Source organism: Edaphosphingomonas haloaromaticamans (assembly GCF_001853345.1).
GTDB lineage: Bacteria > Pseudomonadota > Alphaproteobacteria > Sphingomonadales > Sphingomonadaceae > Sphingomonas_E > Sphingomonas_E fennica.
The window spans coordinates 1,767,742-1,825,412 of record NZ_MIPT01000001.1 but is presented as its reverse complement, the minus strand read 5'-3'; the positions used below and the strand labels follow the sequence as shown (position 1 = coordinate 1,825,412).

Below are 57,671 nucleotides of genomic sequence, written 5' to 3'. Positions count from 1 at the left end.
ATCTGGTGGAAAGCATCGACGGCCGGCATGTCGAGACGCTCAGCGCCCTGACGCGCATGGCCGGCGCGCAATTTCCGGGAATAGTATCGTTGCGTATGCGTCGTGGTATGCAATTCTACGATATCAGGCTGGTTCGACTGGGGCATGGCTGCGGTGACACACAAGATCCTCGTCATTGAAGACGATCAGGCGGCCGCATCCTATATCGTGAAGGGGCTGGTGGAGGCCGGCTTCACCGTCGACCAGGCGGATAATGGCCGCGACGGCCTGTTCCACGCCACCGACGGCCGTTACGACGCCATCATCCTCGATCGCATGCTGCCGGGCATGGACGGCATGGCGGTGCTGGGCGCGATGCGCGCCGCCGGCATCGAGACGCCGGTGCTGATCCTTTCCGCGCTGGCATCGGTGGACGACAGGGTCGCGGGGCTGACGGCGGGATCGGACGACTATCTCACCAAGCCCTTCGCCTTCGCCGAGCTGCACGCCCGCCTGAACCTGCTGCTGCGCCGGCGCGGAAGCGGAACCGCGCCCGAAACGCGGCTCGCCTGCGACGATCTGGAAATGGACCTCCTGTCCCGCAAGGTGCGGCGCGGCGGAACCGGCATCGACCTGCAGCCGCGCGAGTTCCGCCTGCTGGAATATATGCTGCGCCATCGCGGCCAGGTGGTGACGCGCACCATGCTGCTGGAAGGCGTGTGGGATTATCATTTCGATCCCGGCACCAACGTGATCGACGTGCATATCAGCCGGCTGCGCAAGAAGATCGACGAGGGATTCGATCGTCCGCTGCTGCATACGGTGCGGGGCGCCGGCTACCGCCTGGGCGCGGACGGCTGAGGGGTGCGGCCGCGCAACTTCCTGCGATCCTCCACCATACGCTTCGTCGCGCTGGTATTCGCGCTCCAGATCGGTTCTTCGGTGCTGCTGCTGCTGGCCGTCCAGCATATCGCGGCGGGCGAGCTGCGCCAGCTATCCGTGGATATCGCCGATGAGCTGCGCGGCGATCTTGCCGCCAGCTTCGACGAGGGCGGGCTGCCGGCCCTGAAGGCACGCGCGCAGGCCCGCATCGCCCGTTCGCCGGGGGATGACGTGGTGGTGCTGGTGGCCGATGGCGGGGGCCGGGAGCTGGCCGGCAATCTGGGCGCATGGCCGCCGGGGGTGAAGCCGGATGGGGAATGGCGGGCGATAACGCTCTATCGCGTCGATTCAGACCGGCCGGAACGGATGATCGTATCCGCATCGCGGATGGCGGACGGATCGCTGCTGCTGGCCGGCCATGTCGTCGAGGGAAGCCTGCAGTTGCGGGCCACGGTGGAGGAGGCGATGGCCAGCGTGCTGCTGCTGGCCCTGCCCATCGCGCTGCTGGGGGCGATGCTGGCCGCGCGGGTGGTCGACGGGCGGATCGCTCGCATCGCCACGACCGTGCAGGCGGTGCGGACGGGGGATCTTTCGCGGCGCATCCCGCTCGACGGATCAGGCGATGCGTTCGAGACGCTGGCCGCCGGCATCAACGCCATGCTCGACCGGATCGAAACGCTCGTCACCGAATTGCGGATCGTGACGGACGGGCTGGCGCACGACCTGCGATCGCCGCTGACCCGGCTGAAGGCCGGCCTGGAACGCGCGATCGCGGAGACCGGCGACGATATGCAGGCGACGGCGCTGCAATCCGTGGCCAACGAGGCCGAAACGCTGCTGGCGATGCTGGGCACGGCGCTGCAGATCAGCCGGGCCGAGGCCGGCATCGGCCGGGACCGCTTCACCGATGTCGACGTCGCGGCGATGCTTTCGGATATCGCGGAGGTCTACGGCCCCGTGGCCGAGGATCATGGCTTCAGGCTGGAATGGGATGCCCAGGGCGACATGGCGATCCGCGCCCATCGGGAATTGCTGGGACAGGCGCTCGCCAATCTCGTCGACAATGCGATGAAATATGCGCGGCCCGGCCCCATCCGGCTGCGCGCGCGACGCACGCCGGACGGCATCGCGATCGGCGTGGCGGACAGCGGCCCCGGCATCCCGCCGGAACATCGCGCGGAGGCGCTCCGCCGGTTCGGGCGGCTCGACCCCGCCCGTCATATCGGTGGCGCCGGATTGGGGCTGTCGCTGGTCTCGGCCGTCGCGCGCCTGCACGGGGGGGAAATACGGCTGGAAAGCGACCCGGACGGATTGGCCGGCGGCTTCGAGGTGGAGATTCGTCTCCCCGGCTGAACATATCGCCGCACGGAAGGCGCCGCATGAGCCGCCGATCATTCCACGGATCAAACAAAGCGGCCATATGTTCAGTGGTTTGCAGCAATGAATCGGAGGGGTGTTTGGCGCAAACGAGACGCTGGCTGGATGCCCGGTTGAAAAGTCGCGCCAACCGCCTGCCTTCCGATATCCTGTTGCTGGGGTTGGCGGCATTCGCCTGCCCCACCCTGGCGCAGGCCGAAGATATCGTCGACATCGACTACAGGCTGGAGGGGCCGGCCCCGCTTGCCGGCGGCGACGGCCAGCCGGCGGGGGATGCGCCGCCCCCGCAACCGGTGGCGATCTATGGCCCCACCCCTTCCGGGGAATCGGCTGCGCCGGTGCGGAACAGCCGCTACGACAGCTTCGGCGAGCAGGTGGGCGCGGTGAAATGGGAAGTCGCGGGCATCGCCGCCTACATGACGATCACCCAGATCGCCGTCACCCATGAAACCACGTCCTTCCACTTCCAGGACGAAGGCTGGTTCGGCAAATCGACCACCAACCTGGGCGTCGACAAGCTGACCCACGCCTATAATTCCTACCTGCTGGCGGAGCTGCTCAATGCCCGGATAGGGCGGAAGAGCGGCGATCGATCCAGCGGGGCGCTGACCGCCGCCGTGCTGGCATCGGGCCTGATGATCTATAGCGAGCTATATGACGCGCATAAGGTGAGCAGCGGATTTTCCATCCAGGACGTGCTGTTCAACACCGGCGGCGCGGCCTTTTCGGTGCTGCGCAACACCGTTCCGGGATTGAAGGACAAGCTGGATTTCCGCCTGCTGCTGATGCCCAATTCGGACATCTACACCTTCAAGGGCAAGGAGCATTACGAGCAGCAGCGCTTCATGCTGGCGCTGACGCTGGCGGGCTTCGATCAGTTCCGCGAGACGCCCTGGCGCTTCGTGGAACTGCATGTCGGCTATCACGCCTCGGGCTTCACCGCCAAGGACAAGGCCAAGGGCGAGGACCCGAGGCGCAGGATATTCTTCGGCGTGGGCCTTAATTTGAAGGAGCTTTTCTTCAAGTCGCCGCAATCGCGCGTGGGTCGCGCGGCGGGCAGCGTGCTGGATTATATCCAGATCCCCTACACGGCCATCCACGTGGAGTAAGGAAAAAGGCCCGGTCGACGCTGGTTCTGGGCAAGAGGACGTCGACCGGGCATATCCGGCCCCAGGACAAGGGGGAAATTCGGGGCCGGAGGCGGGGCGGATCGGCGCGACGATCGCTGGCAGCGCGGACCCGCCGTCCGCGATTCAGTTCGCCTTCTTCGGTTTCGCGGCATTCGCCTTGGCCGCGGGCTTGGCGGCCTTGTGCTGCACGGTTTTGGCGGCGGCGGCAGGCTTCGCGGCGGCGGCAGTGGTTGCGGCGCTGGCCGGGCCGGCGATGATCGCGACGGCAAATCCGGCCAGCAGCGGCGCGGCAAGGAGACGCTTGGTAATCTGCATGGGGGCAACTCCAACATCCACCCAGGCCCATTGTCCGATCGAGCCGGGCCGGGTGATGCCCCCTATGTGCCAGCCATCATCCCGCCGGGGCGTGGCGGGCACATGAAACTTCGGTAAGGCCCGGAACGGGCTTAGGACCAATCGCCATTCAGGCCGGATAGCCGCCGCCGGTGGCGCGAACCACCGCCACGGCCGCCCGCATCCGCAGGGTCTGCACGGAAATCGCCGCGCGTTCGGCATCGAGCGCCGCCGTCTGCGCCGTCACCACCTCCAGATAATCGGATGCGCCCTCGCGATAGCGGATCAGCGCCAGATCGCGCGTGCGGGCCGCCGCCACGGCGGCCGCCTGCTGATCCCCGGCCTGGGTGGCGAGCGTCCGCACGGCCGCCAGCCCATCCTCCACCTCGCGGAAGGCGGCCAGAACCGTGGCCCGGTAATCGGCGGCGACCTCATCATATTGGGCGCGGCTGATCCGCACCTCTGCCCTGCGGCGGCCGCCATCGAAGATGGACAGCACGGCGGACAGCGGCCCCAGCGCCCAATAGCTGGCCGGCGAGCTGAGCAGCGAGCCGTGCGCGGCCTCGAACCCGGCGCCGGCGCCCAGCGTGATCGACGGGAACAGCGCCGCGCGCGCCACGCCGATCCGCGCATTGGCGGCGGCGACACGCCGTTCGGCCGCGGCGATATCGGGCCGGCGCTGCAACAGATCGGACGGCGCGCCGGATGCGATGGCCGGCGGCTCGCGCGGGGGATCGGCGGGCGCGATGGAGAAGCCGGACGCCACCTCGCCAACCAGCGCGGCGATCTCATGCTCGGTCGCCGCCCGTTCGTTGGCGATGGCGGATATCTGCGCCCTGGCATCGGAGAGGACCGTGCGCGCGCGGCTGACGTCGAGCCCCGAGGCGATGCCGCCATCGTGGCGCGTATTCGTCAGCTCCAGGGCGCGGCCGAAAGCCTCGACCGTATCCTTGAGCAACGCGGCTTCGGCATCGAGCCCGCGCAGGCGGAAATAGGCGTCCGCCAGCGCCGCCTGGAGGCTGAGCCGCGCCGAGGCGAGATCGGCGGCGCTCGCTTCCGCATCCGCCTTGCCCGCGCGCACGGAGTTGCGCACCCGGCCCCAGAGATCGAGCTCGTAATCGAGCGCCGCGCCGACCGAAAAATCGTTGTAGATCGCCTTGTCGCTGGCGAGCGGACGGCGCGCGGAGACGCGCTGGCGCGAGGCATCGCCGCCGACGCTGAGTTCGGGAAAGCGATCCGCGCCCGCCGCCCGCGCCGCCGCCTGCGCCTGATCGTAGCGCGCGACGGCCGCCGCCAGCGTGGGGCTGGCCTCGTTCAACCGGCCCTGCAATCCATCGAGCACCGGATCGCCGAAGACCGCCCACCAATCGCCGCGCGGCGCCGCATCCTGCGGGCTGGCCTCGGTCCAGCCGGCGGGCAGTTCCTTATAGGCGACCGGGGCCACGGTGGCCGGCCGTTCATAATCCGGCGCGAGCGAGCAGCCGCCGAGCAGCGCCAGCGCGGCGAGCGCCGCCACGCGATCAGCCACGGCGCGCATCCGCCTTGGCCGGCGCCTTGGCCTTGCCGGCATCCTTCCCCGGCGCGGCCTCTGCATTGACGCGGACATGATCGCCGTTCTGCACGGCATCGGGCGGCGTATCGATGATGCGCTCCGTTCCGGCGAGGCCGGACGTCACCTCCACCTCGCGCCCTTCGTCGCGGCCGACGACGACGGGCCGGATGGTGACCTTGTTCGACGCATCGACGATCGCGACCGTCGGCCCCTTTTCGCCGAAGATCAAAGTGCTGGCGGGCAGGCGGAAGCTGCCGGCGATCGCGCGGACCGGGAAGCTGACCTGCGCATAGGCGCCGGGCTTCAGCGCGCGATCGGGATTGTCGGCCTGAAGCTCGACAAGGACGGTGCCCGATTGCGTATCCACCGCATCGGCGGTGCGCTGGAGAACCGCGTCGAAGGTGCGGCCCGGATATTCGGGCAACGTCATCGACGCGTGCATGCCGGGCCTGATCTGCGCCGAAAGCCCCTGCGGCACGCGGACATAGACGCGCATGCGATGCACGTCGGAAACGGTGAACAATGGCTGGGCGGCGGCATTGCCCGACACCACCAGCGCGCCGATCTGGGCGGATCGGCTGCTGACGATGCCGGCGAACGGCGCCGTCAGCCGGGTGAAGCCCTGCAATGCGCGCAGGCGGTTCACATTGGCGCGCGCAGCGTTGGCGAGCGCCGTCTTGGCGGCATAATCGCCGGCCTTCTCGTCCGCCTCCTGCCGCGACACCGCATCCTGCCCGACCAGCGCCGCCCAGCGGGTGGAGGTGGTGCGGGCAAGCGCCTGGTTGGCCAGCGCCGTCTGATAATCGGCCTCGGCCTGCGCGAGCTGCTGATCGACCTCCGGCGCGTCGAGGATCGCCAAGGTCTGCCCGGCGGCGACATTATCGCCGATATCGGCCGTCCAGCGGCGGACATAGCCGTTGGTGCGGGCATAGATCGCCGCGCTGTTGAAGGCCTGGATGCTGCCTGGCAGCACCACCCCGGTGCCGTCTCCCGACGGCGTGGGGCGCACGACATCGACGGAAGGGATCGCGGCCTCGGCGGCCACCTCCTTCAGGCGGCTATCCGTGATGGTGCGCGCGGAGATGCCGATGGCGACCACGGCCAGCGCCGCGACGGCCGCGCCGATACCGACGCGCTTCAGCTTCCGGCTCTCGATTTCCTCAGACATGCGCGGGTTCTAGCTCCTTGGACCGGTCCTGCACGCGGCCATGCCGGTGGACGAAACTGAAGACAGTGGGGACGAAGAACAATGTGGCGATGGTGGCGACGACGAGACCGCCGATCACCGCGCGGCCGAGCGGGGCGTTCTGCTCGCCCCCCTCGCCCAGGCCCAGCGCCATCGGCAGCATGCCGATGATCATGGCCAGCGCCGTCATCAGCACGGGGCGGAAGCGGACGAGGCCCGCCTCCATCGCGGCGGCGGTGGAATCGCCCAGCTCCGCCAGCCGCTCGCGCGCGAAGCTGACCACCAGGATCGAGTTCGCCGTCGCCACGCCCATGCACATGATCGCGCCGGTGAGCGCCGGCACCGAAAGCGTGGTGCCGGTGGCGAACAGGGTCCAGATGATGCCGGCCAGCGCGCCCGGCAGCGCCATGATGATGACGAACGGATCGAGCCAGCTCTGGAAGTTGACGACGATCAGCAGGTAGATCAGCAGGATCGCGCCGACGAGACCGAAGCCGAGGCCGGAAAAGGCCGCGTTCATCGTGGCATATTGGCCGCGGATCGTGACCGTGACGCCCTGGGGCTTTTCCTTCTCCAGCTTCTGGATCGCACGCTCGACATCGCCGGCGACGGCGCCCAGATCGCGGCCCTGCGGGGCAGCGAAGATGTTGACCATCGGCTGGATGTTGTAGTGGCTGACCACCGGCGTCGTGTTCGAACGCCGCACCGTGGCGATGCCGCCCAAGGTCTGCGGCACCGTGGCGTTCGGGCCGGTGACGGGGATGCTCTGGAGATCGGCGATCGATCCCACCCGATATTCCGGCGTCTGGGCGACGACGGCGTAGGAGACGCCGTTTTCCGGGTTCAGGAAGAAGACCGGGGCCGTCTGCGACGTGCCGGCGAGCGAGCTTGCGAGGCTGGTCGTCACGTCGCGCTCCGTCAGGCCATATTGGCCGATCCGCGTGCGATCGACATCGACGTTGAGCTGCGGATAGCGCGCCGATTGCTGGATGCGCGCATCGGCCAGCCCCGGAATGGTGCGGATCGCCCGCAGCAGCCTGGCGGCATAAGCGGCATTGTCCGCCTGGTTGCGGCCCGTGACCTGGATATCGATCGGCGCCGGCGCGCCAAAGTTCAGGATCTGGCTGGTGATGTCCGCCGGCAGGAAGGCGAAGGTCGTGCCCGGGAAGCTGCGGGCGAGTTCGCGCCGCAGCGTCGCCACATGCTGTTCGGTGGGGCGATGATGCTCCTCCAGCGCGATCAATATGTCGCCGTCCTGCGGGCCGATCGTTCCCGAATTGCTGTAGACGGTGTTGATGGCGCTGACCGGCAGGCCGATATTGTCGACCACGGAGCGCAGCTCCGAAGCCGGAATAAGCTGGCGGATGCGGTGCTGGATCCGTTCGAACTGGGCGGCGCTGTCCTCGATCCGCGATCCCACGGGCGCGCGGACGTGGATCATGATCTGGCCCGAATCCACGCTGGGGAAGAAGTTGCTGCCCAGGAACGGCAGCAGCAGGCCGGACAGCAGGACCACCGCCATGAAGCCGATCATGAAGGGCTTGCGCGAACGCATCGCCCGCTCCAGCAGCCCGCCATAGCCGGCGCGGACCTTTTCGAACCGCGCCTCGAACCCGCGCTGGAAGCGGACCAGCGGATTGCGCGAGGTCGGAGAACCGGCGGCATGCGTATCCTCGCCGGGCGCGTGCGGCTTCAGCAGATACATCGCCATCGTCGGCACCAGCGTGCGCGAGAGGATGAAGGACGCGATCATCGCGAACACCACGGCGAGCGCCATCGGCACGAACAGGAAGCCCGCGACGCCCGGCAGGAAGAACATCGGCACGAAGACGATGCAGATGCACAGCAGCGAGACGAAGGCGGGCGTCACGATCTGGGCGGCGCCGTCCAGGATCGCCTGGATCACGCCCTTGCCCTGTTCCAGGTGCCAGTTGATATTCTCGATCGTCACGGTCGCGTCGTCGACGAGGATGCCGACGGCGAGCGCCAGCCCGCCCAGCGTCATCACGTTGAGCGTCTGCCCCGTGGCGGAAAGCAGGGCCACCGCCGCCAGCACCGCCAGCGGGATCGAGATGGCGATGATGACGGTCGAGCGCCACGATCCCAGGAACAGCAGGATCATCAGCGAGGTGAGCGCGGCCGCGATCGCGCCTTCCTTCACCACGCCGGAAACCGCCGCCTTCACGAACAGGGACTGATCGCCGATCGGCTGGATCTTCAGCGTATCGGGCAGGCCGGCCGCGATGGCGGGAAGCCGATCCTTCACGCCCTGGACGATGGCGAGCGTGGAGGTGGCGCCGTTCTTCAGCACTGTCATCAGCACCGAGCGCCGGCCTTCGACATGGACGACGTTGGTCTGCGGCGAATTGCCGTCGCGCACATAGGCGACGTCGCGCATATAGACGGTGGCGCCGTTCACCACCTTCACCGGCAGGTTGTTGAGCTCCTCGATCGTGCCCGGCGCGTTGTTGAGCTTCACCGCATATTGATAGCTGCCGATCTTCACGAAGCCGGCGGGGTTGATCTGGTTCTGCGCGGCGATGGCATTGCCCACGTCCTGCGCGGAAAGGCCCTTGGACTGGAGCGCCTGGGGATCGATATCGACCTGCACCTGGCGCTGCTTGCCGCCCGACGGGAACGGCATGGCGGCGCCCGGCACGGTCACGATCTGCGGGCGGATCTGGTTCTGCGCGAGGTCGAACAGCTGCTGCTCGCTCATCCCCTTGCCCGACATGGCGAGCTGGATGATCGGCACGGTGGAGGCGTTGTAGTTCAGGATCAGCGGCGGCGTGATGCCCGGCGGCATCTGGCGCAGCACCGTCTGCGAGATGGAGGTGACCTGCGCGGTCGCGGTGCGGATGTCCGCCCCCGGCTGGAAGAAGATCTTCACGATGCCGATGCCCTGCATCGACTGGCTTTCGATATGCTCGATATCGTTCACCGTGGTCGTCAGCACGCGCTCATAGGGCGTGATGATGCGGCCGGACATCTCGTCCGGCGAAAGGCCGGCATATTGCCAGGCGACCGCGATCACCGGCACGCGGATGTTCGGAAAGATATCCACGGGCGTGCGCAGCGCCGCGAGGATGCCGATGATCGCTATCAGGAGCGCCATGACGATGAACGTCAGCGGCCTTCCCAGCGCGACCCGGACAATGCCTATCATCCAGTTTCTCCGAACGGACGAACGCCGCGAACGGCGCGCCCTGCACCTGCTTTGAGCCCGATTGGGCGGACGGATCATGGGCGCGCTTCACTGTCGAACGGGTCTAAACCGTTGAACCGACAGGGCTGGTCGCCGCCTCCCCAAGGCGGTCACGCATCCGATGACGCGATGCACCATTGCAATTTTCGCGTCTAATATCAAATTCGGCATGATTGATATCAAAGGCGAATGAATTGGACCTCCGCCATCTCCGCTATTTCGTCCGCGTGGCGGAGGAACTGCATTTCGGCCGCGCGGCAACCCAGCTCGGCATATCGCAGCCCCCGTTGAGCCAGCAGATCCGCGCGCTCGAGGACGAGCTGGGCGTGGCCCTGTTCGAACGCACCAGCCGCCGCGTGCGGCTGACCGAGGCGGGCGAGATATTCCTTCCCGAAGCGCGCAAGGCGCTGCAGCAGGCGGACCATGCCGCCGAGGTGGCCCGCCGCGCCGCCCGCGGCGAGATCGGCGAGCTGGCGCTCGGCCTGCTCAGTTCCGTGCTTTTCGTGCCTGCGGTCGCCAGCGCGCTCTTCCGATTCCGCCAGGCCTATCCGGCGATCCGGCTCGACCTGCGCGAATTGTCGCTGGAGGCGCAGCTGGAAGCGCTGGCGGAGGGCGACCTCGACATGGGCTTCGTCCGCAGCCCGGAGCCGCCCGAGCTTTCGCACGGGCTGATGGCGACATTGATGCTGGAGGAGGAGATGGTGGTGGCGATGCGGCGCGATCATCCGCTGGCCGATCGCGCCACCGTGGCGGTGGCCGACCTCGCCGAGGAATCCTTCGTGCTCTACGAACGGCGGCTGGGCGCGGGGTTCAACGAGCAGCTGATCCGCATGTGCCGCGCCGCCGGCTTCGAGCCGCGCGTGATCCAGGAAAGCGGCGGCATCGCCACGCTGCTGGGCCTGGTTTCCGCCGGTTTCGGGATCACCTTCCTCGCCCGGTCGCTGAGCGTGATCCACCTCGACAGCCTGGTCTATCGCCCCCTGGCGGGGAACGACACGCTGAGCCGGCTATGGATGATCCGGCCGGTCCGCCCGTCGCTGGCCTGCCGGCAACTGCAGGCGATGTTCGTGCCGGCGCTGGCCGGATAACGATCGGGGACGGGGGTGGCGCCGTTTGCGGGCGCCCTCCCCGTCCGCAAACGCCCGCTCAGGCCCGGCGAAGCCAGCCGCGCGTATCGGCCAGGGTGCCGCGCTGGATGCCCACAAGCTCCTCGCGCAGCCGCGTGGTGAGGGGGCCGGTCCCGCCGTCGCCGATCAGGAAGGAGCCGCCGGCATGCCGCACCTCGCCGATCGCGGCGACCACGGCGGCGGTGCCGCAGGCGAACGCTTCCCGTAGGCGGCCGGATGCCGCATCCGCCTGCCACTGATCGAAGGAATAAGGCTGTTCCTGCACGACGATGCCGGCATCGCGGGCAAGCGTGATCAGCGACTTGCGGGTGATGCCCGGCAGGATGGTGCCGAGCGGCGGCGTCACCAGGCTGCCGTCGTCCATCGCGAAGAAGATGTTCATGCCGCCCAGCTCCTCGACCCAGCGATGCTCGGCCGCGTCGAGGAAAACCACCTGGTCGCAGCCATGGCGCGAGGCTTCCGCCTGCGCGACGAGGCTGGCCGCATAATTGCCGCCGCACTTGGCCGCGCCGGTGCCGCCGGGGGCCGCGCGGGTATAATCGTCCGACACCCAGAGCGTCACCGGCTTGGCGCCGCCCTTGAAATAGGCGCCGACCGGGCAGGCGATGACGCAGAAGATATATTCGGATGCCGGCCGCACGCCCAGGAACGGCTCGCTCGCGAACATGAAGGGGCGCAGGTAGAGGCTGCCCTCGCCGCCCGGAATCCAGCCCCGGTCGATTTCCACGAGGCTTTCGATCGCCGCCAGGAACAGCTCCTCGGGCACGTCCGGCATCGCCATGCGCGCCGCCGATTCATTGAAGCGGCGGGCATTTTCGTCCGGCCGGAACAGCGTGACCGATCCGTCCGCCAGCCGATAGGCCTTCATGCCCTCGAAGATTTCCTGGGCATAATGCAGCACCGCCGCCGCGGGATCGAGCTGGAAGGGCCGGCGCGCGCCTACCTGCGCGTCGTGCCAGCCCTTGTCGGACGTCCATTTCACCGTGACCATATGATCGGTGAACACGCGGCCGAAGCCGGGATTCTCCAGCAGCACGGCCCGCTCGTCCGCCGCGACGGGCGACGGGTGGGGGGTGATGGTGAAGCGGGTTTCCTGTCCCATATTCGCTCTTCCGTGAATCGAGTCCGCGCCGACCTAGCCCAGCGGATCGCGCGATGCCATGCCGATCGCCGTCTTTTTGGCGGCCGCCTCTCCATCACGACGGCCACCGGCCCTGCCCGCGATTGGACATGCGCCGCCGATGAGATATGGTGCGCAACACAAACTATCGTCTCCAAGTCGTTGAAAGCCAAACTCCTGTGGGGACCTGGCAGGCATGGCGCGAGCTGTATCGGTTGCGGACGGACTGACGATCGACCATGCGCCCGGCCCCCGCCGGGGCACATCTGCATCGCCCGCCGGGCGGATGGGCAGGTTCGCGCCGCTCGGCTTGCTGCTGCTGGCCGGATGCTCCTTTGCGCCGCCTTATGTGCAGCCGCCGATGCCGGTGCCGGACAGTTTCTCGACAACCTCCGCGTCCGACGGGAGCATCGCCCGGATCGGCTGGCGCGATTTCTTCCGCGATCCCGAATTGCAGGGGCTGATCGGCGAGGCGCTGGTCCATAATCGCGATATCCGCATCGCCGCCGGCCGGGTGGAGGAAGCGCGCGCCAATTACCGCATCCAGGGCAGCGCGCTCTACCCGCAGGTCGATGCGGTGGCCGCCGGCAATCGCGGACGCACGCCGGCCGGCCTCTCGCTGATCGGCCGGCCCGTCACCGCCAGCCAATATCAGGCGCTGCTGAGCGCGGGCTGGGAGATCGATTTCTGGGGGCGGCTGCGCAACCTGAAGGAAGCCGCCGTGCAGCAATTCCTCTCCACCGAGGAATCGCGCCGCGCCGTGGCGACGAGCCTGATCGCGCAGGTGGCGACCGGCTATCTGCTGGAACGGGAATATGAGGAACGGATCGCGCTTGCCCGCGATACGGTGACGACGCGCGACAAATCGCTGTGGATCATGCGCCGCCGCTACGAGGTCGGCTCCGGATCGAAGCTGGAGATGACGCAGGCGCAGCTGCTGCTGGCCCAGGCGAAGACCGCGCTCGAGGCGTTGATCCAGGACCAGGCGGTCAACCGCAACGCGCTGGCGCTGCTGGTAGGCCATCCCGTGGAATTCCGCCCCGGCCCGCTGCGGCTGGCGGAAACGGACAGCAACCGCGAGCTGCCGGCGGGATTGCCGTCCGACCTCCTGATCAACCGCCCCGATATCGTGGCGGCGGAACACCGCCTGCGCGCCGCCAACGCCAATATCGGCGCGGCGCGGGCCGCCTTCTTCCCCAACATCAACCTTACCGGCACGTTTGGCACCGCCAGCAACGAGCTGGACGGCCTGTTCGGCGACGGCAGCCTATCCTGGAATTTCAGCCCGACGATCACGCTGCCCATCTTCAACGCGGGCCGCAACGCCGCCAGCCTCGATGCCGCCGAAGCCCGGCGCAACGTTGCCGTCGCCGAATATGAGCAGGTGATCCAGCAGGCCTTCCGCGACGTTTCCGACGCGCTGGTCCAGCGCCGCCAGCTCATCGCCCAGATCGCCAGCACGCGCGACATGGTGGCGGCGCTCCGCGAGCGCGCGCGGCTGGCGCAGCTGCGCTTCGACAACGGCCGGTCCGCCTATCTGGAGGTGCTCGACGCCCAGCGCGACCTGTTCGACACCCAGCAATCGCTGATCCAGCTTCGCCGCGGCTATTATGCCAGCGGCGTCGCGCTCTATGCCGCGCTGGGCGGCGGCTTCGCGGACGATGCGACCTTCGCACCGCCGTCCCCCGCGCCCTCGCCTTCCCCATCGCCTTCCGTCGAGGAGGATCAGCCCCGATGAAAATGCCCGATCGACGCTGGCTCATCCGCGGCGGCATCGCTGCCGTCATCCTGCTGGCCGCCTGGCTGCTGTGGAAGCTGGCGGCCCCCGGCGGCCTTCCCGAAGGGATCGTCGGCGGCAACGGCCGCATCGAGGCGACCGAGATCGACATTTCCGCCAAGACACCGGGCCGCGTGGCGGAGATCGCGGTGGACGAGGGCGATTATGTGAAGGCCGGCCAGATCGTCGCCCGGATCGATACCGATGTCCTGCAGGCGCAGAAGGCGGAAGCGGAAGCGCAGTTGCAGCAGGCCCTGAACGGGATCGACGTCGCCCAGACGCAGGTGGCCCAGCGCCAGGGCGATCGCGCCTCCGCCTTCGCGGTGGTCCGCCAGCGCGAGGCGGAGCTGAACGCCGCGCGCAAGCGGCTCGCCCGATCGACCACGCTGGCGCGCGAAGGCGCCACCGCCGTGCAGGAACGTGACGACGATCAGGCCCAGGTGGAAGGCGCCTATGCCGCCGTGGAGGCGGCGCGCGCGCAGCTTGCGGCGGTCGACGCCGCGATCCTGACGGCCAAGTCGCAGGTCATCGGCGCGCGATCCAATGTCGACGCCGCCCGCGCCACCATCCGCCGGCTGGAAGCCGACATCACGGACAGCGACCTCAAGGCCCCGACGGACGGGCGCGTGCAATATCGCGTCGCCCAGCCGGGCGAGGTGGTGGCCGGCGGCGGCCGCGTGCTGAACGTCGTCAACCTGACGGACGTCTACATGACCTTCTTCCTGCCCGAAACGGTGGCGGGCCGCGTGGGCGTGGGCAGCGAGGCGCGGATCGTGCTGGACGCCGCATCCCAATATGTGATCCCCGCCCGCGTCTCCTTCGTCGCCGATGTCGCCCAGTTCACGCCCAAGACGGTCGAGACGGAAAGCGAGCGGCAGAAGCTGATGTTCAGGGTGAAGGCCCGGATCGATCCCGCCTTGCTGAGGAAGCATATCAACCAGGTGAAGACCGGCCTTCCCGGCATGGCCTATGTGCGGATCGACCCCAAGGCGGAATGGCCGGCCGATCTCGCGGTCAATGTCGGCCGATGACGGCGCCCGCGACCGCGCCTGACCCGCCGGTCGCAAGCCTGGCCGGGGTGAGCCTGCGCTTCGGCGACACGAAAGCGCTCGACGGCATCGACCTGGACATTCCGGCGGGGCGCATGGTCGCGCTGATCGGGCCGGACGGGGTCGGCAAGTCCAGCCTCTTCTCGCTGATCGCCGGATCGCGCATCATCCAGGCCGGCACCGTCACCGTGCTGGGCGGCGACATGGCCGATGCCCGCCACCGCAACGCCATATGCCCGCGCATCGCCTATATGCCGCAGGGGCTGGGCAAGAATCTCTACCCCACGCTTTCGGTGGCGGAGAATCTGGAATTCTTCGGCCGGCTGTTCGGCCAGGACGCGGCGGAGCGGGAGGAACGGATCGTCGATCTGCTCGCCAGCACCGGCATGTCGCGATTCCGCGATCGCCCGGCGGGCAAGCTTTCCGGCGGCATGAAGCAGAAACTGGGCCTGTGCTGCGCACTGATCCACGATCCCGATTTCCTGCTGCTGGACGAACCCACCACGGGCGTGGACCCGCTTTCCCGTGCGCAATTCTGGGACCTGATCGATCGCATCCGGCTCGACCGGCCGGGCATGAGCGTGCTGATCGCCACCGCCTATATGGAGGAGGCCGCCCGTTTCGACTGGCTGGTGGCGATGGATGCCGGCCGCGTGCTGGCCACCGGCACGGCGGCCGAGCTTTACGAACGCACCGGCAAGGACAATCTGGAACAGGCCTTCATCGAACTGCTGCCGGAGGAGCAGCGCCGGGGCCATCATGCCGTCACCATCCCACCGCGCACCGGCGAGGGGCTGGATGAGGTCGCGATCGAGGCGAAGGGCCTCACCAAGCGCTTCGGCGATTTCACCGCCGTCGATCATGTGAACTTCCGCATCGAGCGCGGCGAGATCTTCGGCTTCCTGGGATCGAACGGCTGCGGCAAATCGACGACGATGAAGATGCTGACCGGGCTCCTGCCCGCGACCGAGGGCCAGGCCTGGCTGTTCGGGCAGGAGGTGGACAGCCAGGATATCGGCACCCGCCGCCGCGTCGGCTATATGAGCCAGGCTTTCTCGCTCTACAGCGAGCTTACCCTGCGGCAGAATCTGGTGCTGCACGCCCAGCTCTTCAGCGTTCCGGCAAGCGAGATTCCGGCGCGGGTGGACGAGATGGCGAGCCGGTTCGGGCTGAGCGACATACTGGACGCCCTGCCCGATGCCCTGCCGCTCGGCCAGCGGCAGCGGCTGTCGCTGGCGGTGGCGCTGATCCACCGGCCGGAGATGCTGATCCTGGACGAGCCGACATCCGGTGTCGATCCCATCGCGCGGGACCAGTTCTGGCAGAGCCTGATCGACCTGTCCCGGCAGGACAGGGTGACGATCTTCATCTCCACCCACTTCATGAACGAGGCGGAGCGCTGCGACCGCATATCGCTGATGCATGCCGGCAAGGTGCTGGTGAGCGATACGCCCAGGGGCATCGTGGAAAGCCGGCACGCGGCGACGCTGGAGGAAGCCTTCATCGGTTATCTGGAGGAAGCGGAAGCCGCCGCGGCCGTGCCGGAGGAGGCCGTCCCCCAATCCGCCCCGCCCGCCGCCCACGCGCCCGAGGACAGGATCGGCGGCTTCAGCATCCGGCGGATGCTGAGCTACTCCCAGCGCGAAAGCCTGGAGCTGCGCCGCGATCCCATCCGGGCGACGCTGGCGCTGGTGGGCAGCGTGATCCTGATGTTCATCATGGGATATGGCATCAGCATGGACGTGGAGGACCTGTCCTTCGCCGTGCTGGATCGCGACGGCACCGTCACCAGCCAGAATTACGCGCTGAACCTCGCCGGATCGCGCTATTTCGTCGAACGGCCGCCCGTCACCGACTACGACCAGCTCGACCGGCGGATGCGCGCCGGCGAGCTGAGCGTCGCGATCGAGATTCCGCCCGGCTTCGCCCGCGATCTGCGCCGGGGCGACAGGGTGGCCATAGCCGCGTGGATCGACGGATCGATGCCGCAGCGCGCGGAAACGGTGCAGGGCTACATGCAGGCGATGCACGCCCAATGGCTGGGCGACATGGCGTTGCAGGAACTGGGCGAGCGGCCAAGCGCCGGGCTGATCGATATCGAGACCCGCTATCGCTACAACCCGGACGTGAAGAGCCTGGTGGCGATCGCGCCCGCCGTGATCCCCGTCCTCCTCCTCCTGCTGCCGGCGATGCTGACGGCGCTCAGCGTGGTGCGCGAGAAGGAGCTGGGATCGATCATCAACTTCTACGTCACCCCGATCACCCGGATCGAATTCCTGATCGGCAAGCAGCTTCCCTATGTCGCGCTGGCGATGCTCAACTATGCGCTGCTGGTGATCCTGGCGGTGGCGATCTTCCGCGTGCCCATCACCGGCAACATATTGGCGATGACGGCCGCGGCCTTCCTCTACACCATATCGGCCACCGCGATCGGCCTGCTGTTCTCGGTGTTCATGCGCAGCCAGATCGCCGCGATCTTCGCGACCGCCATCGGCACGATGCTGCCGGCCATACAGTTTTCCGGCCTGATCAACCCGGTATCCTCGCTGGAGGGCGCCGGCGCCCTGATCGGCCGCATCTTCCCGACCGCCCATTTCGTAACCGTGTGCCGGGGCGTCTTTTCCAAGGGGCTGGGCTTCGGCGATCTGCATACGCAGATGCTGGGGCTGGCGCTGGCGATCCCGGTCCTGATGGCCGCCTGCGTGGTGCTGCTGCGCAAGCAGGAACGCTAGGCATGGCGGCGGCCAACATATTCCGGCTGGGCGTCAAGGAACTGCGCAGCCTCTGGCGCGATCCGATGATGCTCGCGCTGATCGCCTGGGCCTTTTCCTTCAGCATCTACGTGGCGGCCACCGCCATGCCGGAAACGCTGCACAAGGCGCCGATCGCGATCGTCGACGAGGACCAGTCCCCCTTGTCGCAGCGGATCGTCGCCGCTTTCTATCCCCCGCATTTCACCCAGCCCTTCATCATCTCGCAGAACGAGATCGATCCGGGGATGGATGCGGGCCTCTATACCTTCGCGCTCAACATCCCGCCCGGCTTCCAGCGCGATCTGCTCGCCAACCGCCAGCCGGCGGTGCAGCTGAACGTCGATGCGACGCGGATGAGCCAGGCCTTCACCGGCAACGGCTATGTCCAGCAGATCGTGAATGACGAGGTGAACGAATTCATCCAGCGCTACCGCGCCAATCCGCAGCCGCCGGTGGCGCTGGAGCTGCGCGCGCGCTTCAACCCCACGCTGGCGCAAAGCTGGTTCGGATCGGTGATGGAGGTGATCAACAACGTCACCATGCTTTCCATCGTGCTGACGGGCGCGGCGCTGATCCGCGAGCGGGAACATGGCACGATCGAGCATCTGCTGGTGATGCCCGTCACCCCGTTCGAGATCATGGCCGGCAAGGTCTGGGCCATGGGGCTCGTCGTGCTGCTGGCCTGCGCCTTCTCGCTCACGGTGGTCGTGCGGGGGCTGCTCCATGTGCCGATCGAAGGTTCGGTCGCGCTGTTCCTGCTGGCCACGGCGTTCCACCTGTTCGCCACCACATCGATGGGCATCTTCATGGCCACGGTCGCGCGATCGATGCCGCAATTCGGGCTGCTGCTGATCCTGGTGATGCTGCCGCTCCAGATGCTGTCCGGCGGCACCACCCCGCGCGAAAGCATGCCCGAATTCGTGCAGAACGTGATGCTGGCCGCCCCCACCACCCATTTCGTGAAGCTGGCCCAGGCCATCCTCTATCGCGGTGCCGACCTTGCTGTCGTATGGCCACAATTCCTTGCGATCATGGTGATAGGCGGGCTGTTCTTCGGCATCGCGCTGGCCCGTTTCCGCAAGACGATCGTTACCATGGCCTAGGAACCGACACGCCCGATGCCCCCTTCCCGCCCATCATGCCACCGCCCGCGCTTGCGCCCATGGCTCTGCGCCGCCGCGATTTTCGCCGCGCCTGCCATGGCCCAGGCGGAGCCGCGCGATCTCGTCGGGGCGATCACGCCCGCGCCCGACGGCGATGGCCTGATCGTCGGCATCGTCACGCTCAACCCGGACGCGGCACCCGCGCGCGTGGCCCGGCCGGAAAGGCTGGAGGCGGAGCTGAAGGTCGCCGGTCGCACCATTCCGGTGGTTCTCGACCGGATCGATCCCGTCGCGGAACAGGAGGTGCCGGCACGCGGCTTCGCCGAGGCGCGCTATGCGCTGCGCCTTCCCGTGGGAACGCCCCGCCGCGATGCCGTGCTGACGCTGCGACCCGGCCCGGACGCCGAAGGATATGCCTTCCGGCTTCCGCCGCGCGATGCCGGGGAACGGCGCGGGGCGCTGGCGCAAAATGACGATCCGGGCGTCCCGGCCCCCCGCCCGCCCCGCCCCGTGCCGGCCTCGCCCGTGGAGGCCCCGCCATCGGCCAAGCCCGATCAGGGCAATGCCTTCCTCGGCAATCTCTCCAGCTATGCGCCGATCTATGCGGCCTATGGCCCCGGCACCAACAGCGACGGGCGCCTGCAGATCAGCTTCAAATATCAGCTTTTCGGGGAACCGGGCGCCGTGGGCAAGGGCGAGCCCGCGATCAACGGCGTCCATTTCGCCTATACCCAGCGCATGTTCTGGGATCTGGATGCCAAATCCTCGCCCTTCCACAATATCGATTTCATGCCGGAGCTTTTCTACCTCGTCCCGGCCACGCCCGTGGGCAAGGGCTTCGCGCTGGGCGGCCAGGCGGGCTACCGCCATGAATCGAACGGCCGCGACGGGCTCGATTCCCGCAGCATCAACATGCTCTACGTCCAGCCGGTCGCGACCATGTATGCCGGCCGCTACACGATATCGGTGGGGCCGCGGCTGTGGGTCTATATCGCCAGCCTGGAGGACAATCCCGATATCAAGCGCTATCGCGGCAATACCGGCCTGTTCGCGGAAATCGGCGAGGATGAGGGCTTCCGCCTCACCACCAACAGCCGCTTCAACTTCGGATCGGGCAAGGGCGCAATCGATGCGGAGCTAAGCTACCCGCTGGACCGCATCTTCGAATCCAGCCTCAACATCTATCTCTTCGGTCAGGCTTTCGCCGGCTATGGCGAAAATCTGCTCGATTACCGCAAGAGCATGACGCGCCTCCGCTTCGGCATCGCCATCGTCCGATAGAAGGCTTTCCGATAGAGGGCTTCACGACATCGCGGCCAGCACCGCATCCACCGATCCGGTCGCGAAGGTCGTGTAGGTATCCGCCACGCCATAAGGCAGCAGCAGCATGCGATTGTGGACCAGCGCGCCGCAGCTATAGACGACATTGGGCACATAGCCGCCCCGCTCCGCCGGATCGGGATAGACGATCGGCCGATCCGTCCTGCCCAGCACGCGCGACGGATCGGCCTTGTCCAGCAGGCAGGCGCCGATGCAATAGCCCCGCATCATGCCCACGCCGTGGGTCAGCACCAGCCAGCCCTCCTCGATCTCGATCGGGGAGCCGCAATTGCCAAGCTGCACGAATTCCCAGGAATATCTGGGCGTGACGATCCTCTGCCCGCCATCCCAGCGATAGAGATCGTCCGAGGCAAGCAGCCAGATATTCTCATTATCCTGCCGCCCGAGCATCATGTAGCGGCCGTCGATCCGGCGCGGAAACAGCGCCATGCCCTTGTTCCGCACGACATCGCCTTCCAGCGGGCGCAGCTCATAGGTCCTGAAGTCCAGGGCGCGCAGCATCTCGGATCGAACCTCGGCGCCGCTGAAGGCGGTGTAGGTGCCCAGCAGGTTGCGCGATCCATCCTCCTCGACGAACAGCACCATGCGCAGATCCTCCACGCCCTGGCGCTGGCTGGGCGTGACGGGAAAGACCACGGATTCGCTGATATTGGTGCTTTCCGGGCAGGAAAGGCGGATCGTGCGCCCGTCTTCCTCCACCTCCTCGATGCGCGGCGGCACACCATGCGCGCTGGCCGGGTCCACCGTCACCTGGTTCGCCACCGTGTCCCAGGTGCCGGTGCGGAAGGTGACGGACGATATATGCCCTTCGCCGATCCCGCGGAGCGACATCACGAAGCGCAGGCAACCGGGCCGCGCGGCATCCTCCAGCGGATGGGCGACGATGCTGGGATTGAACAAAGCGGCGGATTCGAAGGCATATTCCTGGCTGAAATAGGCGCCGATAAGCAGCGCCTGTTCCCGGCTCACCGGTCCTTCGCTCAGTTCGCCGCGCACTTCCTCAAATCGCCGCAGGAAGAATTTTTCGGCATTGGGATGGCGGCTCGCCATGGCGGGAACCATCATATCCACCATCATGCGCGCCCGGTCCGCCGGAAGGTTCAGCACGCGATCGACGATCCGCTGCGGCCGGGGGCACCCGTCGATCGCGAACTGGGCGGGGTCTTCGGCGTAGAAGGGGCGGATCACCGTGCGCGACGGGTCCGGCTGCAGCATCGTCGGCAAATGCGTGAGAATGGTGTTGATCGCCATCACGCCCTCCTCCGCTTCCGCCCCACCGGGCCCTAGGCCGTTTCGCGCTGATCCTGCCGCCGTGTCACCAGCACGCTGATCTTGGCGTCGCGGATGATGGAGGAGGCGTTCGATCCCAGCAGCCGCGTCGACATCGAAGGCTGGCGCGATCCGATGATGATGAGGTCGGCCTCCCGCTGCGCCGCTTCGTCCAGCACCTCCGCCGGCACCGGTCCGCGCCGCAGGGTGATCGTAACGCGGTCCTCCGGCAGGCCCAGGCTCGCCTTCCACGCCCGCAACTGCTCCATGCAGCTCTCCTTTTCCTCCTGGTCGAAGCTGGAAGGGAGGAAATCGACGTAGGACAGCGGCAGATAGAGCCGGACGTGCAGCAGGTGCACCGTCGCGCCCGCCGCTTCGGCCAGAAAGCGGGCATCCTGAAGCGCGCGATCCGCGTTAGCCAGATCGTTCACGTCCAGCGGCAGCAATATGTTGCGGAATGCCATGTCTTTTCCTCCGTGGAAGGTTCAGCGCGTCCGGGGTCTGCGGACGACCAGCGTGTCGCCCTGCGCGGATTCCAGCAACCGCTTGGTCATGCTGCCGATCAGCACGTCGAAGAACGCGCTGCGCCCATGGCTGCCGATCACGGTGAGGTCGGCCTCCTGATCGGTGACATAATCCCATAGCAGCCGTTCGGGATTGCCATGCTCGATCAACAGGTGGACGCGCTCCCGCACGGCATCGTCCAGCGGCGTCTTGGCGAGGAAATCGGCCTTGCACCGCTCCTCCATCGCCGCGAGCTGCCGGCCGAATTCATCCTTGTCCAGCAGGTCGTCGAACGGGATGTCATATCCGTGGAACAGCACATATTCGGCGGTGGGAAACCATTTGGCCGCCGTCGTCAGCGCGCGGGCCGAGCTGTCCGAAAAATCCGTGCCGACCACGATCTTGCCGTAGGGCCGGTTCACCCGGTTCCGCACGATCAGCACCGGCACCTCGGCATGGCGGACCAGCTTGTTCACGGTCGTGCCCAGCACCATCGGCCCCAATATGCCGTCGCGCGCCACGCCGGTGACGATGAGGTCGCATCTCTCCTCGGCCGCCACGGCGAGAAGCTGCTCCGCCGCCTCGCCCTCCACCACCCGCACGTCGACATCGGCCATGTCGCCGGCCAGGTCGCGCCATATCTGGTGCCGCATCTTCGTCGCCGGATCGCCGGTGCGGCGCCATGACGGCACGTCCGGCTCCGTCCGGATTCGATCGGCGAGGCCCGGCTCCATCACATGGACGAGAACCAGCGTCGCCTTCCAGTCGCGGGCGAGCCGCCTGGCGCGATCGAGCGCGCGATCGCAGCGGCAGCTCAGATCGGTGGCGAGCATGATGCGCTTCGGCGCGGCGACCACTGGTTCGTCCAAGGTTCTACTCCCTGTCGTTCAGGATGAGGATGCGTCGTGGCGGCGCGCCGGTCATGCCCGCAATTCCTCGAACCAGCCGAGGCGGCGCATCAGCAGCTTCTCGCCTTCCAGCACCAGCATCAAGCCGAATCCCGCCGCGATGATGGCGATGCCGTCGCGAACCGGCAGCGGCCGGCTGTGGAACAGCCCGTGCATGAAGGGCGCATAGGTGAAGGCGATCTGGGCGATCACCACCACCGCGATCGCGCCCAGCACCGCCGGCGTCCCCAGCGCGCCCCGCCAGGTCAGCGATCGCATGTGCAGGTAACGCACGTTGAAGAGGTAGAATATCTCGGCCACGATCATGAAGTTGACCACGATCGTCCGGGCCGTCTCCAGGTCGCGTCCCTGGCCCAGGGCGTGGAAATAGAAGCCCAGGGAAGCCGCCGCCAGCAAGATCGATACGATCAGCACCCGCCACAGCAGGAACGGCGTCAGCAGCGGCGCGCCGGACGGCCTGGGCGGGCGCCGCATCACGCCGGGCTCCGATGGCTCGAACGCCAGCACCAGCCCCAGCGTGCCCGCCAGCACCAGGTTGATCCACAATATCTGCGTCGCCGAAAGCGGCATGGCGAACCCGGCCAGGATCGCCAGCACCACCGTCAGCGTCTCGCCGCCATTGGTTGGGATCGTCCACGAAATCACCTTGCGGATATTGTCGTAGACCGTGCGCCCTTCATGCACGGCGGCGACGATCGAGGCGAAATTGTCGTCCAGCAGCACCATCTGCGCTGCTTCCTTGGCGGCCTCCGTGCCCTTGCGGCCCATCGCCGTGCCGACGTCGGCCTGCTTGAGCGAGGGCGCATCGTTCACGCCGTCGCCCGTCATCGCCACGATCGCGCCGTCGGACTGGAGCGCGCGGACGATGCGCAGCTTATGTTCCGGGCTGGTGCGGGCGAAGACGGATATGTCCCCGACGATCGCCGCCAGATCCGCATCGGACAGGCCGTCCAGCTCGGCGCCGGTCATCGCCCTGGGATCGTCGGCCAGCGCGATCTGCCGCGCGATGGCGAGCGCGGTCGCGGCATGATCGCCGGTGATCATCTTCACCGCGATCCCGGCGGACCGGCATTCCGCGATCGCCGCCACCGCTTCCTCGCGCGGCGGATCGATGAAGCCCATCAGGCCGAGAAATTCCACGCCGCCCTCGAGGTCGCCGAAGCCCAACCGGTCGGGCGGCGTCGAAAAGCGCTTGAGGGCGAAGCCCAGCACGCGTTCGCCGCGATTGGCGGCCTCCGCCATCCGGCCGTCCCAGCCGGCCTCGCGGATGCCGGCTTTCGCCATCACCGCCTCCGGCGCGCCCTTTATGAACGCCACCACCTCGCCCGTGGGCGCGCGATGCAGGGTCGCCATGAAGCGATAGGCGGCGTCGAACGGTATCTCGTCCAGCCGGGGCCATTGGCCGCGCAGATTGTCGGGGCTCAACCCCGCTTTCATCGCCAGCGCGACCAGCGCGCCTTCCATGGGATCGCCTTCGACCCGCCATTCGCCGTCGCGAAGATCGAGCGCGGCATCGTTGCACAGCAGGCCGCATTCGATGATCCGGCTGGCGGCCGCGACGGCGGCGGCATCGTCATCACCGCCATCGGCGGTAAGGCTGCCTTCGGGCGCATAGCCGGCGCCACTCACATGCAGGGAATGCCCGTCGATCAGCAGGTGCCGCACGGTCATCTCGTTGCGGGTCAGGGTGCCGGTCTTGTCGGTGCAGATCACCGATGTGGCGCCCAGCGTCTCCACCGCCGGCAGCTTGCGGATCACGGCGTTGCGCGCGGCCATGCGCTGCACGCCGATGGCGAGCGTGATAGTGATCACCGCGGGCAGCCCTTCCGGGACGATGCCCACCGCCAGCGCCACCACGGCGATCAGCGCATCGGCCCAGTCGAAATTGCGGACCAGCACCGCAAAGGCGAACAGCAGCGCCGCGCCCGCCATCACCACCCAGGTAAAGCGCCGGCCGAAATCGTTGATCTGCCGCAGCAGCGGCGTCGTCATCGGCTCCACGTCCTGGAGAAGCTGGCTGATCCGCCCGATCTGCGTGCCCTGCCCCGTCGCCGTCACCACGCCCGTCGCCTGCCCGGTGGCGACCAGCGTGCCCGAAAAGGCCATGTCCGTCCGATCGCCGATCGCCGCATCCGGCGCCACGGGCACCTCATGCTTGTCCGCCGTCACGGATTCGCCGGTCAGCAGCGCCTCGTCGATGGTGAGGCCGCGCACGCGCAGCAGCCGCATGTCGGCCGGCACCCTGTCTCCCGGCTCCAGCAGCACGATATCGCCGGGCACGATGCTGGCCGCGTCCACCGACCGCCGATGCCCGCTTCGCAGCACCGTCGCATGGGGCGTGATGAGGTCGCGGATCGCGCCCAGCGCCTGCTCCGCCTTGCCCTCCTGCATGAAGCCGACGATCGCGTTGACCAGCACCACCACGATGATGACGAAGGCATCCACCAGATGCCCCAGCGCGGCCGCCGCCGCCGCTCCGGCCAGCAGGAAATAGATGAGCGCGCTGCGGAACTGGGCGACGAAGCGGGTAATGGCCGAAGCGCGCGCCGGTTCCGGCAGGCGATTGGGGCCATGGCTTTCCAGCCGCCGCCGGGCCTCATCCTCGTCGAGCCCGGCGCCATCGGCGGCGAGCCTGGCGAGCACGTCATTCCCTTCCAGGCCGTGCCACGGAGCATCGCTGTCGATCCGCACACGCTACTCCCGCCGTGGAACCCCGTGCCGCTCGACCAAGCCTAGCACGAGATGCCCTCAAGGGAAGAAGATATGTGCCCCAGATACTTCCAGCGCGGTCTGCGCGATGCGCGCGAACCCTGCCGCCGCGATCAGCCCAGCGCCTCGGCCATCTCGGCCAGTTCCAGCCAGCGCAGCTCCGCTTCCTCCTTGCGCTGGCGAGCCGCCTCGATCGCCCTCGTCAGCTCCGCGAAGCGCGCGGGGTTCCTGGCATAGAGATCGGGATCGGCCAGCGCCGCCTCGTCCCGCGCGATCGCCGCCTCGATCTTCTCGATCTCGGCCGGCAGATTGTCGTAATCTCGCTGGTCCTTGTAGCTGAGCTTGGTGCGCGTCTTTTCGCGCGGCGGCAGCGCATCTGCTTTGGGAGCAGAGGGTCGCCGCGCCTCTACCTTGGGCGCCCGCTGCCGTTCCCAATCCTCATAGCCGCCGGCAACGATATCCACCTTGCCCGATCCGTCGAGGCCTAGCGTCACCGTCACCGTGCGATCGAGGAAGTCGCGATCGTGGCTGACGATCAGCACCGTGCCTTCATAATCGGCGATCACCTCCTGCAGCAGGTCCAGCGTCTCGAGGTCGAGGTCGTTGGTCGGCTCGTCCAGCACCAGCAGGTTGGAATGGCGGGCGAATTCCCGTGCCAGCAGCAGGCGCGAACGCTCGCCGCCGGAAAGCGTGCCGATCCGGGCATCCGCCAGCGAGGGATCGAACAGGAATTCCTTCAGATATCCGTGGACGTGCTTCTTCTCGCCCAGCACCGTCACCCAGTCGCCGCCGTCGGCCAGCACGTCGCGCACGCGCTTGTCGGGCGCCATCAGGCTGCGCTGCTGGTCGATGACGATGCCGTCCAGCGTCTTCGCCAGCTTCACCGTGCCCTCGTCCGGCGGCAGCTCGCCGGTCAGCAGCTTCAGCAGCGTCGTCTTGCCCGCGCCATTGGCGCCCACCACGCCGATCCGGTCGCGGCGCGTGATGCGGAAGCTCAGATCCTTGATGACCTCGCGATCGCCGAAACGCTTGGTGACATGCTCGGCGTCGATCACCACCTTGGTCTTGCTGTCGTCGCTGGCGACGGCGAGGTTGGCGGCGCCCTGCGGGCCGATCATCGCCGCCCGCTGCGCGCGCATCTCCTTCAACTGGGCCAGCCGCCCCTGGTTGCGCCGCCGCCGCCCGGTGACGCCGCGCTGCAGCCAATGCTCCTCGATCTTCAGCCGCGCATCCAGCCGCTGGGCGTTGCGCGCCTCCTCCTCATAGATCTTCTCGGTCCACGCCTCGAACCCGCCGAAGCCGATCTCGGCCCGGCGGATCGTCCCCCTGTCCAGCCACAATGTCTGGCGGGTCAGCCGGGTCAGGAAGGTGCGGTCGTGGCTGATCGCGACGAACGCGCCATTATAACGGCCCAGCCATTGCTCCAGCCAGTCGATCGCGGCGATGTCCAGATGGTTGGTCGGCTCGTCCAGCAGCAGCACGTCCGGCTCCTGCGCCAGCGCGCGGGCGATGGCCGCCCGCCGCCGCTCGCCGCCCGATGCGGTGGCCGCCTCGCGCGAAAGATCGATGCCGATCTGGTCGGCGATCGCCTCCACCTCATGCGCGGCGGCGCTGTTGCCGGCCAGCGCGAAGTCGCGCAGCGTCGCATGGCCCGCCATGGAAGGCTCCTGCTCCAGCAGGATCACGCGGGTGCCGGGCACCACCGTCCGCCGCCCCTCATCGGGCTCGATCGCGCCGGCCAGAAGCTTCAGCAGGGTCGTCTTGCCCGCGCCGTTGCGCCCGATCAGCGCAAGCCGGTCGCGCTGCTGGATATAGATGTCGAGATGGCGGAACAGCCACCCCGAACCCTGGACGAGGCCGAGATCTTCGAAAGCGAGGACAGGTGCGGACATGGCCGCGACATAGGGACGATCCGCCGCCGGGTAAAGTTGCCGGCGCGNTCGGGTCAGGGGATGGGTGGCGGAGCGCGTGGACAAATCCATCATGTGGCCCGTGCAGGCTCACAGATGTGGCAGTATCCTTAAGCCCTCTCCCGCCTTCGCGGGAGAGGGTTGGGTGAGGGTCTTCTTCCTTGGTGCTCAACGGCTGGCCAGCGCGCGGCCGATACATTCCAGAACGCCGTCGAAACTTTCGATGACATCATTGTTCCAGAACCGAAGGACACGGAATCCCCGCGCTTCAAGATAAGCGGTGCGGGGTGCATCGGCTGCTTCTCCATGCTGTCCGCCATCGAGTTCGACGATAAGCCGCGCTTCGATGCACAAAAAATCGACGATGAAGGGGCCGACCGTCGCCTGTCGGCGAAACTTGAACCCGTTCAGCCGGCGATTCCGCACGGCCAGCCAAAGCTTGCGTTCGACGTCGGTCATGTCGCGGCGAAGGCGCGCGGCATGGGGGCTGATCTGGCGCCTGACCGGATACATGCGCGCAGATTAGAAGAAGGAAGACCCTCACCCAACCCTCTCCCGCGAAAGCGGGAGAGGGCTCAAAGCAACGCCCCTTCCAGCCTTCCGGCCCTCCCGGCCATCATTCTGAAACCTGTCTCCCCAACGCCCGCGCCAGCGCCTGCCGCCAGCCCGCCAACAGGGCGGCGCGCGTATCGGGATCGCCGGCGGGCTCGAACCGCGCCGCCTGTCGGGTCAGCGCCGCCACGCCGGCCCGGCCATCCCACAGCCCCACCGCCATGCCCGCCAGGAATGCCGCGCCCAGCGCCGTCGTTTCCAGATTGGCCGGCCGTTCGACCGGCAGCTCCAGGATGTCGGCCAGGAACTGGCACAGCCAGTCATTGGCCGACATCCCACCATCCACGCGCAGCAAGGCGGGCTTGGCGGCGCCGTCGTCGATCATGGCGGTGATGAGGTCCGCCGTCTGATAACCCACCGATTCCAGCGCCGCCCGCGCGACATGGGCGGCGGACGTGCCAAGCGTCAGCCCGCAGATCAGGCCGCGTGCATGCGCGTCCCAATGCGGCGCGCCCAGCCCCACGAAGGCCGGCACCATATAGACGCCGCCATTATCCTCCACCCGCGTCGCCATGTCGTCCGTCTGCGAAGCATGGGTGATCAGGCCCAATCCGTCGCGCAGCCATTTGATCGCGGCACCCGCGACGAAGATCGAACCCTCGACGGCATAGCTCGTCTCGCCATCGATGCGGTAGGCCGTGGTCGTCAGCAGCCTGTTGACCGAGGCGACCGGTCGCTCGCCCGTATTCAGCAGCATGAAGCAGCCCGTGCCATAGGTCGCCTTGGCGCTGCCCGGATCGAAGCATCCCTGCCCCACCAGCGCGGCCTGCTGGTCCCCCGCCATGCCCGCGATCGGGATCGGCGCGCCGAACAGCCCGGCATCGCAATGGCCCACTATCTCGCTGCTGTCCCGCACCTCGGGCAGCAGCGATGCGGGAATGGCGAACAGCGCGATCAGTTCGCGGCTCCATTCCTGCCGGTGGATGTCGAACAGCATGGTCCGGCTGGCATTGGTGGCATCGGTCGCATGCACCCGCCCGCCCGTCATCCGCCACAACAGGAAGCTGTCGACCGTGCCGAAGGCCAGTTCCCCGCGCTCCGCCCGTTCCCGTGCGCCTTCCACATGGTCCAGCAGCCAGGCGAGCTTGGTCGCGGAAAAATAGGGATCGATCAGCAATCCCGTCCGCGCCCGCACCAGCGCCTCATGGCCCGCTTTCTTCAGCCGCTCGCAGGCATCCGCCGTCCGCCGGTCCTGCCACACGATGGCGCGGTGCAGCGGCTCGCCCGTCGCCCGGTCCCACAGCAGCGTCGTCTCGCGCTGGTTGGTGATGCCGATCGCCGCGATCCCGGCCGCCGTCAGCCCGGCTTCGGCAATCGCCTCCCGCGCCGTGGCCAGCACGTCGCGCCAGATATCCTCGGGCTCATGCTCCACCCAGCCCTGCGCCGGATAATGCTGCGCGAACTCGCGCTGGGCGGTCGCCACCACGCGGGCCTCCGCATCGAAAACGATGCTGCGCGTCGATGTCGTTCCCTGGTCGATCGCCAGGATATGGCGCGGCTCAGCCACGGGCGGCCTCCATCTTCCCTTGCGCCAGCCGCCCCGCGATCCTGGCGATATCCCCTTCGGTCATCCGCAGCCCCAGCTTGGACCGGCGCCACGCTATGTCCTCTGCCGTCCGCGCGAATTCATGGTCGATCAAATAGGCAAGCTCGCTTTCGCTCAGCCCCCCGCCGAACGCCTCCCCCAGATCGTCCAGCGATCTGGCATCGCCCAGGATCATCGCCATCCGCGTGCCATATGCCCCGGCCATGCGCTCGGCCGTCTCCGACGGCAGGAAAGGCCAGCGGCGGCGCGCCTCCGCCACGAAGGCGGCAAAATCCCCTTCGGGCAGGTCGCCGCCGGGCAAGGCCTCGCCATCGGTCCAGGCGCCGCGCCGCATCGGCAGGAACGGCGCCAGCTTCTCCAGCGCATGCTCGGCCAGCCGGCGATAGGTGGTCAGCTTGCCTCCGAACACCGACAGCAATTGCGGTCCCGCCGTCGTGCCCAGCTTCAGCACATAATCGCGCGTCACCGCCGATGCGCTGGCCGATCCGTCGTCGTAGAGCGGCCGCACGCCGCTATATCGCCAGATCACGTCCGCAGGCCCGATCCCCTTCGCGAACCAGCGGTTCACGCCCTCGCAAAGATAGGCCACCTCCTCCGCCTCGATCCGCGCGGCGGCGGGATCGCCCGATACCGCGACGTCGGTCGTGCCGATCAGCGTGAAATCCCGCTCATAGGGAATGGCGAACATGATCCGCCCGTCCGGATTCTGCAGGATATAGGCATGGTCGCCCGCGAACAGGCGCGGCACCACGATATGGCTGCCCTTCACCAGCCGGGGCGGCCGCTCGGCGCGGGCCCCCTCGATCGCGCCCAGCACACCGCCGACCCACGGCCCGGCGGCGTTGACGATATTGGCCGCGCGCACCTCGCTCCGCCGTCCGCTCGGCCCATCCTCGATGGATACCGCCCATGCATCGCCGTCGCGCTTGGCCCCGATAAAGCGCGTCCGCGTGCGGATATCCGCGCCGCGCGCGGCGGCATCCATCGCGTTCAGCACCGTCAGCCTGGCGTCATCCACCCGGCAATCGGAATAAGCGAAGCCGCGCGTCACGCCCGGCCTCAGCCCCGCGCCCAGCCCATCGCCGGCCAGGCCATCGCCGGCCAGCCTCACCGCCGCCGATCCGGGCAACATCCCGCGCCCGCCCAGATGATCGTAGAGGAACAGGCCCAGCCGCACCATCCAGCCCGGCCGGCCGCTCTGTCCCATGGGCATCACGAACCGCAGCGGATGGATGATATGCGGCGCGATCCGCAGCAATTTCTCCCGCTCGATCAACGACTCCCGGACGAGCCGGAATTCGAGATATTCCAGATAGCGCAGGCCGCCATGGATCAGCTTGGTGCTGGCGGACGAGGTATGCGCCGCCAGGTCGTCCTGCTCGACCAGCAGGGTCTTCACGCCCCTGCCGGCGGCGTCGCGGGCGATGCCCACGCCGTTGATCCCGCCGCCGACGATCAGCAGGTCGAACCGCATGGTCATGCGTGGGCGCCAGCCCGAGGCGCATCGTCCGTCGGGCTTCGCCCGTCCATCGCCCTCTCCCGCCTCATTCTCTCCGGCTCCTGTCTAGAGCGGTTTCCCGGCGGGCGGAAGAAGAGGGGGAAGCAAGCCTCCCCGGCGCGAGCGTCAGGCACGCTCCTTCGTGGCGGAAAAGCGCAGCGTGGGATGGCGCTGCATCACATAGTTCAGCTCCCACGCATCCTTGGCCATGAACACGGGCTGCCCGTCGCGGTCGCTGGCCATGGCGTTGCGATGGTTGGCCGCGAAATCCTTGATATCGCCCTCATTGTCCGCGCTCAGCCAGCGGGCCGTATCCCAGGGCGAGGCATCGAGCTTCGCATCCACCTTATATTCGTGCTGCAGCCGCGATATCAGCACCTCGAGCTGCAGTTGCCCCACCACGCCCACGATCATCTGCGATCCGATCGCCGGGTGGAACACCTGGATCACGCCCTCCTCCGAAAGGTCGTCCAGCGCCTTGCGGAGCTGCTTGGTCTTGGTCGGATCGGCCAGCTGCACGCGGCGCAATATTTCCGGCGCGAAATTGGGCAGGCCGGTGAAGCTCGCCGCGCCCGCCACCTCGGTCAGCGTATCGCCCACGCGCAGAGTGCCGTGGTTGGGGATGCCGATAATGTCGCCCGGCCAGGCTTCGTCCGCCACCTCGCGGTTCTGCGCGAAGAACAGGATCGGGCTGTGGACCGCGATCGCCTTGCCCGTGCCCGACTGGTTCAGCTTCATGCCGCGCCGGAACCGGCCGGAACATAGCCGCATGAAGGCCACGCGGTCGCGATGCTGCGGGTTCATGTTCGCCTGCACCTTGAAGATGAAGCCCGCCACGGCGGGATCGTCCGGGTCCACCGGCGCGGGCGCGGCCGGTTGCGGGCGCGGGCTCGGCGCCAGATCGCGCAGCGCATCGATCAGCTCCGGCACGCCGAAATCGCGCAGCGCCGATCCGAAATAGACCGGCGTCAGATCGCCGTGCCGATAGGCCGCGAGGTCGAAGTCGGCATAGCCCGCCCCCGCCAGCTCCGCTTCCTCGCGCAGCTTCGCCAGGGCGTCCGCGGAGACAAGCTCATCCAGCCTGGGATCGTCGAGCCCCGCCACCTGCACGCTCCCGCCCGCCGCCGGCAGCAGGCGATGCCCGGCCAGATCATACAGGCCCTCGAACGTGCCCCCCATGCCCACCGGCCAGATCATCGGGCAGACGTCCAGCGCCAGCTGGTCGGCGATCTCGTCCAGCAGGGCAAAGGGCTCCCGCCCCTCGCGATCCACCTTGTTGACGAAGGTGATGATCGGCACGGAGCGCAGCCGGCACACCTCGAACAGCTTGCGCGTCTGCGCCTCGATGCCCTTGGCGGCGTCGATCACCATCACCGCGCTGTCGACGGCCGTCAGCGTCCGATAGGTGTCCTCGGAAAAATCCTCGTGGCCCGGCGTGTCGAGCAGGTTGAAGGTCAGCCCGTCATATTCGAACGTCATGACCGAGCTGGTGACGGAAATGCCGCGCTGCTGCTCGATCTTCATCCAGTCCGAACGCGCGCGCCGCGTTGCCCCGCGCGCCTTCACCTCGCCCGCCAGATGGATCGCGCCACCGGTCATCAGCAGCTTTTCGGTCAACGTGGTCTTGCCGGCGTCGGGGTGCGAGATGATCGCGAAGGTGCGCCGGTCGGGGCGGCCGGTGGGGCGGTCGTTCATGATAGCGGGAAATCCGAAGGATTGTCGTTCGCGGCTCCGTTAGCAGGCGCAGCGGCGCTTGGCGAATCCCCCACGCGCTTCACCCGGCATCCAACCGCAATGGACGACGGGATCGCCGGCGCCGGTGACGGCCATCTCGTTCCGGCCAAGAAAAGATATCACCGGAAAAGAAAAAGGAGCCGACCCGAAGGCCGGCTCCCAATTTCCGCAGCGATCGCTCCCGAGGGAGCGATCCGCCACCTTACATGCCCGAACCCGGACCGAAGGTGATTTCCACGCGGCGGTTCTGCGGCTCGCGCACACCGTCGGCGGTTTCGACCAGCGGACGGCTTTCGCCGAAGGCCTCGGTCGACATGGCCGTGTCGGGCACGCCCTTGCCAGCCAGGTAGGACTTAACCGCATCGGCGCGACGCTGCGACAGACCGACGTTGTACTGGGCCGAGCCCGACTTGTCGGCGTGGCCGGCGAGGACGACCGAAGCCGTTCCGCCCTGCGCATAGGCAGCGGCCGCATTGTCCAGAATGCCAGCGGCTTCCGGCGTGATGTCCGACTTATCCCAGTCGAAGAACACGATGAACGGTCCCGGGATCGCAGCCGGCGGAGGCGGCGGAGCCGGTTCCGGCGGCGGGGGCGGCGGGGGCGGCGGAGGCGGCGGGGGCGGCGGAGCCGCCGGTTCGCCGAAGTTGAAGATCACGCTGGCGAGCAGGCTGTGCGACTGCCACTTGGTCTTCACATCGTCGCCGGCCGCAGAGACGAGCTTGATGTCGTCCACGCGGAAGTAACGATACTTCAGGCCCAGATCGATATTCTGGGTGATCGGCGCGCGAATGCCGGCCAGGATCTGCCAAGCGAACTTGGAGTCGCTGTCGTCCAGAAGCGTCGGGCCACCGTCGAAACGATAGTCGTTCAGCTTGACGCGGGCGATACCGACACCGCCGCCGACGAAGCCGTTGATGCCGTCATCGTCGCCGAAGTCCAGCAAACCGTTCAGCATGAAGCTGAGGGCCGAGGAATTACCGGAATACTTGCTGTCATAGGTGCCAGCATCGTAATCTTCGAGCGGCACGTTCAGCGTGTGGCCATCGACCTCGGCACGCTTGTAGCCGACTTCGCCCTCGACGCGGAACACACCGAAATCATAACCGATGATACCATCGACATCGAAGCCATACTTCTGGTCGGAGGAAATGACGTTCTTCACGTCATCCACCTTCAGCTTGATGTCTTCGATGATCATCGCGCCGCCCTCGACGCCGACATACCACGCACCGTCACGCGCCATCGCGGGCGATGCCAGCGCGGTGGTTGCGAGCGCGGCCATGATGGCGAGCTTACGCATATCATTCCCCTTTCAAAGCAGTTCCTCGCGGAAGCACTGCTACCTAACCAAACTGGACTATCCGCGCAAGCGCGCATCTTCCACATCTGTTGCGGAAATGTCTCACAGAACAAGCGAAACACGCCGCTGCGGCCACCCCATTACAGACGTCGCCTAAACTCTTATTGCCTGCCCCGGTTTCGTTTCGCGTAAAAAAAAGTTTCAGTTCGCGATCAGTCCGTGCGCCTCGAGCGCGGAAAGAATCGCATCCAGCGCCGTCCGCGCCTGCTGGTCGACGGTGGCGCCCCCCGCCGGACGGGCGATCGCCGGCTGGCGGCCGCCCACGACCTGCTCGCCCCCCACGGCCACGCCGAAGGTCGGCGCGGGCGTCGCCCGCCAGCCGTTGCCATCGTGCCACACCCATGCCGAGGCCGGGGTCAGCCAGGCCGTCATTCCCGCGACGGGCCTGATGAATCGCCACCCGCCTTCGGTCCGGATCGCCAGATCGCCGGCATGGCCGGCCCATTCTCCCGTCGGCATAGGTCCTGCGATCCACGCCTTCCCCGGCTCGGGGACGGCCGGCGGCTCATTCTGATCGAGCGCCTCCACCACGGGATGCAGCAGGCCGTCGATCCGGGCGAGCGCCTCATTGTGGAACAATTCCTTCTGCGCCTGCCCGGGCTGGAGATTGGGCAAGGCGAAGCGCGCGGTGCTGTCTGCCATGATGTGCCTTTCAGAAAGTCATGCTGGCGGTTGCCGGATCGGAGAGGCCGCCCGCACCGATCTGGTGGACGGCGATGTTGATGGCGGGCGTGCCCGCCGCCCCGTCCGCCGCCATCCGGGCCGCGTCATAGGCATAGGCAGGCTCGCTCGTTTCCGCCGTCCGCACCGATCCGATCGCGGGCGTGATGACGATTCGATAGCGCTCCGCCTCCTCGGCCAGCGGCGCGTCGGCCCCATCGATCCAGGGCCATCCCGTCCGGCTTCGCCGTGTCCAGCCTATGAGGACGCCGCCGTCGGCGCCCCGCTCCAGGCGCAGGTGCGCGGGCGACGGCGGTCTCAGGGCGCGGCCCAGGAACGCGGCCTGCGCGGTCGCGGGCGCGCCGTCGCCCACGCCCCGCGCCATCAGCCCGATATGGCCGCCGATCGAGGATGCGGGCAATTCGATGGGAAGAAGGCTGGGCGTCTCGATCAGGACGAAGCGCTCGCCCGCCGCGTGCCCCGCCATCGCCGCCTCGGTGCCGCGCCGCCCGCGCATCAGGCGGGAAAGCCGATAGCGCCCGCCTCCCAGCGGCGCGGCGCTGCCGAACTGAATCAACTCGTCGCCGATCATCGCGACATTGGCCCCATTCACCAGCGCCTCGTCATCGCGCCCGATCAGCACCATCCCGTCATGCAGCAGCGCCACATCCACAAAGGATGTCCGGTCCATCAGCACGCTGCTGCCCGGCGGCAATATCGTCTCGGCAACACCCATCACCGCCGGCATCGCGGTCTGCCCGGCATCCTGCCACGTCGCGCCGCCATCGATGCTCCAGCCCAGCTCCGCCCGCCGCCAGCCCGGCAGGGGGCCGGCCGCGGCCGCCCAGATGCGGGGCACGCTTGCCGCCGTGGCGTCGAGAGGCGGCAGATCCAGCAGGGCGACAACGGTCGGCCCATGCGGCGCATCGGGTTCGCGCACGCCATCGCCGGCAACCGCGCTCCGGCCCGCCCCCGCCAGCGGCAGGCCCGCCAGCTTCAGCTCAAGCATCATCCTTGCCGTTTCGCGATGCATGCGCAGCAGGAACATCACCATCCTGTTGTCCGGCACCAGCACCTCGCCCTTGGCCTCGCCGCCATGGATGATCGGCGTCAGCGTGCCGCCCAGCGCCCGCTGCAGGGCCACCTGCTCCAGATGCTCCAGCCCTTCCTCCAGCGCCGCCTTCCACGCGGCCCGGAAATCCGCGTCGCGGCGGCGCAGCTTATAGGCTCCCGGCTCGCCCATCCCCACCAGCCGCGCCGATGCGCTCACATTGGCCGTTACCGCCAGATGCGCCAGGAACGTCTCCCGCTTGGCCTCGGTCCAGCCGCCCGTGCGCACCACGCGGCCGATGGCGTTCAGTTCCGGCGCTTCGCGTTTCGCGCGGGATGCGGCCGGCCGGCGTTTCGTTTTCGGCTCCGACGTCGGCTCCGGCTCCGGCTTCGGCTTCGGCTTCGTTTTCAGCTCCGGCGCCGGCTTCGCGCCGGCTTCGCCCGTCATCGTGCCCGGCGCGGTTTCTTCCACCTTGCCCATGGCCCTACCTCCAGCAATCGAACAGGCAGAAATGGAACGGGCCGGCGGCGATCCCTCGCCCCGGCCCGAACGCATTAATCCAGCTTGCGGTTCTTCTATCTCAACAGCGTCGCGCTGTCAATCATTTTTTACCTATTTGGTTCGTAACCGACCTTGGCGAAGAACGCCCGTTCCCGTTCGATCCACGGCGCGATCGAAGGCCGCGCCTGTATCTCGGCCACATAGGCCGCCACCCTGGGGTGGCGCGCGGCATCCACGCCCGCGCCCACATGGCCGAAATTGGCGAAAGGCTGGACGATCGCGATATCCGCCAGCGTCAACCGGTCCTCCACCAGATATCCCGATTCCGGCACGCGCGGCTCCAGGAAATCCAGCAACTTGGGCAGATCCTCGCGCTCGGCCCGGTCCGCCTCGGCCAGGTCGCCCTCCTGCTTCAGGAACAGCGGGCAGACGATGCGGTTGAAGAACATCTTGGCCATGCACGGCACGAACTTCGTATCGGCGATCTCGTCCCACCAGATCGTCATCGCCCGCGCCCTGGGCTCGGCAGGGATCAGCGCCGGATCGGGCTTGATGGCCTCCATATAGGTTACGATGGCGGTGGAATCGGACAGGCGAAAATCCCCGTCGCGGAACGCCGGCATCAGCCCGAAGGGGCTCGCCGCGCGGAAATCCGGGTCATCCGCCTGCAAGCCCAGCGATTTCAGCTCGAAATCCAGCCCCTTCTCGGCGGCAAAGGCCAATACCTTGCGCACATAAGGCGACATGGAACTTCCATAAACGATCATCGGCGCGCCTCTCTCTTCTCGTCATCCCACCCCGGCTGGCCACGCTAGCTGGAACGCGTGGGATCGGTCATCGGATCAGCCATCTCGCGGGCGCCCGGCGCGCGGGTCCAGGGCAGCGATCCGGTCTGCCGCTCGATCATGCGGTGGATCACCGGCTTGTCGTCCCCGCGGTGGAGCGCGCGGATGCGCTCGAAATTCTCGGCATCCGCCTGGGTGCGCCGTTCCTGATGGCGGATATAGTCCAGCCAGGTCGGCACATTGTATCGCTCGATCCACAGTCGCGGGTCGCCCAGGTCGCGCAGCAGCGTCCAGTGCCGCGCGCCGTCGCGGATGCGGATGCGCCGCCGCTCGTTCATCGCCGCCAGGAACTCGATCACGTCCACCGGGTCGATATGATATTCGATGCTGATCACGATCGGCCCGCTCGATGGCTGCACCGCCACCGCCGTTTCCGGCACCGTCCATTGGCCCGCCGGGTCCAGGTTCATGAAATCCGCCTGCGGCAGCTTCAGGCGCAGGCCCACGATCAGGCCGATGCCCTGCGCCAGCCCGGCGGCGATCAGCGCCACGCGCACGCCATGGTCGTCGGCCACCTCGCCGAACAGCCAGGCGCCCATCGCCATGCCGCCGAATGCCGCCATCTGGTAAAGCGCCAGCGCGCGCGCCACCACCCAGCGGGGGGCCGCCATCTGCACCGATACGTTGAAGGTGGATAGCGCCAGCACCCAGCCCGCGCCGGCCAGCGCCAGCGCCGCCACCGTCACCAGCGTGATGTGGCTCATGCCCGCCACGATCGCGCCGATCGTCAGCGCCAGCGTCGCCGCGCGCACGATCGTCTCGGTCGAAAAGCGCTGCCGCAGCCGTCCGCTGCTCAGCGCGCCCGCCACCGCGCCCAGGCCGAACGCGCCCAGCAGCACGCCGTAGACCAGCGGTCCGCCCGTCACCAGGTCGCGCGCCACCAGCGGCATCAGCGCCGGCACCGCGCTCGCGGCGATGCCGAACAGCCCCGCGCGCAGCAGCACCACCCGGATCGTGGGGGACATGGCGACGTAGCGCACCCCCGCCGCCATCGCCGTCCCCAGCGTCTCGCGCGGCAGCATGCGCGGCGGCCGCACCGGGTGCCAGCGCGTCAGGACAACGATAAGTCCCAGATAACTAACGGCATTCACCGCAAACGCCGCCGCCGGCCCCGCCGCCGCCACGATCAGCCCGCCGATCGCCGGTCCAACACTCCGCGCGATGTTGAACCCCATGCTGTTATAGGCCACCGCGCTCGGCAGCACCGGCCGCGGCACCATATCGCCCACCGATGCCTGCCACGCCGGCCCGTTCAGCGCCGTCCCGCACCCGATCAGGAAGGTGAAGGTCAGCAGCAGCCAGGGCGTCAGCACGCCCATCCACGCGCAGATCGAAAGCGTCAGCGACACCAGCAGCATGAAGCCCTGGGCGCACAGCATCACGATCCGCCGATCCAGATTGTCCGCCACCGCCCCCGCCCACAGCGAAAGCAGCATGATCGGCAGGGTGGTGGACGATTGCACCAGCGCCACCAGCGTCGGCGAATGGGCGATGGTGGTCATCAGCCAGGATGCGCCGACGGACTGGATCAACCCGCCGAAATTGGATGCCATGCTGGCGATCCATACCGCGCGGAAGATCGATATGGTCAGCGGCGAAGGCGGTGGCGGGGAATCGGCGGTGGATGCGAAAGGGCCGGCCATGCCCCTTCGATGCGTCAATTCCGCGGTTTGGGCCACCCCCTAACTGGCGATTTTGTCGCTCACTCGCCGTCCAGCGGCTTCACCAGCACAGCGAAGCGCAGCGGCGGCTCCACCGCGACCGGAAAGGGCCGCGTCTCGCCCGTCACGCGGTAGCCGCGCCGTTCGTAGAAGGCGATCAGCTCGGCCCGGCTGTCGATCACGGTCATCTCGATCCGCGCAACGCCGAACAAGGCCCGTGCCTGCGCCTCCGCCTCGGCCATCAGCCGCTTGCCCAGTCCACCCGCCTGCCGCAGCGGATCGACACAGAGCAACCCGAGATAGGCGGTGCCGTCGCCCTTGTCGGTGATCTGCACGCAACCGAGCATCGCGCCGCCGGCTTCGGCGACCAGCAGCCGCTCGCCCGGCGCCGCAAGGATCGCCTCCAGCGTCGCCCGGTCGGTGCGCTCGCCTTCCAGCAGGTCCGCCTCGTGCGTCCACCCGCCACGCGCGGCATCCCCGCGATAGGCCCGCTCGATCACGGGGTGCAGCATGGCGAGGTCATCGGGGCGGGCGGGCCGGATGGTCAGCAGCGAAAGATCGATCATTCCGCGCCTGATAAAGCGAAGCCGGCGATGGAGGGAAGGCCAACCGCCACAAAAAACCATCCGCCGGAAACAAGCGGGAAATCCTCACCCGCCTAAAGCCTTCTCCATTGCTCGCTCTTCGGAGCCGCCCGGCAACGAGATCCCATCCAAGGGACGGCCGAACAGGGGAGGCGCTCGCTCCGGTCAATGTCTGGAGGCACCACGTGAACATTCTCTGGCTCGCAGTCGCTTATACGATGAGCCTCGACGCTCCCATTACCCATCAGGTCACTGTCGAACATGCCGGCAAGCCGGTTGCCGTCACCTATGACGCTGAGGTCGTCACCCGCATGAAGACGGTGGGCACCACCCCGCCGCCGCGCCCCAGTTCGGAACGCTGCCGCTGGAAGGCCAGCGTCACCGTCATCCGCCAGGTCCATTCGGCCTCCGGCGCCAGCCTCAACCGCACGCTGCCGGAAGTGAAGGAAATCAGCGGCCAGCGCCCCGGCACCTGCATGGCCGGCCGCAAGGCGATCATGGCGGAGCTGGACGGCAAGATCGAACGCGTGCGCGAACATCTGCGCGCCACGGCCGAAGCCGATCGGCCGACCCTGCTTGCGGATATCGACGCCGCCCGCACGCTCGCCCTCAACTGACGCCCTCAACTGAACGATGCTCCATTGCAGGGCCGCGCCGCTGGCGCTCGCGCTGGCCGGCGCGGCTTCGGCCGCTGCCGCCACCTCGCCCGCCCAGGCGCAGGCATTCGCCGGGCCGCAATTCTCGGCTGAAATCGTCACCGATCAGCGCCGCCGCGGCTTGAGCTGGAGCGATGGCAAAGCCGCAGCCGAGGCCACCTTGCGCCTTCCGCTGGGCGACAGGCTGGAAGCCGGCGCCGCGATCGGCACGTTGCGCGGCAGCCGCCGTCATGGCGGCGCCGACGCCGGCCTGGATCTCGATCTCGGCTATCGCCACGATGCCGGGCCATGGCGCCTGACCGCCACGGTCATCGGCCATATCTTCCCCGGCGAAGGCCGGCTCGATTATGTCGAGGTCGAAGCCGGGGCCGGCCTGCTGATCGGCCCGGCCCAGTTCGATCTGCTCGCCGCTTATGCCCCCTCCCAAGCGGCGATCGGCGGCGACAATCTCCATCTCGCCGCGCGCGCCCTCGTCGCCCTGCCCGGAACCCCCTTCACCCTCACCGCCGGCATCGGCCGGTCGAGCGGAGACGTCACCCGCCCCGATCGCGCCGTCCGCCTGCGCCCCTCCGGCAGCTATTGGGATTATCGCTTCGGCGTAGACCATGTCAGCGGCCCGATCACCCTCGGCCTCGCTTTCACCACCACCTCGATCGACAGGCCGGCCGCAAGCACCCCCACCCGCTATCTCGATCGCCACACCGGCTCTGGGCTGCTCGCCCGCGCGCGGCTCAGTCTGTAAGGGGCAGCGCCCGTTCAAGCATCGCACGCGGGCGCCCAATCCAGCCCGGCCTTCGTGCTGCCGCCTCATCGCACACCATAGAAATCCGCCACCCGGTCCAGCGCCATCAGCAACACCAGCTTGCCCGCGCGCCTCGGCCAGCCCAATGCCCGCTCCGCGCCCTCCAGCCCCTCGCCCCCGCACACGACCCGCCAGCAGATATCGGCCAGCCCCGGCCCTGCTGCGGCAATCGCCCCGTCGAACCGGCGTTTCGCCGCGATCTGTGCCAGCGTCGGGTCCAATGGCGCGTCCGGCCCCCTCGCGCCCCGCGCCACCGGGGCCGCATCCCAGCGCATCGTCACGCGCGGCGAAAGCCCCGCCATCTCCCAGTCCGCACGCAGCCTCTCCCCAGCGTCGAACTGACGCCGGGTCAGCAGTCCGCGCGACAGCAGCCATCCCAGCGGCGATTCCCCCGCATTTNCCGCCACGCTCCGCGCGGGCCGCGCCGGCCCACACTCATTCCCGCCCGTGCCATCGCGTCTCCGCGCTCCGTCAGCTCCACCACCCCGGCCGCCGCTCGATTCCGCCGCAGGCACGGGCCGCTCCACGATCAGCCGGTTGGCGCGATCGGGCCGGGCGATCCTGGCTGTGAATCCCTGCCCCGCCGCCGTCAGCCGCAACGCCGTGCCTGCCACCGTCACCAGGTCGGCACGGGCCAGCGTGTCGATCAGGCTGTCAGGCGCGTCCAGCACGCCCACCCGCCAACCATCGCCATGCCGCTTCGCGGGGCGCCCTTCCTCCAGCGCCGCCATGATCCGCCTGCCATGGGCCCCAATTGCCGCCATGCTGTTTCTCCCTGCCTCGACAAGGCAGTTGATTGCCACATGGGTAATGCTGTAGGAAAGCAATGAACCATATGGGTTACACGCCATGATCACATGCATCCGAGACGTCCGCCGGGCCAAGGGCCTTACCCTCCAGGATGTGGCCGATCGCTGCGTGCCGCCCACCACTGCGCAGACGATCGGCCGGCTCGAAACCGGGACCCGCACCGTCTCGGTCGGCTGGCTCAACCGCATCGCGGCGGCGCTGGGCGTGGACGCGGTCGATCTGGTCCGCCTGCCCGATCGCATCGACCTGCCGGTGCTGGCGATGATAGGCGCCGATGGCGCGCATGCTCCAGCGCGGCCGCTCAACCTCACGCCCCCCGCGCCGACGGCAGGCGCGGTCGCGTTGCTCGTCGAAAGCTCGATCGGCGATTATCGCTCCGGCGACGAGATATGGTGCGAGCGCGTTGCGCCGGATGGCTTCGCCCGCGCCCTCAACCGCGACGTGCTGGTTCCCCGCCCGGCCGGCCGCTTCGCCTTCGGCCGGCTCATCGGCGCGGAGGAGGATCGCCTGCTCCTGCTCCCCCCCGGCGCAGGTTCCCGCCAGCAGGTCGTCACCAATCCCGCCTGGATCGCCATCGCCACCCGCCTCGTCAGGATATTGGCGTAGCGCGCGGACGCCGATCGACGGGCGCCGGCCGTTGGGGCTGGCCAACCCGCCCTATACGGGCGGGCGCGCCACCGACAGGGCGGTTGCGGCTTCCCCCTGCGGATCGCATCAATTGTTCTTCATAAGAAACAGTCTGGTCATCTTCACGCTCTTGTTGAAGGTCGGCCTATCCGCAAGGATATGCTGGCAACGATTGAAGCAGGCTTCCGGCATTGCGCATTCGATCTGCAAATGACTGCGAAAATCGCAGCATGATGGGGGAGATCGGGCGCCGGAGCATGTCGGTGCGGCGCTTGTCCCCCCACTTCATATGAGGGAGGGGAATATGAGGCGCCGCGTCCGACTGATTATACTGATGAACAGTGCCATCGCAATTTCGGCACCGGCGGCCGCCCAGGAAACCCATCAGCCTGTTGAGGACAACAGCGGAATCGCGGACATTGTCGTTACCGCGCAACGCCGCGAAGAACGGCTGATCGACGTGCCGATTTCCGTCTCCGCGCTGCGCGGCGAAGCGCTCGAGCGCGGCGGCGTCACAACCGTCAGCAATATTGAAACGCTCGTTCCCAACATCCAGATCAACCAGACCGTCGGCAACACCTTCGGCCCCCTCATCTCTATCCGCGGGCTTGCTCCGTCGTCCGATACCAGCCTCGGCCGTGATCAACCCGTCGGTCTCTATATCGACGGCGTGCCGATCGCGAAGTCGACGGGCGCGGCATTCGACACGGTCGATCTCGAGCGGATCGAGGTGCTGCGCGGCCCGCAAGGCACCCTGTACGGCAAGAACACCATAGGCGGCGCGGTGAACCTGGTAACCCGCCGGCCTTCGGGAGAATTTGGCGGGCGCCTCGTGCTGGGCGCGGGCGAATATGATCTCTATACCCAGCGCATCTCCGTCGACCTGCCGACAATGGGCACGCCTGACGACGCGTTGGGCACGCTGAAAGCCAAGTTCGCTTATTCCGGTCGCCAGTTTGACGGTTTCTACAAGAATGACGGCCCGTCGGCTGATTTCGGCCGGCAACGGCTCAAGGCGGGACGCGTGGACCTGCTATGGGAGCCTAGCGATCGGCTCTCGCTGGCTTATGGTTTCGACATCAGCGACAGCAACGGCACCGGCGCGATGCTCGCGATCAGCGCGCCGGGCACGATCGCTCCCGGGACACCCCTCTATGGCCTGATCGGCCCATATATTCACCCCGATCGCCCGGACCGGATTTCCGCCGACAACAATGTCCGCAGCGATTTCAAGGTATGGGGTCATGCGCTGACGACGCAGTTTGACGTCGGATCGACCGGCCTGGGCGATATCACGCTGAAATCCATCACCGCCTGGCGGCAGCTCAAAACCCGGAGCGACAGCGATTTTGACGGCACGCCGAATGACCTCGTCCGCTTCACGCTCAACAATGATTATCAGCAGTTCAGCGAAGAATTTCAGATTATCGGAAGCACCGATCGTATCAAATATACACTCGGCGCATTTTATATGCGGGATAAATATGGCGTGTATAATCCGCGCTGGAACTTCCAGTTCGGCGGCAATAAATTCGACCTGAGCGAGCGAGGGGCCAATAATTATTCCGTTGCGGGCTACGGGCAATTTACGTGGACGCCCCCCATTGCCGGCGACCGCCTGGATCTTACCGTCGGCTTGCGCTGGACGCGGGACACCAAGGACGTATGGGAACGTTTCATTTCCTACACCGCCTATGCCGCCGATCCGGCGGCCCCCGGTTCGGGCGTTTTCCAGCGTGGCCCCGATGGGACGCCGATCACGATCAGCGGTGGGCCGCCATCGGGCGCATTGCCCGGCGCGGATCCGGGGCCTGACGATCTCATTCCTCTCCAGAATGATCGATCCTGGTCGCGGCTGACGCCGGAATTCAACGTCAGCTACAAGCTGCAGGACGACTGGAACGTCTATGGACGGGTCGCGACCGGCTTCAAAAGCGGCGGCTTCAACGACACGGCGTCCAACAATGCGGCCTTCAACGCGCCTTACAATCCGGAAAAACTGCTGTCTTTCGAACTCGGCACCAAAGGCGCCTTCTTCGATCGCCGGTTGAGCGTGAACGCCGCCGTCTATCACAGTATCTACAAGGATTTTCAGGCCGGCGTGTTCGTGCCGGCGGTGATCACCACCAACATCATCAATGCCGGGAAGGCCGAATTCACCGGCTTCGAGATCGAAGGCCAGATACGCCCGATCGACAGCCTGAGCCTTAATTTCGGCTATGGCTATCTCGACGCGCGATACAAGGATTTCGTTCTGCCATCGGGTGAGGACGTGACGGACCTCTACAAGATTCCGCTGGCGCCAAAGCACAACTTCCTGCTTGGCGGGGAACATCGGCTCGATCTCGGCTCGATGGAGCTAATCACCAGCCTGAACTATTCTTGGCGCAGCGCCCAATGGGGCACGATCACGCCCGACGAGCTCAGCAAGCGCAAGGCCTATGGCGTGCTCGATGGACGGATCTCGCTCGCCGGTATCGCGCTCGGCGGCAACACGGAACTTGAGCTGTCGGTTTGGGGCAAGAATATCACCGACGAGAAATATTGGGTCAGCGGCATCAACCTCAGCCTCTTCACGGTTCGGCAGTGGGCCGATCCCCAGAGCTTCGGGGTCGAGGCCAGCCTCAAGTTCTGAATGCGCTGGTGGCGGGCGCCGGAAGGATGAGGGAAACCGCGATCGCCGGCGCCAACGGCTTGCCGCGGATGGCGTTCGCGGCGCTCTTTGCCACGACGCTGGCGACCGCGATCGGCAATACGGGTCTCATATCAGTGATGCCCGCGGTCGGTCGTCAGCTTGGGATATCGGACTTCCTGATCGCCAGCATCTTCTCGCTTTCGGCGCTGATGTGGGCAATCTTTTCGCCATATTGGGCTGCGCGATCCGATCGACGGGGACGCAAGCCTTTCATCCTTGTCGGTCTTGGCGGGTTCATATTCTCGATGCTGGGCTGCGGCCTCGTCGTCCTCGCCGCGACGGCCCAGCTTGCCGGGCCGACCGTGATCTTCATGGCCTTTCTCGTGATCCGATCCAGCTACGGCATGTTCGGCTCGGCTTCCGCGGCCGCCGCGCAAGCCTATGTCGCCGATCATAGCGAAGGCGCGCGCCGGGTCAGGGCGATCGCGACCCTGGGCGGCGCGCTCAGCCTGGGGACGATCTTAGGCCCAGCACTCGCACCATTCCTGATCCTGCCGCCGGTGGGGTTGTCGGCCCCGATGTTCTTCTTCGCCGCGGGCGGCGTCGCCATCCTTTTGCTGGCGGCTATCGCGCTGCCTGCGGATGGCCCGCCGAAACTGTCCAGCCGCCGCGTCGAAAGGACAGCCTCGATATGGGGCGACCAGCGCATCCGTCCCTTCCTCCTATATGGCTTCACGGTCAGCTCGGCTCAGGCCGCTAACACCTATACCCTTGGTTTTCAGGTCATCGACCGGCTCGGCCTTCCTCCGATGGAGGCGCAGGGTGCGATCGGGTTGGCCATGGTGACGGGCGCCGCCGCCGGGCTGCTCGCCCAATGGGGGCTGATAGCCATGGCCGGCATGATGCCCCGGGCCTTGCTCCGCTGGGGCGCCGCGCTCGCGCTCGGCGGCAACATGTTGATCGTGATGCTTCCCGGCTATGGCGCCCTTGTTGCCGCCTTCGCGCTGACCAGCCTGGGCTATGGGCTTGCGCGGCCCGGCTTCTCCGCCGGCGCATCGCTTGCCGCGCCGGATGAAGGACAGGGAGCGGTGGCAGGCGCTGTCGGGTCGATCGCCGGCGCCTCGATCGTCATCTCTCCGATCCTGGCCGTCGCGCTTTATGAGATCGCGCCAAGCGGCCCCTTCATTGTTCTCGGCGGGCTGATGGCGGCAATGCTCGGCTATTGCTGGACCAGCCCGTCGCTGGCCGAAAACCGGGTGCGATCGGACGCGATCGTTTCCTGTGAGCGATAGTTTGTGCGCGGTGGTTGCCTTGTGGTGGCGCCGTGCGGCGCGATAAATCGGACAGGATCAAATCACCGGGAAGCCCCGCGCAAGCAGCAGCGAAATCCCGCGCAGCCGTCAGCAGGAGAATGTCATGGACCGCTACCTCGTCATATCGTCCGACGGTCACGCGGGGCTGCCGCCTGAACGCTATCGCGATTATCTCGAGCGCCAATATCATGCGGAGTTCGACGAGCGCCTCGAGCGGGAGATCAAGGCTCGGGAAGAGCATGAAAAGCTGTTCCTGCTCGACGATTTCAACACGAAATGGCGCGCCAAGGTAGGCGACGGGCTGGAAGGCGCATGGGATCCCGTCATCCGCAACCGCGTGCTCGATCAAGATGGCGTGGCCGCCGAAGTGCTGTTCCCCGACGGCATTACCGAACGTAATGCTCCGCCCTTCGGCGCCGATGTCGGCCTGCGCCCGTTTGGCGTGGCCCCGGAACTGCAATGGGCAGGCGCCCGCGCGCATAATCGCTGGATGGCCGATTTCTGCCGCGACGACCCCGTCCGCCGCATCGGCCTCGCCATCATTCCTGCGCTCTATGACGTCGAGGAAAATCTCAAGGAAATCCGGTGGGCGCGCCAAGCCGGGCTGAAGGGCGTTTTCCTGCCCGCGATCATGGATGGCTATGCGATGTATAACCATCGGAAATATTATCCGATGTGGGATCTGCTTCAGGAACTGGACATGCCCGTTCATTTCCATTCGGGCGGCGCACCGGCCTATGATACCAGCCAGCCAGGCTGGATCGGCACCTATCTGTCCGAATATGCCTTCTGGCTGACACGGCCGATGTGGACGATGATCTTCGGCGGCGTGTTCGAACTCTATCCTCGCCTCAAGGTCGCCTTCACCGAAGCGGGCGGGGAATTCTGGTTTCCCTGGGTGCTCGAGCTCATGGATATCCGCGCTTCGGTGAAGCACACCAGCGGCAAGCTCGGGGATTATAATTCCAACCTGACGATGAAGCCGAGCGAGTATTTCGCCCGCAATATCTGGGTGGGATGTTCCGCGCTGCCGGACGAGGAGACGACCGAATCCTATTACAAGATCGGTGTCGACCGGATCATGTGGGGCACTGACTATCCTCACCCCGAGGGAACCTGGCCGGCGACGCTCCAGAAGATGAGCCTGAGCCTGGGCGGCCTGCCCGAGGCGGATATTCAGAAGATGCTCGCCGGCAACGCCCTCGACGTCTACGACGTGGACAAGGCGGCGCTGTGGAAGCTCGCCGCCGAAATCGGTCCGCAAAAGGCGCAGTTCGTCAAGCGTGCCGCATGATCGCGACCGGCCAACAGATTTGGCCCCTATTGTAAACAATCCCGGCCAAACCGGGTTTCCTCCGGTGCCGCACAGGAATAGCGTTCCGCGCAATGCCGCCTTCGAGGCGGCACTGCAGGGGACACGACAGGTGACTTGGCGCGGTATCGAGGAGTTTCTTGCAGTCGTCGAGACCGGCAGCTTCACGGCCGGAGCCGAGGCGCTCGGCGTCTCCAAATCCTTCGTCAGCAAGATGGTGAGCGAACTTGAGACGCGTGTCGGCGCCCGCCTGCTTGTCCGCACGACACGGCGCCTGTCGCTGACCGCCGCTGGCGATCTGTTCCACCAGCGCTGCATGGAAATGCGCTCGTCTCTCATCGATGTGGAACGTCAGATGGCGCAGTTCCAGGAACGCCCCGTAGGGCGTCTCCGCGTGGGGCTTAGCGACATATTCGGCGTCACCTTCATGTCATCGATCGTCGCCGAATTCAGCGCCCGGCATCAGGAAATCTCGCTCGAGGTCGTGGCCTATCTGCGCGAGGCGGATCTCGTGCAGGAACAATTCGATGTCGTTATCCGATACGGCAGGCTGATCGATTCCGGCCTCAAGGCGCGTTTATTCGGCTATCTCTCATACTGCCTGTGCGCCTCTCCCGAATATATCGCGCGCCACGGCTGGCCCGAAAGCCCTGCCGATCTGGCGGCGCATGCGTGCCTCGCCGATCTGGGCGGCTATTTCTATTTCAACGAAAAGCAGGCGCCCAACAATCGGGTGAAGGTTTCGGGCACGTGGAAGAGCAACAGCGGCATCGCGCTCGCCTCGGCCGTGCGGCATGGACTGGGAATCGCGCAGCTGCCGATCAGCATCATTCGCGATGACCTGATGGATGGCCGCTTGGTTGCGCTCAACCAGGACTGGGCCTTTTACGACAAGGAAGTGTGGGCGGTGTTTTCACCGGGCATGATACCCGCTGCCACCCGCGCATTCATCGATCACCTTGCCGTCAGCTTTGAGCATCGCAAACTACGGCCATGGATGCGGCCGGCGATGACCGCTTTGGGTGAACATATCCACCGGCGATAGGCGCCATTGTCCGCCGACATGGACAGTGCTTCCCCCCCGGCGATCTTCACCCGCTGGAATGAAAGGTTATTCTGCATCTTGAAAAGCGCCAAAGAGCAGCAACCGGACCGCCACAAGGCGGCCGGCGATAGGAGAGGATCGATGCTCCAACGGTTTCCGATGACGATCCCATTTGGCTGGTTCTTTGTCAGCTATAGCGATGAGCTCGCGATCGGCGCGGTCCGCCCGATCCATTATTTCGGCCGCGACCTCGTTCTTTTCCGGGGCGAATCCGGTGCGGTCGGCCTGCTTGACGCCTATTGCCCGCATCTCGGCGCCCATATGGGCCATGGGGGCACGGTGGAGGGAGACTGCCTTCGCTGCCCCTTTCATCATTGGGCCTATCGCCCGGACGGCTTCTGTGCCGACATTCCCTATGCCAGGCTGATGCCGCCCATCACCAGGCGCGAGCCGATCGCACGGCCTTATCCGGTAGTGGAAAAGAACGGGGTGGTGTGGGCCTGGTATCATCCCGATCGCATCGCGCCGACATTCGACGTGATCGAACATGCCCCCTTTACCGATAGCGGCTGGAGTCCCCCTGTCCGCCGTTTCTGGAGCTTTGCGAGCAACCCTCAGGAAATTGCCGAGAACGGCGTCGACTTCGCGCACTTCGAATATGTGCACAAGATGGAAGCGGTCCCCGAAGGCAAGACCACCTATGACGGCCATATCCGGCGAAGCAGCGCACATGGCGAGCGCGTGGCGGTGCTGCCCGATGGAACCACCAGGATCATTCCGTCCAGCGTCAACACCATCCAGAACGGGGCGGGCCAGAAGTTCACGCAACTGCAGGGCGTCGTCACGCTTTCGCTGATGGTTCTGGCAACCCCCGTCGAGGCCGATCAGGTCGAGCTGCGCTTCTGCTTCACCTTCCCTGAAACGGATGAAGGCTCGCCGGAGCATCGGGCAGCGCTCATGGCGATCGAATATACGTGCGGGCAGACGGGCGTCGAAGGCGATATCCCGATCTGGCATCACAAGATCCACCGGGCGCAACCGCTCCTGTGCGACGGTGACGGCCCGATCCTCCGGTTCCGGCATTATTTCCAACAATTCTACGCAGGCGAGGACGCCCCGCAGCAGATGGCGGCCGGCTGACCGACCGATTCAGGATCTGGATGTTCTGCGTGCAGGCCACCGCCTGCGCGATGAGGGCAATTTTGCTCAAGGGAGAAGCGCATATGGCCAAGCTACGCTTTGTACAGGGATCGTCCGGCGCTCCGGCTTCGGCGAGCCTCAACAACACGGTGCGGACGGTCCGGGCCACCTATGAAACGGATGCCGAGATCGTCCGCGCCATGTTGCCGCGGCCTCTCGTTCCGGCAGCGCGGCCCGAGGTTTTCCTCCAGTTCGCCCATGTGGCCATGCACGTCACGCCAGAAACCACCGTCGAGATCGGCGCGCTGACGCTGGGCCTGATGTGCGACTATGAAGGCACACCCGGCGGCTACGTGTTCCATATGGCAATGGAAGGCGAGTCCGTGGTCACGAGTGGCCGGGAACGTTTCGGCGAGCCCAAGAAGATCGCGGAAACCACCTTCGAAAAGGATGGAAATCACGTGCGTGCCACCTGCACGCGACACGGCATCACATATTTCGAGGTCGACGGTACGATCGGCGAGGATCAGGGCAAGCCCGAACCCTTCGAGGAATATTTTTATTGTTACAAGGGTTTGCCATCAATCTCCACGCCGGGTGAATTCGATGGTGACGTGTTTCTCACACGGCTCAACTGGAAACGGAACTACAGCTTGAAGCGCCGCTTCGACGGGCAGATCCGCTTTCACGAGTCCGCATATGATCCGCTGGTCGATGTGCCCATCCGCCGCATCGTCAGCCTCGATTATGTCGAAGGGGCGACCAATACGAGCGGGCAATTGCTTCGCACCGTGCCCAGCGAGTTCATCGCGCCTTTCTGGGTCCAGCGCAACGACGTGCCATCGAATCCCGGAATAGACGTTCCCCTGATCGGCTCCAAGGCAGCCTGATGCGCGACTTCAGGGATCGCGTCGCCGTCATCACCGGCGGCGCCAGCGGCGTGGGGCGTGCCCTGGGCGCCCAGTTGGCGGCGGAGGGCGCGAAGATCGTCCTCGCCGACATCGACCAGGCGAGGCTCGATGCCACCGCCGCGGAAATAGCGACGGAAACCGGTGGCGACGTGATTGGCCTCCAGGTCGACGTCACCAAGGCGGACTCGGTTGAAGCGCTGGCCGAGGCCGTTTGGGCGCGCCATGGAGCGGTCCACCTGCTTTTCAACAATGCGGGTGTCGGGCTGGGGGAGGCCCAGCGGACGATCTGGTCGCTTCCCACCAGCGATTGGCATTGGGGGTTCGACGTGAACCTCTTCGGCGTGGTTTACGGCATCCGCTCCTTCGTGCCGCGGATGCTCGCATCGGGTGAAGAGGGGGTCGTCATCAACACCTCTTCGTCCAATGGCGGGCTGCGCTCGCTTCCCAACACCCCAATCTATGCCGCGTCGAAGGCGGCGGTGACGAGCATCAGCGAAGTCCTTTACCAGCAGTTGCTGCGCGAGGGCGATCGCGTGCGGGCGGCGGTGTTGTTCCCGGGTCCGCATGTCGTGAACACGTCCATCCTGGCCTCCAAGCGCAACCGCCCCGCCGATTATGGCAACGATGACGGCAACAAGCCCGCATATGAGACGATGGAAGATCTGGTTCGGACAACCGGCCTGAAAATGGCGCTGACCGAACCCGAGGAGGTCGCGGCCTTCGCGCTCGAAGGCATTCGGGCAGGCCGCTTCTGGCTGTTGCCCGAAAGCAGCGAGAATGACGACAAACTGCGGGAGCGGATGACCACGCTGTTGGCCCGGGCCAACCCCGTGTCGGCCTGGTAGCGATAGGAAGGAAAACGCGCGTGGCGAGCAGGGTGTTGGAGCGGCAGCGGCTGGCGCAAGGCGAGCCGAGCACGCCTTACCGTTGGTATGTCGTCGGCGTCCTTTCGCTGGCTTATTGCTTCAGCGCGATCGATGCGCGCGTGCTCACCCTCCTCGTCATCCCCATCAAGCAGGATCTGGGCCTCAGCGATTTCCAGATCAGCCTTCTGCAGGGGTTCGCCTTTGCGCTGCTATACAGCGTTGCCGCGATTCCGATCGGGCGGTTTGTCGATACGAGCCGAAATCGCACGCGGATCATCGTCTGGGGCGTGGCCTTCTGGTCCATAATGACGATGGCATGCGGATTGGCGCGCAACTTCGGCCAGCTCTTCGCGGCGCGTATCGGCGTAGGCGTGGGGGAAGCGACGCTCAGCCCGACGGCATATTCGCTGATCAGCGATTATTTCGATTCAAAGCGCCGCGCGCTCGCGATCAGTTGCTACGCAATCGGCTACCCGATCGGCGGCGGGCTCGCCCTCATCATCGGCGGGGCGCTGCTGCAATATTTCGTCGGCAAGGGCGGCGGCGATCTGCCGATCATCGGGGCGCTCGCGCCATGGCAGATGGTTTTCGTGGTGGTCGGCTTGCCGGGCACCTTCATCGTCGCCCTGCTGCTCACCATCCGTGAACCGATGCGGCGGGAGCTCGCTAAGGGATATGAAACCCATCGGATGCCCTTGTCGGTAACCTTCGACTATCTCAAGGCGAACTGGAAACTCTACGCCATGCTGATCAGCTCGATTTCGCTGATAGGCATGCTCGCGATAGGCGTTTCGCTCTGGTATCCGACATTCCTGATCCGAACCTACGGCATGTCCATCAAGGATGTCGGACTATATTACGGAACGGTCATGCTGGTCTGCGGCGCGGCTGGAACCGTTGGCGGGGGCTGGCTTTCCGGGCGCCTGATGAAAGCCGGCCGGGCCGATGCCAATATGCGCATCGTGCTGGCGACGACCCTTATAAAGGCACTCCCGCTGATCATCGGCCCGCTGATGCCGAACGCGGCCCTTGCGCTCGGCTGCATGGCGGTGGGCACGCTGGTCGGCCAGGCGGCGCAAGGGGTCATGATCTCGGCGATCCAGGATGTGACCCCCAATCAGTTGCGGGGGCAGGTGATGGCGCTGACGCTGCTGTGCGTGAACCTCGTCGGATTGGGGCTGGGTGCCAGCTTCATCGCCGCGATCACGGATTTCGGGTTCGGCGACGAGGCAGCGCTCCGCTATTCGATCTCCATCGCGGGCGGAATCCTGTTGCCGGTGATTATCGGGATCCTGTTGATGGGGCTGCCCATCTATCGCGCCAGCCTGAACAACGCCCGGGATCGGATCGTCTGATCTGCGGCGGCCGACTGTGGGATACCGCCACGCTCAGGAGAAGGCATGCGCGAATATACGAAATTCTACATCGACGGAGCTTGGGTGGATCCCGCTGGCGGGGCACAGTTGCTCGACGTCATCAATCCGGCGACCGAGGAAGTCGCCGGACACGTATCGGCCGGAACTGCGGCCGATGTCGATCGCGCAGCGGCCGCGGCGCGGCGAGCATTCGCATCATGGGCCGTGACGACGCGCGAGGAGCGGATCGACCTCCTCCAGCGGATCATCGCCGAATATAAAAGGCGCGAAATCGAGATCGCGGACGCGATCACCGAGGAAATGGGCGCCCCGCGATCGCTGGCGTTGCGCGCGCAGACGGGAAGCGGCCTCGCCCACCTCGAAGCGGCAGTCGCCGTGCTGCGGAACTATGCCTTCGCGGAGGAGCAGGGAACAACTCGGATCGTCAGGGAGCCGATCGGCGTGTGCGGCCTGATCACGCCCTGGAATTGGCCCCTGAATCAGATTGCCTGCAAGGTCGCGCCGGCCATCGCCACCGGTTGCACGATGATATTGAAGCCGTCCGAGATCGCTCCCTTCAGCGCCTATCTGTTCGCCGAGGTGCTGGATGCGGCCGGCGTGCCCGCGGGCGTCTTCAACCTCGTAAACGGCGGAGCCGCGGCAGGCGCGGCCATCGCTTCGCATCCCCAGGTGGACATGGTTTCGTTCACCGGCTCGACACGCGCCGGTATCGAAGTCGCGATCGCCGCCGCCCCTACCGTCAAACGGGTTTCACAGGAACTGGGCGGCAAGTCACCCAACATCCTGCTGGAGGACGCCGATTATCCCACGGCCGTCGCGGCCGGCATCAGGCAGGTGATGAACAATAGCGGCCAGTCATGCAACGCGCCGACGCGGATGATCGTGCCAAAGGCACGAATGATGGAGGTGAGCAGGCTCGCGCGCGACGCGGCGGCGGCGATCAGCGTTGGCGATCCGGCTACGGACGTTTCGATGGGGCCGGTCGTCTCGGCCACGCAGTGGGGCAAGGTCCAGCGCCTGATAAAAAAGGGAATGGACGAAGGGGCCACGCTGATTGCCGGCGGCCCCGGCCTGCCCGACGGAATCGACAAGGGCTATTTCGTCAGGCCGACCGTCTTCGCAGATGTCACCAACGGCATGACCATCGCGCGCGAGGAGATTTTCGGCCCGGTGCTCTCGATCCTGGGATATGAAACGCTCGATCAGGCCTGCGAGATCGCCAATGATACCGACTACGGCCTTGCCGCCTATATCTGGGGGACCGACCCTTCGCAGATTCGCGAAGTCGCAGCCCGCCTGCGCGCGGGCCGCGTATCGCTGAACGGGAGCACTGGCGACAGCCTCACGCCATTCGGCGGATATAAAATGAGCGGAAACGGGCGGGAATGGGGCGCCTTCGGCTTTGACGAGTATGTCGAGATAAAGGCCGTGATGGGCTTCTCCAATGCCCCCTAGGCTCGGGGAGCGCAGGCTTCAATCCAAGCCTCGTCCAATTCAGGAAAAGATCAAACACCCGAGATTGATGAATGTTATAGCGAAAGCCGGCGACCTGCCGTTGCGGATTCCCCTTAAAGGCTTAGCTTGATCTCAGTTCACGGATGCCGATTCCATTTGCGGGCCGGCGGTTGGAGTTGCAGGCTCGCCTTGCTAAGCATGTGCGAAAATTCGATGCCAACCATCAAGCAAGGAGCGCTTCATGATGGGATCGGACAGCAGAGCGATCAGGCTCGTTACGGCGTCTGATGCCGCCGCCCGGACGGACAACCAGCCGCCCGACGCCGACGCCACGGCATGGCTCGGGGCGATCATCGACAGCAGCTTCGATGCGATCCTCAGCAAGACGCTCGACGGGCTGATCACAAGCTGGAACGGCGGCGCCGAAAAGCTCTTTGGCTATACCCGCGCGGAGGCGATCGGGCAGCCGATCACCATGCTCATTCCGGAAGACAGGCTTCACGAGGAAATCGATATCATCGCCCGGCTTCGCCGGGGGGAACGTATCGACCGGCTGGAAACCGTGCGGCTCGCCAAAGGCGGGATACCGGTCGAGATCGAGGTCACCATTTCGCCGGTGCGCGACGCGCAGGGGCGCATCATCGGCGCTTCCAAGATCGCCCACGACATTAGCGAACGCCGGCGCCAAGCCGAGGCGCAGCAGATGATTCTGCGCGAGATGCATCACCGCATCAAAAATCTCCTGACGATCGTGCAAGGATTGGTCAGCGTCAGCCGCCGGAGTGCTTCGACCGTCGACGCATTCGCCGACGATCTGGGCGACCGGCTGGCCGCGCTCGGCGCGGTGCATCGCCTGATCCTTACCGAACCCGGCTTGGAGACCGATGAAAGCGCCGCCCTGGACGCCGTTCTCCACGCGGTCCTCCACCCCTATCTCGAGGGTGGGCGCATCACGATCGAAGCCCCGCCTGTGGATATAGGGCGGCACGCCCTCACCTCCATGGGGTTGCTGCTGCATGAGCTGGCCACCAACGCGGTGAAATATGGCGGCCTTTCAAACGCGCGGGGCACGCTCGACATCAAGGCCGAGCTTGATGGGGACGACCTCTTGCTCATGTGGCGCGAGCATGGCGGACAAAAGCCGAGCGAAGAGCGGCACGGATTCGGCACGGACCTGATGGCCGCCGCCCTCAAGGGGCTGGGCGGCACGATGGAACGGGCCTGGCTGGCGGACGGCCTGGAACTGGCATTGCGTCTGCCGAGGGACAGGCTGGGGCGATAGGCCGGGAAAGGCGCGCCCGTCCCGCCCATCCCCACGATGGTCGCGGTGTTCGAGCGGATGCTCCTAGCGGACGGTTTCAGAACAGCGCATCCGGCGACCGGGCGAGGATCGAGGGACGACGCTGGCCGGGACCAGGACCAGCTTGTCGACGGAATATATCCGTTCAGGGATGGTTGAGCCGGGTCTCGACGCGCATGAGCGAGATCGCCGTGCGCCGGGGTTGCGTAAGCATGAAATGCGTGGAGACGGCGATATCCTCCGCCCGCAGCATCCTATGCTGCCGGATCAGCTCCCGCTGCTTTTCGGGAGGAAATTCGGGATACTGGAAATCTGCGCCCGTGAAGCCCGGCTCTATCAGGCCGACCTTGATGTCCTGCTCGGCCAGTTCCTCCCGCAGCGATTTCGCAAATCCCTGGATGCCCGATTTGGCCGCCACGTAGATGGAATTGCCTCCCTTGCGCGACACGGCGGACATCGATCCGATCAGGATGATATCGCTCCCCGCCTTCATCCGCTTCGCGGCGGCCTGTGTGGTGGTGAGGTAGGACGCGAAATCCACGGCGATCTGGTAATCGGTATCCCCATCGTCGGTTTCGGCCAGCGCCTCGGCCGGGACCGCCGCGTTGATCACGGCAATGTCGATGCCGCCCAGATAATCCTCGGCGGCATCGAAAAACCGCTCGGCCTCCTCCCGGTTGGCAAGGTCGACATTGATGCCGTCCCCCTCGCCTACCTCGCGGATGCGCTTCAGCGCGTCATCCAGATGCTCGGGCGTTCGGCCGCAGACGAATATCCTGGCGCCTTCGGAGGCGAGCAGCACCGCGATCGCGCGGCCGATCCCCGTCGTGCCGCCGGTGATGATGGCCTTGCGCCCCGCCAGTCCCGGCTGCTGGGTATGTGCGTCGGATAGCTCGGTCATGCTTACCCTTTCCCGTCGATCCAGCTGATGATGAGACGGCCACTGGCCGGCACGTGATAATCGATGCGGTCGGCCCCCATCGGGTGCCCGCGCAGGACATCGCCGTCGGCGGCCGCAACTTTTGTCCTGGGCAGCTTGCGGCGCTTTTCCCGAACGAAGCTCAGGGTGGCGACGCAGGTTTCGCCGCCGTCCAGCATGATGCTCAGCGACCGATCGCCGATGCGCTCGATTCCCCTGATGAAATGGTCGCAGAACAGCTTGAAAGGCGCGCCTTCCACCGCGTGGAAATTGCGGGTTGCAAACACCATCGCGGCACCCGCGCCGTATATTTCCTGGCCGACCTGACCGGGACATTGACCATCGGGATAGAGGTCCTCCAGCGGGAACGACAGCTTGCGATCGATATGGCCGTTGCGGTTCCCGGTCGCGAGGATCCCGGCCGGCAGGACATCCGGATAATAATACCAGGCGCGATCGAGCGCATATCTGCAATATTCGGCCACCAGCATCCGCACCGCCGGATCGAGATCCGGCCCGCTCTGGTCCAGATAGACCTCGAAGGCGGTGAAGGCGTCGAAACACTCGTAGATCGCCATATAGGGCGCGTCCTGGAGGCAGGTGACGCTCAGGAAATTGCGGTAATGCACCGCATGCTCGAGCTCGCTCTCCCATATCTCGCAATTGTGGAAGAAGCTGGCGAGATAGACATAGCTCTGCTCGGCATATTTCACGTCATTGGTGATGCGGTAGAGCCGCATGCAGGCCGCGGCGCCCCAGGCGGTGAGGTTCGCCTGATAGTTGAGGTTGAACCGCATCCCCATGGCCGCATCGATCGCTGCCTTTGCCTCGTCGAGAAAGCGCGGATCGCCGGTCAGCTCGTGCGCCTGCAGCATGACATAGGCATAAAGGCCGCCGACATCCGTCTGGCCGCGATCGTCGTTGGCGGTCGCGGTGATGACGGAAAAGTCGGTTATCTTATATTGGATCGGCCATTTATAGTCGAAGTGCCGGGCGGCCCTGATGCTGAAGTCGATGCAATCGAGGAACAGCCTGGCCGAAGACCCATCGCCCGCCAGCGCCATCCGCCCCAGGTTGAGCATCGGGTGGTAGAGATACCAGCTGTCGACCGCGTCGGCGTCCTTGTCGTCGCCGACATTGGGCAGGTAGCGCCTGAGCGCCTTCAATTCCGGATCGTAAAAGCGGCTGAGCCCGGCGCGCAGTTCGGCTTCGAGCGGATGGGCCGCGCCCTGCCATCT

At 66.5% G+C, this 57,671-nt stretch carries 45 protein-coding genes (1 of these 45 running past the window's edge); 23 read left to right on the top strand and 22 right to left on the bottom strand.

The window, feature by feature from the left end:
- The 4 genes from BHE75_RS08325 to BHE75_RS08310 form a co-directional block, all read left to right on the top strand.
- Positions 1-179, top strand: partial view of a PDZ domain-containing protein gene (locus BHE75_RS08325; RefSeq protein ID WP_051128757.1) — the end only. It extends 268 nt beyond the left edge of the window; 179 of the gene's 447 nt are visible here — the last part of the coding sequence; its start codon lies off the left edge, out of view; it ends in the stop codon at positions 177-179.
- The gene (locus BHE75_RS08320; RefSeq protein WP_015460138.1) at positions 154-840 is read left to right on the top strand and encodes a winged helix-turn-helix domain-containing protein; all 687 of its coding nucleotides are present in this window, start codon (positions 154-156) and stop codon (positions 838-840) included. Before BHE75_RS08325 ends, BHE75_RS08320 begins: the two co-directional genes overlap by 26 nt.
- A gap of 3 nt (positions 841-843) precedes the next feature.
- A complete protein-coding gene (locus BHE75_RS08315; protein ID WP_070933595.1) occupies positions 844-2,214 on the top strand; it encodes a sensor histidine kinase in 1,371 nt (456 codons plus the stop codon).
- A 137-nt stretch (positions 2,215-2,351) separates the two neighbouring features.
- Positions 2,352-3,347, top strand: a complete 996-nt coding sequence (locus BHE75_RS08310) for a YfiM family protein (protein WP_254684398.1) — start codon at positions 2,352-2,354, stop codon at positions 3,345-3,347.
- A 144-nt stretch (positions 3,348-3,491) separates the two neighbouring features.
- Here the strand turns inward: BHE75_RS08310 and BHE75_RS24415 are convergent, their stop codons facing one another.
- The 4 genes from BHE75_RS24415 to BHE75_RS08290 all read right to left on the bottom strand — a co-directional run bounded on the left by BHE75_RS24415 (position 3,492) and on the right by BHE75_RS08290 (position 9,605).
- Positions 3,492-3,683, bottom strand: coding sequence for a hypothetical protein (locus BHE75_RS24415; RefSeq protein ID WP_070933594.1), 192 nt, complete (start codon positions 3,681-3,683; stop codon positions 3,492-3,494).
- Between the two features lie 148 nt (positions 3,684-3,831).
- Positions 3,832-5,238, bottom strand: a complete 1,407-nt coding sequence (locus BHE75_RS08300) for an efflux transporter outer membrane subunit (protein ID WP_015460134.1) — start codon at positions 5,236-5,238, stop codon at positions 3,832-3,834.
- On the bottom strand, positions 5,222-6,421 hold the full coding sequence (locus BHE75_RS08295; protein WP_015460133.1) for an efflux RND transporter periplasmic adaptor subunit: 1,200 nt from the start codon (positions 6,419-6,421) through the stop codon (positions 5,222-5,224). The genes BHE75_RS08300 and BHE75_RS08295 overlap by 17 nt, the downstream gene beginning before the upstream one ends.
- Positions 6,414-9,605 carry an efflux RND transporter permease subunit gene (locus tag BHE75_RS08290; protein WP_015460132.1) on the bottom strand — a complete coding sequence of 1,064 codons (3,192 nt, stop codon included), beginning with the start codon at positions 9,603-9,605 and terminating at the stop codon, positions 6,414-6,416. The genes BHE75_RS08295 and BHE75_RS08290 overlap by 8 nt, the downstream gene beginning before the upstream one ends.
- A 233-nt stretch (positions 9,606-9,838) precedes the next feature.
- On the opposite strand from BHE75_RS08290, the gene BHE75_RS08285 reads away from it, so the two are divergent.
- Positions 9,839-10,732: a LysR substrate-binding domain-containing protein gene (locus BHE75_RS08285; RefSeq protein ID WP_015460131.1), complete on the top strand. Its 894-nt coding sequence runs from the start codon at positions 9,839-9,841 to the stop codon at positions 10,730-10,732.
- A gap of 58 nt (positions 10,733-10,790) precedes the next feature.
- Here BHE75_RS08285 and BHE75_RS08280 read toward each other — a convergent pair whose 3' ends face one another.
- Positions 10,791-11,873, bottom strand: coding sequence for a branched-chain amino acid aminotransferase (locus BHE75_RS08280; RefSeq protein WP_015460130.1), 1,083 nt, complete (start codon positions 11,871-11,873; stop codon positions 10,791-10,793).
- Positions 11,874-12,087: 214 nt separating this feature from the next.
- Between BHE75_RS08280 and BHE75_RS08275 the strand changes: the two genes are divergently transcribed.
- From BHE75_RS08275 to BHE75_RS08255, 5 genes are all read left to right on the top strand, one after another.
- Entirely contained in the window at positions 12,088-13,629 is a 1,542-nt protein-coding gene (locus BHE75_RS08275; RefSeq protein WP_254684397.1) for an efflux transporter outer membrane subunit, read from the top strand.
- The gene (locus BHE75_RS08270) at positions 13,626-14,699 is read left to right on the top strand and encodes an HlyD family secretion protein (protein ID WP_070933592.1); all 1,074 of its coding nucleotides are present in this window, start codon (positions 13,626-13,628) and stop codon (positions 14,697-14,699) included. Before BHE75_RS08275 ends, BHE75_RS08270 begins: the two co-directional genes overlap by 4 nt.
- A complete protein-coding gene (rbbA, locus tag BHE75_RS08265) occupies positions 14,696-17,449 on the top strand; it encodes a ribosome-associated ATPase/putative transporter RbbA (RefSeq protein WP_015460127.1) in 2,754 nt (917 codons plus the stop codon). The genes BHE75_RS08270 and rbbA overlap by 4 nt, the downstream gene beginning before the upstream one ends.
- 2 nt (positions 17,450-17,451) lie before the next feature.
- The gene (locus BHE75_RS08260; protein WP_070933591.1) at positions 17,452-18,573 is read left to right on the top strand and encodes an ABC transporter permease; all 1,122 of its coding nucleotides are present in this window, start codon (positions 17,452-17,454) and stop codon (positions 18,571-18,573) included.
- 96 nt (positions 18,574-18,669) lie between these two features.
- Positions 18,670-19,854: a phospholipase A gene (locus tag BHE75_RS08255; protein WP_254684396.1), complete on the top strand. Its 1,185-nt coding sequence runs from the start codon at positions 18,670-18,672 to the stop codon at positions 19,852-19,854.
- A 21-nt stretch (positions 19,855-19,875) separates the two neighbouring features.
- On the opposite strand, the gene BHE75_RS08250 is transcribed toward BHE75_RS08255, so the two are convergent.
- The 15 genes from BHE75_RS08250 to BHE75_RS08180 all read right to left on the bottom strand — a co-directional run bounded on the left by BHE75_RS08250 (position 19,876) and on the right by BHE75_RS08180 (position 39,248).
- Positions 19,876-21,165 (bottom strand): glycoside hydrolase family 130 protein, encoded by a 1,290-nt coding sequence (locus tag BHE75_RS08250; RefSeq protein WP_070933589.1) that lies wholly within the window; start codon positions 21,163-21,165, stop codon positions 19,876-19,878.
- A gap of 32 nt (positions 21,166-21,197) precedes the next feature.
- Positions 21,198-21,647, bottom strand: coding sequence for a universal stress protein (locus tag BHE75_RS08245; protein ID WP_015460123.1), 450 nt, complete (start codon positions 21,645-21,647; stop codon positions 21,198-21,200).
- A 21-nt stretch (positions 21,648-21,668) separates the two neighbouring features.
- Positions 21,669-22,556 (bottom strand): universal stress protein, encoded by an 888-nt coding sequence (locus tag BHE75_RS08240; RefSeq protein WP_139181676.1) that lies wholly within the window; start codon positions 22,554-22,556, stop codon positions 21,669-21,671.
- Positions 22,557-22,607: 51 nt separating this feature from the next.
- Complete coding sequence (locus tag BHE75_RS08235; protein ID WP_070933588.1) at positions 22,608-25,286, bottom strand: HAD-IC family P-type ATPase; 2,679 nt, start codon at positions 25,284-25,286, stop codon at positions 22,608-22,610.
- Between the two features lie 131 nt (positions 25,287-25,417).
- On the bottom strand, positions 25,418-27,196 hold the full coding sequence (locus BHE75_RS08230) for an ABC-F family ATP-binding cassette domain-containing protein (RefSeq protein WP_070935628.1): 1,779 nt from the start codon (positions 27,194-27,196) through the stop codon (positions 25,418-25,420).
- Positions 27,197-27,382: 186 nt separating this feature from the next.
- Entirely contained in the window at positions 27,383-27,727 is a 345-nt protein-coding gene (locus BHE75_RS08225) for an endonuclease domain-containing protein (protein ID WP_070933587.1), read from the bottom strand.
- Between the two features lie 103 nt (positions 27,728-27,830).
- Entirely contained in the window at positions 27,831-29,333 is a 1,503-nt protein-coding gene (gene glpK / locus BHE75_RS08220; protein ID WP_070933586.1) for a glycerol kinase GlpK, read from the bottom strand.
- Positions 29,326-30,852: a glycerol-3-phosphate dehydrogenase gene (glpD, locus tag BHE75_RS08215; protein WP_070933585.1), complete on the bottom strand. Its 1,527-nt coding sequence runs from the start codon at positions 30,850-30,852 to the stop codon at positions 29,326-29,328. Before glpD ends, glpK begins: the two co-directional genes overlap by 8 nt.
- A gap of 144 nt (positions 30,853-30,996) precedes the next feature.
- The gene (locus BHE75_RS08210) at positions 30,997-32,565 is read right to left on the bottom strand and encodes a peptide chain release factor 3 (protein ID WP_070933584.1); all 1,569 of its coding nucleotides are present in this window, start codon (positions 32,563-32,565) and stop codon (positions 30,997-30,999) included.
- Between the two features lie 241 nt (positions 32,566-32,806).
- Positions 32,807-33,904 carry an OmpA family protein gene (locus BHE75_RS08205; protein WP_015460115.1) on the bottom strand — a complete coding sequence of 366 codons (1,098 nt, stop codon included), beginning with the start codon at positions 33,902-33,904 and terminating at the stop codon, positions 32,807-32,809.
- Positions 33,905-34,105: 201 nt separating this feature from the next.
- Entirely contained in the window at positions 34,106-34,606 is a 501-nt protein-coding gene (locus tag BHE75_RS08200; RefSeq protein ID WP_070933583.1) for a DUF2793 domain-containing protein, read from the bottom strand.
- 10 nt (positions 34,607-34,616) lie between these two features.
- Entirely contained in the window at positions 34,617-36,155 is a 1,539-nt protein-coding gene (locus tag BHE75_RS08195) for a GTA baseplate fiber-binding domain-containing protein (protein ID WP_070933582.1), read from the bottom strand.
- 128 nt (positions 36,156-36,283) lie between these two features.
- Positions 36,284-36,943, bottom strand: coding sequence for a glutathione S-transferase family protein (locus tag BHE75_RS08190; RefSeq protein WP_070933581.1), 660 nt, complete (start codon positions 36,941-36,943; stop codon positions 36,284-36,286).
- A 44-nt stretch (positions 36,944-36,987) separates the two neighbouring features.
- Complete coding sequence (locus tag BHE75_RS08185; protein ID WP_041864974.1) at positions 36,988-38,664, bottom strand: MFS transporter; 1,677 nt, start codon at positions 38,662-38,664, stop codon at positions 36,988-36,990.
- A 59-nt stretch (positions 38,665-38,723) separates the two neighbouring features.
- Complete coding sequence (locus tag BHE75_RS08180) at positions 38,724-39,248, bottom strand: GNAT family N-acetyltransferase (protein WP_191225164.1); 525 nt, start codon at positions 39,246-39,248, stop codon at positions 38,724-38,726.
- A 203-nt stretch (positions 39,249-39,451) separates the two neighbouring features.
- Here BHE75_RS08180 and BHE75_RS08175 point away from each other — a divergent pair, with 203 nt between their 5' ends.
- Both BHE75_RS08175 and BHE75_RS08170 read left to right on the top strand, forming a co-directional pair.
- Positions 39,452-39,883 carry a hypothetical protein gene (locus BHE75_RS08175; protein ID WP_015460089.1) on the top strand — a complete coding sequence of 144 codons (432 nt, stop codon included), beginning with the start codon at positions 39,452-39,454 and terminating at the stop codon, positions 39,881-39,883.
- 16 nt (positions 39,884-39,899) lie between these two features.
- A complete protein-coding gene (locus tag BHE75_RS08170) occupies positions 39,900-40,664 on the top strand; it encodes a TorF family putative porin (RefSeq protein WP_070933580.1) in 765 nt (254 codons plus the stop codon).
- Positions 40,665-40,729: 65 nt separating this feature from the next.
- On the opposite strand, the gene BHE75_RS24900 is transcribed toward BHE75_RS08170, so the two are convergent.
- Positions 40,730-41,131: a DUF6456 domain-containing protein gene (locus BHE75_RS24900; protein WP_254684539.1), complete on the bottom strand. Its 402-nt coding sequence runs from the start codon at positions 41,129-41,131 to the stop codon at positions 40,730-40,732.
- Positions 41,132-41,573: 442 nt separating this feature from the next.
- Between BHE75_RS24900 and BHE75_RS08160 the strand changes: the two genes are divergently transcribed.
- From BHE75_RS08160 to BHE75_RS08110, 11 genes are all read left to right on the top strand, one after another.
- A complete protein-coding gene (locus BHE75_RS08160; protein ID WP_070933578.1) occupies positions 41,574-42,140 on the top strand; it encodes a helix-turn-helix domain-containing protein in 567 nt (188 codons plus the stop codon).
- 355 nt (positions 42,141-42,495) lie between these two features.
- Positions 42,496-44,796 (top strand): TonB-dependent receptor, encoded by a 2,301-nt coding sequence (locus BHE75_RS08155; RefSeq protein WP_070933577.1) that lies wholly within the window; start codon positions 42,496-42,498, stop codon positions 44,794-44,796.
- A gap of 26 nt (positions 44,797-44,822) precedes the next feature.
- The gene (locus BHE75_RS08150) at positions 44,823-46,088 is read left to right on the top strand and encodes an MFS transporter (protein WP_070933576.1); all 1,266 of its coding nucleotides are present in this window, start codon (positions 44,823-44,825) and stop codon (positions 46,086-46,088) included.
- A gap of 124 nt (positions 46,089-46,212) precedes the next feature.
- Positions 46,213-47,403, top strand: a complete 1,191-nt coding sequence (locus BHE75_RS08145) for an amidohydrolase family protein (protein ID WP_015460083.1) — start codon at positions 46,213-46,215, stop codon at positions 47,401-47,403.
- Positions 47,393-48,466 (top strand): LysR family transcriptional regulator, encoded by a 1,074-nt coding sequence (locus BHE75_RS08140; RefSeq protein ID WP_236626808.1) that lies wholly within the window; start codon positions 47,393-47,395, stop codon positions 48,464-48,466. Before BHE75_RS08145 ends, BHE75_RS08140 begins: the two co-directional genes overlap by 11 nt.
- A 141-nt stretch (positions 48,467-48,607) precedes the next feature.
- Positions 48,608-49,606: a Rieske 2Fe-2S domain-containing protein gene (locus BHE75_RS08135; RefSeq protein ID WP_070933575.1), complete on the top strand. Its 999-nt coding sequence runs from the start codon at positions 48,608-48,610 to the stop codon at positions 49,604-49,606.
- Between the two features lie 20 nt (positions 49,607-49,626).
- Positions 49,627-50,496 carry an acetoacetate decarboxylase family protein gene (locus BHE75_RS08130; RefSeq protein ID WP_015460080.1) on the top strand — a complete coding sequence of 290 codons (870 nt, stop codon included), beginning with the start codon at positions 49,627-49,629 and terminating at the stop codon, positions 50,494-50,496.
- Positions 50,496-51,362: an SDR family NAD(P)-dependent oxidoreductase gene (locus BHE75_RS08125; protein WP_070933574.1), complete on the top strand. Its 867-nt coding sequence runs from the start codon at positions 50,496-50,498 to the stop codon at positions 51,360-51,362. The genes BHE75_RS08130 and BHE75_RS08125 overlap by 1 nt, the downstream gene beginning before the upstream one ends.
- Before the next feature lie 20 nt (positions 51,363-51,382).
- Positions 51,383-52,738, top strand: coding sequence for an MFS transporter (locus tag BHE75_RS08120; RefSeq protein WP_084653019.1), 1,356 nt, complete (start codon positions 51,383-51,385; stop codon positions 52,736-52,738).
- Positions 52,739-52,783: 45 nt separating this feature from the next.
- Positions 52,784-54,214 (top strand): aldehyde dehydrogenase family protein, encoded by a 1,431-nt coding sequence (locus BHE75_RS08115; protein WP_070933573.1) that lies wholly within the window; start codon positions 52,784-52,786, stop codon positions 54,212-54,214.
- A gap of 241 nt (positions 54,215-54,455) precedes the next feature.
- Positions 54,456-55,496: a PAS domain S-box protein gene (locus BHE75_RS08110; RefSeq protein WP_070933572.1), complete on the top strand. Its 1,041-nt coding sequence runs from the start codon at positions 54,456-54,458 to the stop codon at positions 55,494-55,496.
- Between the two features lie 163 nt (positions 55,497-55,659).
- Here the strand turns inward: BHE75_RS08110 and BHE75_RS08105 are convergent, their stop codons facing one another.
- The gene (locus BHE75_RS08105; protein ID WP_070933571.1) at positions 55,660-56,415 is read right to left on the bottom strand and encodes an SDR family oxidoreductase; all 756 of its coding nucleotides are present in this window, start codon (positions 56,413-56,415) and stop codon (positions 55,660-55,662) included.
- Between the last annotated feature and the right edge of the window lie 1,256 nt (positions 56,416-57,671).

Excerpts from the sequence above, each read along its gene's own strand:
- BHE75_RS24415 (WP_070933594.1), bottom strand. The coding sequence starts at position 3,683 with ATGCAGATTACCAAGCGTCTCCTTGCCGCGCCGCTGCTGGCCGGATTT.
- BHE75_RS08300 (WP_015460134.1), bottom strand. The coding sequence starts at position 5,238 with ATGCGCGCCGTGGCTGATCGCGTGGCGGCGCTCGCCGCGCTGGCGCTG.
- BHE75_RS08295 (WP_015460133.1), bottom strand. The coding sequence starts at position 6,421 with ATGTCTGAGGAAATCGAGAGCCGGAAGCTGAAGCGCGTCGGTATCGGC.
- BHE75_RS08290 (WP_015460132.1), bottom strand. The coding sequence starts at position 9,605 with ATGATAGGCATTGTCCGGGTCGCGCTGGGAAGGCCGCTGACGTTCATC.
- BHE75_RS08280 (WP_015460130.1), bottom strand. The coding sequence starts at position 11,873 with ATGGGACAGGAAACCCGCTTCACCATCACCCCCCACCCGTCGCCCGTC.
- BHE75_RS08275 (WP_254684397.1), top strand. The coding sequence starts at position 12,088 with ATGGCGCGAGCTGTATCGGTTGCGGACGGACTGACGATCGACCATGCG.
- BHE75_RS08270 (WP_070933592.1), top strand. The coding sequence starts at position 13,626 with ATGAAAATGCCCGATCGACGCTGGCTCATCCGCGGCGGCATCGCTGCC.
- rbbA (WP_015460127.1), top strand. The coding sequence starts at position 14,696 with ATGACGGCGCCCGCGACCGCGCCTGACCCGCCGGTCGCAAGCCTGGCC.
- BHE75_RS08260 (WP_070933591.1), top strand. The coding sequence starts at position 17,452 with ATGGCGGCGGCCAACATATTCCGGCTGGGCGTCAAGGAACTGCGCAGC.
- BHE75_RS08255 (WP_254684396.1), top strand. The coding sequence starts at position 18,670 with ATGGCCCAGGCGGAGCCGCGCGATCTCGTCGGGGCGATCACGCCCGCG.
- BHE75_RS08250 (WP_070933589.1), bottom strand. The coding sequence starts at position 21,165 with ATGGCGATCAACACCATTCTCACGCATTTGCCGACGATGCTGCAGCCG.
- BHE75_RS08245 (WP_015460123.1), bottom strand. The coding sequence starts at position 21,647 with ATGGCATTCCGCAACATATTGCTGCCGCTGGACGTGAACGATCTGGCT.
- BHE75_RS08230 (WP_070935628.1), bottom strand. The coding sequence starts at position 27,196 with ATGTCCGCACCTGTCCTCGCTTTCGAAGATCTCGGCCTCGTCCAGGGT.
- BHE75_RS08225 (WP_070933587.1), bottom strand. The coding sequence starts at position 27,727 with ATGTATCCGGTCAGGCGCCAGATCAGCCCCCATGCCGCGCGCCTTCGC.
- glpD (WP_070933585.1), bottom strand. The coding sequence starts at position 30,852 with ATGACCATGCGGTTCGACCTGCTGATCGTCGGCGGCGGGATCAACGGC.
- BHE75_RS08210 (WP_070933584.1), bottom strand. The coding sequence starts at position 32,565 with ATGAACGACCGCCCCACCGGCCGCCCCGACCGGCGCACCTTCGCGATC.
- BHE75_RS08205 (WP_015460115.1), bottom strand. The coding sequence starts at position 33,904 with ATGCGTAAGCTCGCCATCATGGCCGCGCTCGCAACCACCGCGCTGGCA.
- BHE75_RS08200 (WP_070933583.1), bottom strand. The coding sequence starts at position 34,606 with ATGGCAGACAGCACCGCGCGCTTCGCCTTGCCCAATCTCCAGCCCGGG.
- BHE75_RS08195 (WP_070933582.1), bottom strand. The coding sequence starts at position 36,155 with ATGGGCAAGGTGGAAGAAACCGCGCCGGGCACGATGACGGGCGAAGCC.
- BHE75_RS08190 (WP_070933581.1), bottom strand. The coding sequence starts at position 36,943 with ATGATCGTTTATGGAAGTTCCATGTCGCCTTATGTGCGCAAGGTATTG.
- BHE75_RS08185 (WP_041864974.1), bottom strand. The coding sequence starts at position 38,664 with ATGGCCGGCCCTTTCGCATCCACCGCCGATTCCCCGCCACCGCCTTCG.
- BHE75_RS08180 (WP_191225164.1), bottom strand. The coding sequence starts at position 39,248 with ATGATCGATCTTTCGCTGCTGACCATCCGGCCCGCCCGCCCCGATGAC.
- BHE75_RS08170 (WP_070933580.1), top strand. The coding sequence starts at position 39,900 with ATGCTCCATTGCAGGGCCGCGCCGCTGGCGCTCGCGCTGGCCGGCGCG.
- BHE75_RS08160 (WP_070933578.1), top strand. The coding sequence starts at position 41,574 with ATGATCACATGCATCCGAGACGTCCGCCGGGCCAAGGGCCTTACCCTC.
- BHE75_RS08155 (WP_070933577.1), top strand. The coding sequence starts at position 42,496 with ATGAACAGTGCCATCGCAATTTCGGCACCGGCGGCCGCCCAGGAAACC.
- BHE75_RS08150 (WP_070933576.1), top strand. The coding sequence starts at position 44,823 with ATGAGGGAAACCGCGATCGCCGGCGCCAACGGCTTGCCGCGGATGGCG.
- BHE75_RS08145 (WP_015460083.1), top strand. The coding sequence starts at position 46,213 with ATGGACCGCTACCTCGTCATATCGTCCGACGGTCACGCGGGGCTGCCG.
- BHE75_RS08135 (WP_070933575.1), top strand. The coding sequence starts at position 48,608 with ATGCTCCAACGGTTTCCGATGACGATCCCATTTGGCTGGTTCTTTGTC.
- BHE75_RS08130 (WP_015460080.1), top strand. The coding sequence starts at position 49,627 with ATGTTCTGCGTGCAGGCCACCGCCTGCGCGATGAGGGCAATTTTGCTC.
- BHE75_RS08125 (WP_070933574.1), top strand. The coding sequence starts at position 50,496 with ATGCGCGACTTCAGGGATCGCGTCGCCGTCATCACCGGCGGCGCCAGC.
- BHE75_RS08115 (WP_070933573.1), top strand. The coding sequence starts at position 52,784 with ATGCGCGAATATACGAAATTCTACATCGACGGAGCTTGGGTGGATCCC.
- BHE75_RS08110 (WP_070933572.1), top strand. The coding sequence starts at position 54,456 with ATGATGGGATCGGACAGCAGAGCGATCAGGCTCGTTACGGCGTCTGAT.
- BHE75_RS08105 (WP_070933571.1), bottom strand. The coding sequence starts at position 56,415 with ATGACCGAGCTATCCGACGCACATACCCAGCAGCCGGGACTGGCGGGG.